This is a genomic window from Terriglobia bacterium, from assembly GCA_020073205.1.
GTDB lineage: Bacteria > Acidobacteriota > Polarisedimenticolia > Polarisedimenticolales > JAIQFR01 > JAIQFR01.
In genome coordinates, this window is sequence record JAIQFR010000015.1 from 1 (window position 1) to 57,671 (window position 57,671).

The 57,671-nt window shown below is 70.1% G+C and carries 42 protein-coding genes (1 of these 42 running past the window's edge); 17 read left to right on the top strand and 25 right to left on the bottom strand.

Features of this window, described 5'->3' with window-relative positions; all coding sequences use genetic code 11:
• Positions 1–100 precede the first annotated feature (100 nt).
• Positions 101–2,092, bottom strand: a complete 1,992-nt coding sequence (locus tag LAO51_05050) for a serine/threonine-protein kinase (GenBank protein ID MBZ5638111.1) — start codon at positions 2,090–2,092, stop codon at positions 101–103.
• A gap of 426 nt (positions 2,093–2,518) precedes the next feature.
• Here LAO51_05050 and LAO51_05055 point away from each other — a divergent pair, with 426 nt between their 5' ends.
• The 3 genes from LAO51_05055 (at position 2,519) to LAO51_05065 (ending at position 6,541) form a co-directional block, all read left to right on the top strand.
• Entirely contained in the window at positions 2,519–3,904 is a 1,386-nt protein-coding gene (locus LAO51_05055; GenBank protein MBZ5638112.1) for an alpha/beta fold hydrolase, read from the top strand.
• A 328-nt stretch (positions 3,905–4,232) separates the two neighbouring features.
• Complete coding sequence (locus LAO51_05060) at positions 4,233–5,213, top strand: aldo/keto reductase (protein ID MBZ5638113.1); 981 nt, start codon at positions 4,233–4,235, stop codon at positions 5,211–5,213.
• Between the two features lie 113 nt (positions 5,214–5,326).
• Positions 5,327–6,541, top strand: a complete 1,215-nt coding sequence (locus LAO51_05065; protein ID MBZ5638114.1) for an MFS transporter — start codon at positions 5,327–5,329, stop codon at positions 6,539–6,541.
• A 4-nt stretch (positions 6,542–6,545) separates the two neighbouring features.
• On the opposite strand, the gene LAO51_05070 is transcribed toward LAO51_05065, so the two are convergent.
• Positions 6,546–7,979, bottom strand: coding sequence for an FAD-binding oxidoreductase (locus LAO51_05070; protein MBZ5638115.1), 1,434 nt, complete (start codon positions 7,977–7,979; stop codon positions 6,546–6,548).
• Between the two features lie 247 nt (positions 7,980–8,226).
• Between LAO51_05070 and LAO51_05075 the strand changes: the two genes are divergently transcribed.
• Entirely contained in the window at positions 8,227–11,559 is a 3,333-nt protein-coding gene (locus tag LAO51_05075; GenBank protein ID MBZ5638116.1) for a PDZ domain-containing protein, read from the top strand.
• A gap of 43 nt (positions 11,560–11,602) precedes the next feature.
• Here the strand turns inward: LAO51_05075 and LAO51_05080 are convergent, their stop codons facing one another.
• Genes LAO51_05080 through LAO51_05090 form a run of 3 tightly spaced genes read right to left on the bottom strand, consistent with a single transcriptional unit; the run spans position 11,603 to position 14,789 of the window.
• Positions 11,603–12,442 (bottom strand): transporter, encoded by an 840-nt coding sequence (locus LAO51_05080; GenBank protein MBZ5638117.1) that lies wholly within the window; start codon positions 12,440–12,442, stop codon positions 11,603–11,605.
• 17 nt (positions 12,443–12,459) lie between these two features.
• Positions 12,460–14,430: a tetratricopeptide repeat protein gene (locus LAO51_05085; GenBank protein ID MBZ5638118.1), complete on the bottom strand. Its 1,971-nt coding sequence runs from the start codon at positions 14,428–14,430 to the stop codon at positions 12,460–12,462.
• Entirely contained in the window at positions 14,400–14,789 is a 390-nt protein-coding gene (locus tag LAO51_05090) for a hypothetical protein (GenBank protein ID MBZ5638119.1), read from the bottom strand. The genes LAO51_05085 and LAO51_05090 overlap by 31 nt, the downstream gene beginning before the upstream one ends.
• An 83-nt stretch (positions 14,790–14,872) precedes the next feature.
• On the opposite strand from LAO51_05090, the gene LAO51_05095 reads away from it, so the two are divergent.
• Positions 14,873–15,961, top strand: a complete 1,089-nt coding sequence (locus LAO51_05095; GenBank protein ID MBZ5638120.1) for a fatty acid desaturase — start codon at positions 14,873–14,875, stop codon at positions 15,959–15,961.
• Between the two features lie 39 nt (positions 15,962–16,000).
• Here LAO51_05095 and LAO51_05100 read toward each other — a convergent pair whose 3' ends face one another.
• Entirely contained in the window at positions 16,001–16,465 is a 465-nt protein-coding gene (locus tag LAO51_05100; protein MBZ5638121.1) for a YaiI/YqxD family protein, read from the bottom strand.
• Between the two features lie 108 nt (positions 16,466–16,573).
• On the opposite strand from LAO51_05100, the gene LAO51_05105 reads away from it, so the two are divergent.
• Complete coding sequence (locus LAO51_05105) at positions 16,574–17,479, top strand: ROK family protein (protein MBZ5638122.1); 906 nt, start codon at positions 16,574–16,576, stop codon at positions 17,477–17,479.
• Between the two features lies 1 nt (position 17,480).
• On the opposite strand, the gene LAO51_05110 is transcribed toward LAO51_05105, so the two are convergent.
• On the bottom strand, positions 17,481–17,990 hold the full coding sequence (locus LAO51_05110) for a bacterioferritin (GenBank protein ID MBZ5638123.1): 510 nt from the start codon (positions 17,988–17,990) through the stop codon (positions 17,481–17,483).
• Between the two features lie 137 nt (positions 17,991–18,127).
• On the opposite strand from LAO51_05110, the gene LAO51_05115 reads away from it, so the two are divergent.
• A complete protein-coding gene (locus LAO51_05115; protein ID MBZ5638124.1) occupies positions 18,128–19,021 on the top strand; it encodes a prenyltransferase in 894 nt (297 codons plus the stop codon).
• 43 nt (positions 19,022–19,064) lie between these two features.
• Positions 19,065–20,834 (top strand): tetratricopeptide repeat protein, encoded by a 1,770-nt coding sequence (locus LAO51_05120; protein MBZ5638125.1) that lies wholly within the window; start codon positions 19,065–19,067, stop codon positions 20,832–20,834.
• Between the two features lie 15 nt (positions 20,835–20,849).
• Here the strand turns inward: LAO51_05120 and LAO51_05125 are convergent, their stop codons facing one another.
• The 6 genes from LAO51_05125 to LAO51_05150 form a co-directional block, all read right to left on the bottom strand.
• A complete protein-coding gene (locus LAO51_05125) occupies positions 20,850–24,221 on the bottom strand; it encodes a PDZ domain-containing protein (protein ID MBZ5638126.1) in 3,372 nt (1,123 codons plus the stop codon).
• Positions 24,222–24,375: 154 nt separating this feature from the next.
• Positions 24,376–25,077 carry an NAD(P)H-dependent oxidoreductase gene (locus tag LAO51_05130; GenBank protein MBZ5638127.1) on the bottom strand — a complete coding sequence of 234 codons (702 nt, stop codon included), beginning with the start codon at positions 25,075–25,077 and terminating at the stop codon, positions 24,376–24,378.
• Positions 25,078–25,164: 87 nt separating this feature from the next.
• Entirely contained in the window at positions 25,165–25,641 is a 477-nt protein-coding gene (locus LAO51_05135; GenBank protein ID MBZ5638128.1) for a hypothetical protein, read from the bottom strand.
• Between the two features lie 328 nt (positions 25,642–25,969).
• Complete coding sequence (locus LAO51_05140; protein MBZ5638129.1) at positions 25,970–27,418, bottom strand: glutamine synthetase; 1,449 nt, start codon at positions 27,416–27,418, stop codon at positions 25,970–25,972.
• A gap of 88 nt (positions 27,419–27,506) precedes the next feature.
• Positions 27,507–28,637, bottom strand: a complete 1,131-nt coding sequence (gene asnA, locus LAO51_05145) for an aspartate--ammonia ligase (GenBank protein MBZ5638130.1) — start codon at positions 28,635–28,637, stop codon at positions 27,507–27,509.
• 187 nt (positions 28,638–28,824) lie between these two features.
• Positions 28,825–30,987 (bottom strand): prolyl oligopeptidase family serine peptidase, encoded by a 2,163-nt coding sequence (locus tag LAO51_05150; GenBank protein ID MBZ5638131.1) that lies wholly within the window; start codon positions 30,985–30,987, stop codon positions 28,825–28,827.
• 168 nt (positions 30,988–31,155) lie between these two features.
• Between LAO51_05150 and LAO51_05155 the strand changes: the two genes are divergently transcribed.
• From LAO51_05155 to LAO51_05180, 6 genes are all read left to right on the top strand, one after another.
• Positions 31,156–32,031, top strand: a complete 876-nt coding sequence (locus tag LAO51_05155; GenBank protein ID MBZ5638132.1) for a hypothetical protein — start codon at positions 31,156–31,158, stop codon at positions 32,029–32,031.
• 128 nt (positions 32,032–32,159) lie between these two features.
• Positions 32,160–34,217, top strand: a complete 2,058-nt coding sequence (locus tag LAO51_05160; protein ID MBZ5638133.1) for a hypothetical protein — start codon at positions 32,160–32,162, stop codon at positions 34,215–34,217.
• Between the two features lie 119 nt (positions 34,218–34,336).
• A complete protein-coding gene (locus LAO51_05165) occupies positions 34,337–36,319 on the top strand; it encodes a hypothetical protein (protein ID MBZ5638134.1) in 1,983 nt (660 codons plus the stop codon).
• Positions 36,316–37,923 (top strand): hypothetical protein, encoded by a 1,608-nt coding sequence (locus tag LAO51_05170; GenBank protein MBZ5638135.1) that lies wholly within the window; start codon positions 36,316–36,318, stop codon positions 37,921–37,923. The genes LAO51_05165 and LAO51_05170 overlap by 4 nt, the downstream gene beginning before the upstream one ends.
• 141 nt (positions 37,924–38,064) lie before the next feature.
• Complete coding sequence (locus LAO51_05175) at positions 38,065–40,425, top strand: sulfatase-like hydrolase/transferase (GenBank protein MBZ5638136.1); 2,361 nt, start codon at positions 38,065–38,067, stop codon at positions 40,423–40,425.
• Complete coding sequence (locus LAO51_05180) at positions 40,422–42,749, top strand: hypothetical protein (GenBank protein MBZ5638137.1); 2,328 nt, start codon at positions 40,422–40,424, stop codon at positions 42,747–42,749. Before LAO51_05175 ends, LAO51_05180 begins: the two co-directional genes overlap by 4 nt.
• Here LAO51_05180 and LAO51_05185 read toward each other — a convergent pair.
• Positions 42,746–43,543, bottom strand: a complete 798-nt coding sequence (locus LAO51_05185) for an FRG domain-containing protein (protein ID MBZ5638138.1) — start codon at positions 43,541–43,543, stop codon at positions 42,746–42,748. The genes LAO51_05180 and LAO51_05185 overlap by 4 nt on opposite strands.
• 159 nt (positions 43,544–43,702) lie before the next feature.
• Between LAO51_05185 and LAO51_05190 the strand changes: the two genes are divergently transcribed.
• Positions 43,703–45,223 (top strand): hypothetical protein, encoded by a 1,521-nt coding sequence (locus tag LAO51_05190; protein ID MBZ5638139.1) that lies wholly within the window; start codon positions 43,703–43,705, stop codon positions 45,221–45,223.
• A gap of 14 nt (positions 45,224–45,237) precedes the next feature.
• Here the strand turns inward: LAO51_05190 and amrS are convergent, their stop codons facing one another.
• From amrS to LAO51_05230, 8 genes are read right to left on the bottom strand one after another with little or no spacing between them, the layout of a single operon-like run.
• On the bottom strand, positions 45,238–46,404 hold the full coding sequence (amrS, locus tag LAO51_05195; protein MBZ5638140.1) for an AmmeMemoRadiSam system radical SAM enzyme: 1,167 nt from the start codon (positions 46,402–46,404) through the stop codon (positions 45,238–45,240).
• A complete protein-coding gene (locus tag LAO51_05200; protein MBZ5638141.1) occupies positions 46,401–47,399 on the bottom strand; it encodes a DUF362 domain-containing protein in 999 nt (332 codons plus the stop codon). The genes amrS and LAO51_05200 overlap by 4 nt, the downstream gene beginning before the upstream one ends.
• Positions 47,400–47,438: 39 nt before the next feature.
• Positions 47,439–48,020: a FumA C-terminus/TtdB family hydratase beta subunit gene (locus tag LAO51_05205; protein ID MBZ5638142.1), complete on the bottom strand. Its 582-nt coding sequence runs from the start codon at positions 48,018–48,020 to the stop codon at positions 47,439–47,441.
• Between the two features lie 11 nt (positions 48,021–48,031).
• Positions 48,032–48,889 (bottom strand): fumarate hydratase, encoded by an 858-nt coding sequence (locus tag LAO51_05210; protein MBZ5638143.1) that lies wholly within the window; start codon positions 48,887–48,889, stop codon positions 48,032–48,034.
• A 43-nt stretch (positions 48,890–48,932) separates the two neighbouring features.
• Positions 48,933–50,537 carry an AmmeMemoRadiSam system protein B gene (gene amrB, locus LAO51_05215; GenBank protein ID MBZ5638144.1) on the bottom strand — a complete coding sequence of 535 codons (1,605 nt, stop codon included), beginning with the start codon at positions 50,535–50,537 and terminating at the stop codon, positions 48,933–48,935.
• A complete protein-coding gene (locus LAO51_05220) occupies positions 50,534–52,111 on the bottom strand; it encodes a 4Fe-4S binding protein (protein MBZ5638145.1) in 1,578 nt (525 codons plus the stop codon). Before LAO51_05220 ends, amrB begins: the two co-directional genes overlap by 4 nt.
• The gene (locus tag LAO51_05225) at positions 52,098–53,075 is read right to left on the bottom strand and encodes a DUF362 domain-containing protein (protein MBZ5638146.1); all 978 of its coding nucleotides are present in this window, start codon (positions 53,073–53,075) and stop codon (positions 52,098–52,100) included. The genes LAO51_05220 and LAO51_05225 overlap by 14 nt, the downstream gene beginning before the upstream one ends.
• Positions 53,072–53,620: a hypothetical protein gene (locus LAO51_05230; GenBank protein MBZ5638147.1), complete on the bottom strand. Its 549-nt coding sequence runs from the start codon at positions 53,618–53,620 to the stop codon at positions 53,072–53,074. The genes LAO51_05225 and LAO51_05230 overlap by 4 nt, the downstream gene beginning before the upstream one ends.
• Before the next feature lie 116 nt (positions 53,621–53,736).
• Between LAO51_05230 and LAO51_05235 the strand changes: the two genes are divergently transcribed.
• Together LAO51_05235 and LAO51_05240 are read left to right on the top strand one after the other, a co-directional pair.
• Positions 53,737–55,200: an aldehyde dehydrogenase gene (locus LAO51_05235; GenBank protein MBZ5638148.1), complete on the top strand. Its 1,464-nt coding sequence runs from the start codon at positions 53,737–53,739 to the stop codon at positions 55,198–55,200.
• Complete coding sequence (locus LAO51_05240; GenBank protein MBZ5638149.1) at positions 55,197–55,649, top strand: RidA family protein; 453 nt, start codon at positions 55,197–55,199, stop codon at positions 55,647–55,649. The genes LAO51_05235 and LAO51_05240 overlap by 4 nt, the downstream gene beginning before the upstream one ends.
• On the opposite strand, the gene LAO51_05245 is transcribed toward LAO51_05240, so the two are convergent.
• The 3 genes in view from LAO51_05245 to LAO51_05255 are tightly spaced (at most 25 nt apart) and all read right to left on the bottom strand, a layout consistent with a single transcriptional unit that may run on beyond the window.
• A complete protein-coding gene (locus LAO51_05245; protein ID MBZ5638150.1) occupies positions 55,603–56,310 on the bottom strand; it encodes a cyclase family protein in 708 nt (235 codons plus the stop codon). The genes LAO51_05240 and LAO51_05245 overlap by 47 nt on opposite strands.
• Positions 56,311–56,335: 25 nt before the next feature.
• Positions 56,336–57,121 (bottom strand): tryptophan 2,3-dioxygenase, encoded by a 786-nt coding sequence (locus LAO51_05250; GenBank protein MBZ5638151.1) that lies wholly within the window; start codon positions 57,119–57,121, stop codon positions 56,336–56,338.
• Positions 57,118–57,671 carry the final stretch of an FAD-dependent monooxygenase gene (locus LAO51_05255; GenBank protein ID MBZ5638152.1) on the bottom strand. 790 nt of this gene lie beyond the right edge of the window, so the window shows 554 of its 1,344 coding nt (coding positions 791–1,344); its start codon lies beyond the right edge, outside the window; the stop codon is at positions 57,118–57,120. The genes LAO51_05250 and LAO51_05255 overlap by 4 nt, the downstream gene beginning before the upstream one ends.

A 57,671-nucleotide genomic window follows, 5' to 3' on the forward strand; every position in this document is an offset into this window, starting at 1 on the left:
GTCGCGGTTGACGCTGGTGATGACCACATACCTGAGTTGCATCGACGCCGCCATGCGGGCCACGTTGGCCGGCTCTTCCGGATCCAGGCGCATGTCGCGTTTAGCGGGAATGGCTGTGGTCCGGGCCGAGGGCCTTTTCGTAGATGGCCAGGGACCGCTTGCAAAGCGGCTCGGCTTCCGCGTACTTGCCTTCCTCACAGTAGAGAGTCGCCAGATTGTTCAGGCTCACGGCCACATCGGGATGATCCTGGCCAAGCGTCTTCTCGCGGATCGCCAACGACCTCGTGTAGAGCGGCTCCGCCTCGGTCAACCGGCCTTCGTCACAGTAGAGATTCGCCAGGTTAACCAGGGGTGCGGCCAGGCCGGGGTAGTACGAGCCCAGGGCCTTTTCGTAGATGGCCGCGGACCGCTGGAAGAGCGGCTCGGCCTTCTCCTTCTGGCCTTGGCTCGAGTAGATGCTCGCCAGGCCATTCAGACTTCGAGCCACATCGGGATGCTCCGGGCCGAGGGCCTTCTCCCAGATGTCCAGGGACCGCTTGGCGAGCGGCACGGCCTCCGCGTACTTACCCTCGTTCCAGTAGACAAGCGCCAAGTTATTCAGGCTCTTGGCCACATCGGGATGGTCCGGGCCGAGGGTCTTCTCCCAGATCTCCAAGGATCGCTTGTAGAGCGACTCGGCCTCTGCGTACTTGCCCTCGAACCAGTGAAGAGAAGCCAGATTATTCAGGCTTTCAGCCACATCGGGATGGTTCGGGCCGAGAGCCTTTTCCTGGACACCGAGCGCGAACGAGAGCAGGGGTTCTGCGTCGTTGTAAAGACCCAGCTCCGTATAGACCGTTCCCATCGTGCTCATCAGCCGGGCCTGCACGAGCGGCTGGCCTTTGAGTTCCGTCGCGACCTTCTTGGCCCCTTTGTCCAGGATTTCGCGGGCGGTGACCGTCTTTCCCCTGGTTTCGCCGGGGTCGGACACATTGAAGATGCTCGTGAGAAAATCCGACACCTGCTTGGCCATCTCTGCTTCCTCGCGCGCGCGCTTCTCTGCACGCCCCGCTCGGATGGACTGTACGGCCATGGCGAGGCTGAAAACCATCAGAGCGGTTGCCGCGACGGACAACAAGATCTTCTTCCTGCGCCGAAGCGGCTTCTCTCGGATCCAAGTCAGTTTCTGAACGGTGTCTTCCGCGGAAGGGCGGGCGCCCGGGGCCAAGGACTTCAGCCTGTTGATCAGCGCTTGCAAATCTGGATCCAGAACGCTGACCGGCGACGCTTCGCGAGCCCTGCTTCTTTCAACCCGGGTTTCCACGTCGGATTCCGTCTCCACCGGAGCTTTCTCCGTGAAGAGCTCCTGAAGGAGTAGGCCGAAGGAATACATGTCGCTCGCCGGCGTCACCGGCTCCCCCCGCGCCTGCTCCGGGCTCATGTAGCCCAATGTTCCCAGGATGCTTCCCGCGGTCGTGAGGCCGCTGTCGGATCCCGAGTCGGGCACTGCAGGTTCGATCTCCGTGACGGCCTCGGCGACGTTGGGCCCTTGGTCCGATCCTGTCCTCGCGGAGATCGCCTCGGAAGAAGGACTGCGTGGTGTCAGGGCAGGTTCCTCGCCCAGCTGCCGCGAAAGGCCAAAGTCCAGGACCTTGACCTGATCCTCCTGGGTGAGCATGACGTTGTCGGGCTTCAAGTCCCGATGGATCACACCCTTCCCGTGGGCGGCAACCAACACGCTCGCAATTTGCTCCGCGATCCGCAGCTTCAATCCGTCCGGGAGCCCCTTCCTGATGGCCTTGGACAGGTTCCTGCCGTCAATCAACTCCAGGACAAGGAAGTCGCCTTCCTTCCCTTCGAGGTAGTCGAAGATCTGGCAGATGTTGGGGTGCCCCAACTGAGAGAGAACCCGCGCCTCACGCAGGAAGCGGTTGCGGGCTTGTTCGTCAAGTTGACGTTCGAGCCGGATGCTCTTGAGCGCTACCTTGCGCTGAAGCTTCTCGTCGTACGCAGCGTAGACCGCACCCATTCCGCCCGAGCCGATGTGTTCCACGACTTGGTAACGCCCGAATGAGGTGCCGGACGGTCCTTCCGCTTGTTTGTGTTCAATCATCTCTCAAACCAGCTCTGCGTCTCCTGCCACCTCTCGGGGGATAGGAGGTTCAAGCTGCAGATCCGAGAATTACGTCCTGGAAGGCCAGCTTGTGTCACCCTGCCGTCCTGCGGTGAAGCCACCTCCCAACAGCATTCTCCTCCACGTGCGGGAAGTGGACCACATCTCGGGAGGGAACCGTCGACCTTGGTTCCGCCCACGCACACCTCCAGAAGGGTCGCAGGGTAATGCTCGCGCCTTGGATGAAGGCTGATTGGCCAAATTGTGCCCAATTCCGAGCCTCCCACGAGACGTGATCTCTCGACGTGGCGCCGGGATATCGGAGCGTCAGCGGGCCACCGGTGCAACTTCGAGGCGTCTTCGCGCGTTTCTAATGCAGGGAGGAACACTGGGGTCGCGTCCCCCGTCCCTCAGGAGTGACTCGATATGATCGCGATCGTGGTGACTTGGTTCGCGCTTGCTGTCTCGGTGGTCACTTTGCCGGCACAGGGCCCACCGCATCCCTCCAAACCGACCGCGCCGATCGCCGCCACCGACGGCGGGAGGATCGCGGGCTGGTATGAATCGTCCCCGACCGGAAAAGTGCTCGTCGTCTGGGGTCCGACGGGCGGATATCGGCTCCTCGACTTCGACGGCGTTCATTTCCATCGTCTGGAGGCCACGGGGCCCGATCGGTACCGAACCGTCGGGTCCGGCAGTTGGGAGAACGCGTCGATCACCGTCGAGCGCGATCGTGAGGGTCGGAGCCTCGCTCTCGGTCTCTCCGTCAACGGCGCTCCGCCGACGCGCATGCCCCGGGCGAGGGAATCTCCGTTCGACATGGAGGAGGTGCGCTACCGCAACGGCGCGACCGAGCTCGCGGGGCTCCTCATGATCCCGCGGGTCCGGAAGCTCGTGGGGAAGACGGGCGGAACCCTGCGTGAGGTTCCACTTGCGCTGCCGGGAGCCGTGTTCATCCAAGGTTCGGGAGACAGCGACCGCGACAACGTGTGGGCCTTCACCTTCGCGCAGCACCTGGCGCGCGCCGGCGTGGTAACGCTTTTCCCTGACAAGCGTGGGTCGGGTGCGTCGGGCGGCGATTGGCGGGCCGCGAGCCTCGAGGACCTTGGCGACGACGCCCTGGCCGCCGTTTCGTTGCTTCGTGGAGACCGCCGGGTCGACCCATCGCGCGTCGGTCTCGTGGGCCTGAGCCAAGGGGGAGTCGTGGCGCCGCTCGCCGCGGTGCGCTCGAAGGACGTGGCGTACGTCGTGGCCGTGTCGGCGGGCGCCGTCACCCTTTACGATCAAATGCGCCATGAGATGGTCCAGGATCTGAGACGTGAGGGCGTGCCGGCGGATGGCATCAGCGCAATCGCCGCCGTAGGGGAGCTGGCGACCGCTTACGCTCGGACCTCGACCGACTCGACGTGGGCGACCTACGCCGCCGCCCTCGCAGCGCTCAAGGAAGGGCCTTGGGCGCCTGCCGCGGCGGAACTGCCGGGGTCTCGAGACGACTGGCATTGGTCTTGGTGGCGAAAGGTCGGCGACGTCGATCCCCTGTGGGCGTGGCGTCGTCTGGAAAGGCCCGCGCTGGCGGTTTTCGGTGAGTTGGACGAGACCGACAACGTACCGATGAAGGAGAGCGTGCGCCGGTTGCGAGATGCGTTGGAGCCGGAGAAGAACCCGCGCATCGCTATCCGGGTCTTTCCCGGTGTCGGACACACCCTGGCGGACGCGAAGCGCGGTTGGGTGAGTAGAGAGATCTTGTCGTACCTGAGCGAATGGGTGCTCGATGCGGTCGGTGGGATCAACCCGACCGTACGAAGCGACTGACCTGGAGCACTTCGGACATGGGGTGACGGGTGACGTGCGCCGTTCCAAGCCTACTTGTCGACGATCTGCCGAATTGAACCCAACGCCGAATACAAGCGACTCACTCGCTGCCGCTTGGACCTCGACCGGCACGCCCTGCGACGTCCCGCGCCGCCGGACGACCTCGCCGGCTCCGTGCGCTTCTTCCGCACCGAGCGGTCGCGCTTCGTGACGGGCACGTACTTGCCCGTGTGCGGCGGCACGCAGATGAGTTGACGGCTGCCCTCATCCTCCGCGTGTTACTCTGAACGATCCTGGGTGCCGTACGGCCGGGAAAGAGGGTCGAGGCATGAAGCAGCGCCGGTTGGGATCGCAGGGGCTCGTCGTCTCCGAGATGGGGCTCGGCTGCATGGGCATGAGCGAGTTCTACGGCCCGCAAGACGACGGGGAGTCGATCGCGACCATCCACCGCGCCCTTGAGCTCGGGGTGACGTTCCTCGACACCGCCGACATCTACGGGCCGTTCACCAACGAGGTCCTCGTCGGGCGCGCGATCCGCAACCGCCGCGACCGCGTGGTGCTGGCCACCAAGTTCGGCAACGAGCGAACCCCCGACGGCGATTGGATCGGCGTGAACGGCAGGCCCGAGTACGTGCAGCGTTGCTGCGACGCGTCCCTTACGCGCCTCGGTGTCGAATTCATCGACCTCTACTACCAGCACCGGGTGGACACCCGGGTGCCGATCGAGGACACGGTGGGCGCCATGGCCGAGCTGGTGCGCCGGGGAAAGGTACGCTATCTCGGCCTCTCCGAAGCCGCGCCCGCCACGATCCGGCGCGCCCACGCCGTGCATCCGATCACGGCACTGCAGACCGAATACTCCCTCTGGACTCGCGATCCCGAGGCGGAGATCCTCCCCACGGTGCGCGAGCTCGGGATCGGGTTCGTCGCGTACAGTCCGCTGGGCCGCGCGTTCCTCACTGGAAAGGTGGAGGGGCCCGACTCTTTCGCCGAGGACGATCGCAGGCGGAGCTGGCCGCGCTTCACGGGAGAGAATCTGCGGCGCAACCTCGACCTGATCGCGCCGATCGAAGCGCTCGCCCGCGAGAAGCGGGTCACCACGGCCCAGGTCGCTCTGGCTTGGGTGCTGGCGAAGGGAGCGGACATCGTTCCGATCCCCGGCACGAAGCGCCGAGCGTACCTCGACGAGAACGCGGCCGCCGCCGCTGTGGACTTGACGGCAGATGACGTGCGGCGGCTCGATGCCGCGATCCCGCCCGGCGCCGCGGCCGGGAATCGGTATCCGGACATGGGCACGGTCAACCGCTGAGACCGGGAGCCCCACGAGCGGGAGTTCCCCCGGGATCCGTCACGCGCGAGGACCGCTCGAAGCGAGCGCTCGGTCGAACTCCGTGTTCGATTCCGCCCACGTATACTAACCAGATGGTCGCCAAGAGGAGGAACGTCGGCCTGCTGTTGGTCGCCGAGCTGCTCGCGATGGGGCTGTGGTTCTCGGCCTCGGCAGTGGTGCCGCAGCTGACGCGGGAGTGGCGTCTCGACGGCGGCGAGCCGTCGTGGCTAACCATGAGCGTCCAGGCGGGATTCGTGGTCGGCGCGCTGGTGAGCGCGTGGCTCAACCTGTCGGACCGGATCCGCGCGGAGCGGCTGCTCGCCGCGAGCGCCCTTCTCGGTGCGGCCGCGAACGCCGGGATCGTGGCCGGCGGCGGCTTCCGCGAGGCTCTGGTCCTCCGCTTCCTCACCGGAGTGTGCCTGGCGGGGGTCTACCCACCGGGGATGAAGCTGATCGCCAGCTGGACGTCGCGCGATCGCGGTCTCGGGATCGGGCTTCTCGTCGGCGCGCTCACCGTCGGGTCCGCGTCGCCTCACCTCATCAACGGGCTCCCGATCTTCGGAGGAGGCATCGGTCCTCCGCCGTGGCGACCGGTCGTCCTGACCGCGTCGGCCCTCGCGCTCGTGGCGGCGCTCGTCACCTGGCGGTGGGTGCGCGGCGGGCCGATGCTCCCCTCGACGAGCCGGTTCGACTGGCGTTACGCGCTGTCCGCGCTCGGATCCCGGCCGAGCCGGCTCGCCAACCTCGGCTATCTCGGCCACATGTGGGAGCTGTACGCGATGTGGACCTGGGCTCCGCTTCTGCTCCTCGAGAGCTTCCGTCGCGCCGGCGCGAGCGTCGTGAGCGCCAAGGTCGCCGGCTTCGCCACGATCGCGGCCGGGGCGCTCGGAAGCGCTCTGGCGGGCCTCCTCGCCGACCGATGGGGGCGCACGGTCGTGGCGTCCGCGAGCCTCGCGATGTCGGGGACTTGCTGCCTGATCGTCGGATTCGCCTTCCGCTCCCCCGCGGTCCTCACGGCCGTGTGTCTCCTGTGGGGATTCGCGGTGGTCGCCGACAGCGCGCAGTTCTCCGCCGCGGTCAGCGAGCTGGCGGACCCGTCGCACGTCGGGACCGCGCTCACCGTCCAGACCTGCCTCGGGTTCCTGCTCACGCTCCTGACGATCCGCCTGGTCCCGCTCGCCGTCTCCCGGATCGGCTGGAGGTGGGCGTTCGCGCTCCTCGCCCCAGGTCCGGCCTGCGGCATCGCGGCGATGCTGCGCCTCAGAGGCCTCCCGGACGCGACGCGGATGGCCTCGGGCCGGAGGTAGCCCGTTACGCGGGCACGCTCGGGGCGATGTTCTGGTTCATCCGGAGCAGATTCCTCGGATCGTACTTGGCCTTGACCTTGGCGAGCCTGTCGTAGTTCGGGCCGTAGGCTCCCGAGCGGACACGCTGCACCTCGTCGTCCGGCATGAAGTTGACGTAGACGCCCCCCGTCGCGAACGGCGCGGCGGCGTCGTAGAGCGCCCGCGCCCACGCGATGCACGCCTTGTCCTGCGATGGATCGCTCCAGCGCGTGTGGACGTTCATCACGAAGTTGACGTTCCGGTGCGGGTAGGCCGTGGCCCCGGCGGGGACCCGGTTGATCGCGCCGCCGAGGTTCCCGACGAAGATCTCGCACTGGGGCGATGGGAGACGGCCGATGCCGTCCAGGAGCACGTCGATCAGGCCGTCCTCGAGGTCGACGAAATCGTGCGACTTCCAGTAGTTGCGCTCGCCGGGGGTGAGCAGCGGGTCGAAGGCCGTCTGCCATCCCGCGAACGGATGGGGCCCCACGACGTCCGCGATCGGCTTCCCGATCGCCTTGAACGGCGCCGCGGCCTTCTCGCCCGAGGCGAGGTCGCCGGCGTGACAGAGGGCGAGGACGAGGACCTCCTTGCCGTGGACCTCTTGCGGGAGGAAGGGAAGGGGCGGCGCCTTCCGCATCACCACCCAGCAGCTCAGCTCGTCCGGCGCCCGGGCGACGAAGCGGCGGTACTCGAGGAGCACCTGTCTCGCGCTCGCCCACGGGTGAACGATGAGCCCGGCGATGACCTGGGGGCCGACAGGGTGGAGCCTGAACTTGAACGAGGTCACGACACCGAAGTTCCCGCCTCCGCCGCGGATCGCCCAGAAGAGATCGGGATGGTCCGTGTCGTTCGTGTGAACCAGCTCTCCCGCGGCAGTCACCACGTCGGCTGACAGGAGGTTGTCGACCGTCAGCCCGTACTTGCGACTGAGCCAGCCGAATCCTCCGCCGAGAGTCAGTCCGGCGACTCCAGTCGTCGAGTTGATCCCCACCGGTGTCGCGAGACCGAAGGCCTGGGTCTCCTTGTCGAGATCGGCCAGCCTGGCGCCCGGCCCGACGCGGGCGGTGCGCTCGGTGGGATTGACCCGAACCGAGTCCATCCGCGACAGGTCGAGCATCAACCCGGCATCGCAAACGGCGTTCCCCGCGATGTTGTGCCCACCGCCCCGGACGGAGAGCAGCAGGCCGTGTTTCGCGGCCAGCCGGACGGTCTGGATCACGTCGCTCGCCCCGGCCGCGCGCACGACCGCCGCAGGGTGCTTGTCGATCATCGCGTTCCAGAGCGTCCTCGCCTCGTCGTACCCTGGATCCCCCGGTAAGCACAGGCGACCTCGGAGCTCGCCGCGGAACGCGTCGAGCGCGTCGGTCGAAAGTGCCATCGTCTTGCCGTCGATCGTCTGGATGACGAGTCCCGCCATCACCCACCTCCTATGCCACGCGCCAATACATCCCCCCATCGGAGGGTGTCCGGTCGCGGTTCCCAGTATGTTTTCCGGCTCCGAATCGTCACCGATCATATGGTCGTTCACGAAAGAGGGGTAATCGCATCTCGGCGGGCGCATCCGCCCTGTCCCGGACACCTCACCCCGCGCTCCCCTTGGCCTTTGCCGCCGCCTGTGCCATGTTACGTCTCTCTATTCCCGACTTACGGAGGATCTCGCCCCCATGTGGACCCCTCGGCCGGTATTCCGCCTCGTCCCGCGCGCGACGATCGTCGCCGCGTTCCCCATTCTCGCCCTCCTGTGGTCCCTCGACGCCGCGCCCGGCGTTCTCGCCGCGGCGCCGATGAGGCTCGCCACGCAGCCGGACATTCACGGCGACCTGATCGTCTTCGTCCACGCGGAGGACATCTGGACCGTCCCGGCGAGCGGCGGCGTCGCGAAGCGGATCACGTTCCACGAGGGGGAGGAGCGATACCCCAAATTCTCCCCCGACGGGAAGCGGATCGCGTTCACCGCGGACTACGACGGCAACACCGACGTCTACGTGATGAACACCGAGGGGGGGGACATCACGCGGGTCACCTACCACCCGGGGAAGGACGAGGTCGTAGGCTGGCACCCGACGAACGGGAAGATCCTGTTCCGCTCGGGGCGCGACGCGTACAGCCGCTTCACCCGGCTCTACCTGATCGCGCCCGACGGCTCGGGGCTCGAGGCGCTCCCGCTCCCGGAGGCCGGCTGGGGCAGCTACTCCCCGGACGGCTCCGAGATCGCGTACACCCGCGTCGCCACCGAGGACAGGACCTGGAAGCGATACCGCGGCGGGCTGGCCCCGGACCTCTACCTCTACGATTTCCGCACCGGCGTCGATCGACGCCTGACCGACGCGCGTGGGACCGAGCGCTTCCCGATGTGGATGGGCGACACGATCTACTTCGAGGCCGACCCGGACGGCGTCCTGAACTTGTTCTCCCTCGACCCCGGCACCGGCCAGCAGAAGCAGCTCACCCGCTTCACCGACTACGACGCCGGGCGGCCGTCCGACGGCACCGGCAAGATCGTGTACGACCGCGCGGGCGGGCTCGAGGTCTTCGACCCGGTCACGGGACAGTCGAAGTCGGTCTCCTTCGAGATCCTGGCGGACTCCCCGGAGGCGCGCCCCTACGTCAAGAACGTCAAGGACTGGATCACCCACATCGGGCTCTCCCCGGACGGGAACCGCGCGCTCGTGGTGGCCCGGGGCGACGTCTTCACCGTTCCTCGCGAGAAGGGGGCGGTCCGCAACCTCTCGCGCGACCCCGGCTCCCGCGACAAGGACGCGGCCTGGTCGCCGGACGGCAAGTGGATCGCGTTCTTCTCCGACCGCAGCGGCGAGTACGAGATCTGGCTCACCGACCCGATGGGAAAGGACAAGCCGGTCCGGCTCACGACGCACCGCGACGGGTATCGCTTCGCCCTGCGCTGGTCCCCCGACTCGAAGCGGCTCGCCTTCACCGACCAGACGCTGACGCTCTCGTACATCGACCTGGACACCAAGGCGATCACGAAGGTGGACAAGGCGGACGACGAGGCCATGGACTTGGGCCAAGACGCCAAGCCGATCTTCGACGACGCCTGGTCGCCCGACGGCCGGTTCCTCGCGTACACCAAGATGGGCTCCGACCTCGTGAACCGGATCTGGATCTACGCCGTCGAGACCCGGGAAGCGAAGCCGGTGACCGCGGGCCCGCTCGACGCCTTCGGCCCGGTGTTCTCCGAGGACGGGCAGCGGCTCTTCTTCGTGAGCAACCGCCGGTTCGACCCGACGTACAGCGACATGGACTTCGAGCTGGTCTACAAGAAGGTCGCGGGGCTCTACGCCCTGTCCCTTCGCGCGGGCTCACCGGCGCTCCTGCCCCCCAAGACCGGCGACGAGCCCCGGAAGCCCAAGTGGAGGGAGAAGTCTCGATACGAGGCCGAGAAGGGGGAGGAGCCGAAGTCGAAGGAGCCGCCGCCGAAGACGATCGTGGAGTTCGGCGGGATCGAAGGACGCATCGAGCCGTTGCCGCTCCCCCGTGGCAACTACCGCAACCTCGGCGTCGGGCGAGGCTCGCTGTACTTCCTCGACGCGGACGAGGGAGATTTCAACCGGTTCGACATCCGCGAGCCGGAGGCCCGCAAGCTCGTGGCCTTCGACCTCGACGAGCGGAAGACCCGCACCGTCCTCGAGGCGGTGGACGACTACGCCCTCTCCCCCGACGGGAAGGAGCTGGTCTGGCGCAAGGGGAGCGACATCGGGATCGTGGACACCGACGACGACAAGGCCAAGGCCGAGCCGCTCGACCTCGCGGGCCTGACGATGACCGTCGATCCGCGCGCGGAGTGGAAGCAGATCTACCGCGAGGTCTGGCGCACGGAGCGCGACTACTACTACGACCCCGGGATGCACGGCCTCGACTGGGCCGCGATCGGCAAGAAGTACGAGCCGCTGATCGAGGCGGCGGAGAGCCGGGCCGAGGTGAGGTGGGTCATCGGCGAGCTGATCGGGGAGCTGTCGACGTCCCACACGTACGTTTACGGCGGCGACCGGCACCGCAAGCCCGAGACGATCCCGGTCGGGATGCTCGGCGCCGATTGGGCCGCCGATGCCGCGACCGGCCGTTACCGGATCCTGCGCATCCTCCGCGTCCCCGACTGGGCGAAAGGCGCGGTCCCGCCGCTGGCGGCACCCGGCGTCGATGCCCGGGAAGGCGATCTCCTCGTCGCGGTGGACGGCCGGGAGGTCACGACCGCGAAGGAGGTCTACGCGGCGTTCGAGGGGCTGGCGGACAAGCCGGTGAGGCTCACGCTGGCTTCCGGCGCCAAGGCGACCGACGCTCGCGACGTCGTGGTGGTCCCGTCGCCCGACGAGTCCAGGTTCCGGTACCTCGACTGGGTCGAGCGCAACCTCGAGACCGTCGAGGCGGCCTCGGGCGGCAAGGTCGGCTACCTGCACCTCCCCGACACCTTCACCGGCTCGGCGGAGATGTTCCCGCTCTACTGGTATGGGCAGACGCGGAAGGAAGGGCTGATCGTGGACGGGCGCTACAACGCCGGCGGGCTCGACCCCGATCCGTTCCTCGATCGGATCAACAGCCCGATCCTCTACTACTGGACGCGCCGCTACTCGCACGACTACGCGTCCCCGCTGGTGGCGACGCGGGCGCACAAGGCGATGCTCACGAACCGGCAGGCCGGCTCCGGCGGCGATCAGCTCCCGTCGGAGTTCCAGCTCAAGAAGATGGGGCCGCTGATCGGCACGCGCACCTGGGGCGGCCTCGTCGGGATCTCGATGTTCACGCCGCTGGTGGACGGCGGCGCCATCACGGCCCCCGATTACCGCGTCTACACGACCGAAGGGAAATGGGTGATCGAGAACGAGGGGGTGACGCCCGACATCACGGTCGACCTCGATCCCGCCGAGATGGCGAAGGGATACGACGCGCAGCTCATGAAAGCGGTGGACTACCTGATGAAGAAGATCGCCGAGGAGCCCCGCCCGGCGCCCGCCCGGCCGCCGTTCCCGACGACAAGGTAGCCGAACTCGCCCGGTGGGGGGCCGCCGACCTTGTCCGACCCGTTCAGCGTCGTTTCAGGGGATGCTCGAAGCTGAGGTAGAGGAAGACCTGTCGCTCCCCCGAGCTCGGGCCGACACCCAGCGGCACGGCGACGCCCGGGACGATCTGGAGGCCGGCGGCGGTGTCGAACGCCCACCGCAGGCCCGGGTTCACGAAGGCGCTGCTCGCTATCGCTGTCCGGCCGGGACCCGTGACGAACTCGGCCCGAGCCCAGACGGTTTCGAGCAGGACGTTGAGCCTCGGTCGCGCGAGCCATACAACGCTGGCGCCGGCGTTGACGGCCGTGGCTCGGGCTTCGTCGCCGGACGGGCTCCTGGCGTTGGGGAGCCAGGTTCCCCCGAGGTTCCAGTGCGTGACGAACCGACGCGCGACGACGATGCTCGCCGGAACGGCGACCTGCAGTCCCCGGCTGCCGGATCCCAGAGCCTGCGCCTCGTCGCCGGTCGGGAGGATCAACGACAGCCGTGGGGCGACGGCAACGCGCGCGGCGCCGTCGCCGACGGCCTGGTAGCGATAGTTCAGAGCGACGTCACCCAGGCCATGGCGCCGCCTCGCGTCGGTGCTCACCCCGAGGACGGGCAGCGTGGCGCTGATCTGGTGGACCTGCCCTCCGGCGGGCCATTCCTCGGTGAACGTGTAAACCCACGAGCCGTCTCCGTGCGACCGAGCGTACGAGCTGATGTGCTGGATGACGCCGGGCTCCTGATTGTACGCCTCCTCGACGAGGAAGCTGTTGTCCTGGATGGGCGACTCCGTGGAAGCCCCGGCGTGGACCTGCGACGCCATCACGACCGCGGCCACCCACGGGGCGGCGCTCGAGGTGCGACGCCTGGAGGGGGCCATCGTGCGGAGGAATCCCGTCACGGCGAGCCTCCCGCCATCCTCCGCGCGCGCTCGAGGTTCAGCCTCGCTCCCTCGTTGGACGGATCGGCCCGGAGCGCGGCCTCGAGGTGCGCGATGGCTTCCGGGTAGCGTCCCTCTTTCGCCAGGACCACCCCGAGATTCCGGTGCGCCGCGGCGTCACCGGGTGCGATGCGCAGGGCGTCGCGGAACTGCGCTTCGGCCTCCGCCGCGTCCCGCCGCGCGAGGAGAAGCACGCCGAGGCTCACGCGGAGCTCCGCGTCGCCCGGGAGCAGGAGCACCGCCTGCCGGAGTCGCGCGACGGCCTCCTCCTCGCGGCCCAATCGGGCGAGCGCCGTTCCGAGGAGCTTCAGCGCGTTTCCGTCGTCCGGGTCCGCTTCCACAGCGTTCCGCAGCTTCGCGGCGCCTTCCTCGACGCTCCCCTCCAGGACCAGCGCCGAGCCGAGACGGGCCACGAGCTTCGGGTCTCCGGGGCGCAATCGGACGGCTTCGCGGTACTGCGCGAGCGACTCGTCCCGCCGCCCCGAGAGAGCCAGCGCCGCGCCAAAGTTCACGTGAGCCTCCGGGTACTCCGGCATGATCCTCACCGCCTCCTCGAAGTGGGCCAGCGCCTCCCGCACCTGTCCCGCTCCGAGCAGCTCGAACCCCAGCCCGTCGTGAGCCGCCGCGCTCCCGGGGCTCACCGCGATCGCGTGGGTGAAGAGCTCCCGGGTGCCCTTCCAGTATCCGACCTGAACGAATGCGGCGGCCATCAGGGCGACCGCCATCGCGGCGGCCCCCGCCGCGACGGCGAGCCGCCGCGCTCGCGACGTGGCGACCTTCCCCAGGAGATCCGCGCCTCCCCACACCAGCATGATCAACGGTCCAACGAGAGGGAGGTACGTGTAGCGGTCGGCCCGTGGCTGGATTCCGACTTGGACCAGCCCGATGACGGGACCGAGGCTCACGAGGTACCAGACCCAGCCGGTCAGCAGGTACGGGCGGCTCCGCGCCTGCCGTAAGACGAGAGCGGAAATTGCGAGAAGGAACGCGGCGGACGCCACGGCCATTGGAACGGAGGGCCCGGAGGGCGCGTAGGGATAGGAGGCCGCGAGGCCCGACGGCCAGAACGTCTTGCCGAGGTACCACGCGCACGAGACGATCGCGTTCGCGACGCGGGCGCCCATGGGGATCGACTCGAGACTCACGACGGCGCGCTCGTGGGCTTGGGCCCAGATCGTGGTCGCGCCGGCCGCCACCGACAACGCGACGAGGGGAAGCTTCTCCAGGACCAGGGTGCTCGAGCCGCTCGCGCCCCGGCTCGCCCCGCGCCGGAATCGACCGAGAGGCCAGTAGTCCATCAGGAGCAGCAGCACCGGGACCGACACGAGCATCGGCTTCGCCGTGAGGCCCAGCGCGAGCGCCCCGCCGACGAGGCTGTAGCGCCCCAAGCCGGGGCGCTCGGCGTACCGCCGGTAGGCCACGAGGGCCAGAAGGCCGAAGAGCGCGCAGAGGACGTCCTTCCGCTCCGAGACCCAAGCCACCGACTCCACGTGGAGCGGGTGGATTGCGAACAGCCCCGCGACGACCGCGGCGCGCCGCACGAGGCCGGTCGAGGCGGCGAGCAGATGGAACAGGAGCAGGGTATTCCCGGCGTGGAGCAGCAGGTTCGTCAGGTGGAAGACGGCCGGCGACCGACCGCCGATCGCCGCGTCGACCATCAGCGAGAGCCATGTGAGCGGGTGCCAGTTCCCCAGCGCCGTGGTCTTGAGCGCCCAGGCGACCCCGTCGAGCGTCAGGCCGTTCAGCACGTGCGGGTTCTGCGCGACGTACCCGGCGTCGTCGAGCGCCACGAAGCCGAACGCGGCCGATCGCAGGTACACGACACCGATCGCCGCGACGAGGGCGCACTGGAGCAGCGCCTTCTCTCCCCGGATTGCCCCGTTGCCGCGCCGGACCCCTACTTGCAGTCGCAGGGCAGGATCCCGCACTTCATGTACTGCGACCGGACCGCGGGGACGTCGATCAGCTTCTGGACGCTCTCCGGATTCGACATCGATTGCCCGAGCCTCTCCAGCCAGGCGTCGACCGACGGCGGATCGAACGTGGCCGCCGTCGAGACCAGCGTCCCCTCGATCCCTCCGAGGTCGCAGCCGATCGTGCAGGTCGAGAACGTGCCCGCCGCGATCTTGGTCCGGGCCAGATCGAGGCTCTTCAGGAAGTCGGGCTCGAAAGCGGCACCGCGGCCGGCCATCTCGAAGTACCACGCGGCGAGCACCGCCCACCGTAGCCCGTATCTCTGCAACACGGTGAATTCCGCCCCTTCCCTGCGCTGGGTATCGGCTTCCATCGAAGTGCCCTCCTGTTTCCATTATCTCACTTCTTGACTTCGGACAAGCTTCACGACGATGGCGCGCGCTATCGTGGGCGTCGATGAAGCGGATCAACTGGCCGACGGCGGTCTTCCTGCTCGCGACGCCGATCGCCGCGGTCGCGGCGGTGTCGGCGCTCCTGGCTCTCCGGGGATTCCGGCTCGCCGATCTCGTTCTCCTCGTCGTCTTCGCCGCCGCGACCGGACTGAGCGTCACGGCCGGCTATCACCGGCTGTTCGCGCACCGCGCGTACGACGCGATCGCCCCGGTCCGCATCGCGTTCCTCCTCGTCGGCGCCGGCGCCTTCCAGCAGTCGGTCCTCGACTGGTCCGCGGACCACAGGCGGCACCACAAGAACGTCGACGACGAGGCGGACCCGTACAACATCAACCGCGGGTTCCTCTGGGCGCACATCGGCTGGCTTCTCGTCGCCGACACGACTGCCCGCGAGTTCTCCAACGTGCCCGACCTCCTCGCCGACCGCTGGGTGGTCCTGCAGCACCGCTTCTACCTGCCGCTGGCGCTCCTGATGGGATTCGGGGCTCCTCTCGCCGCGGGGTACGCGCTGGGATCGCCCTGGGGCGGGATCGTCTGGGGCGGCCTCGTCCGGGTCGTCGTCGTGCACCACGCGACGTTCTTCGTGAACTCGCTCGCGCACACCCTGGGCCGGCGGCCGTACACGACCGCCACCTCCGCCCGCGACAGCTTCGTGACCGCGCTCCTCACCTTCGGCGAGGGGTATCACAACTTCCACCACCGGTTCGCCGCCGATTACCGGAACGGGGTGCGAACGGGTCAGTACGACCCGACCAAGTGGCTCATCCGCCTCCTCGCCGCGATCCGCCTCGCGTGGAATCTGAAGACCGTGCCCCGCGAGAGGATCGTCGCGGCGGAAGTCGAGTGCGCGCGCGAGCGGCTGACGGTCAGGCTCCGCGGCCACGCGGAACGGATATCGAGCGGCCTCCTGGAGCGGTTCGGCGAGATGTCGGCCGCGCTCCACCGCGCGAGCCTCAGGCTCGCCGAGCTCGAGCGCGCCCGAGCCCGGCGCGCGGAGATCCGCGCCGCCCGGCGCGAGCTTCGGCGGTTCCGGCGCGAATGGCGGGCGATGGTCGCGGCGCTCGAGCAGGAAGCCCGAGTGCTTCCGGCGTAGGTGCCGGGCTGTCGGCTCGCGGAACCGCGGCGCCGACGTTCAGCGGCGGACCGCCTTGCCGAGCCTGACCGCGACGACGGCCTCGTCGAGGCGGGAGAGGAATCGAGACCGGTCGGCGGGGACGAAGGGCGCCGGCCCGCCGGTGACCTCCCCCATCTGCCGCAGGTGCTCCATCAGCTCGCGGCTCGCCAGGGCGTCACCGATCGACGCCTCGGTGAAGAAGTGCCCGTTGGGGGCAACGACGCGCGCGCCGCGCTTCAGGCACCGGTCGGCCAGCGGAATGTCGGCGGTGACCGCGATATCCTCCTCCAGGATGTGCTCGGCGATCCAGTCGTCCGCCGCCCCGAATCCCCTCTTCACCCTGACCGGCTCGACCCGGCTCCGCGACGGGACGCGGATCGGGACGTGGGAGACCACGAGCACCCGGAGCCCGTACCGCTCCGCGACCCTGTAGACCTCGTCCTTGACCGGGCAGCCGTCGCCGTCGACGTAGATGTCCAGCACGCGGCATTCCCTCGCCGATCCCTGCCCGTCGGAGTAGCCGCCGGGCGCGGCCGCGCTCGACGGCGGCAGCCTCTGGTAGAGTACGTCCCTTCCCGGGGGAGGTCCACCGTGCGCATCGGGGTCGATCTCGGGGGCACCAAGATCGAAGCGATCGCCCTGACCGGGGAGGGAGCCGTGTTCGATCGGAAGAGGGTGCCGACGCCCAGGGACGATTACCACGCGACGCTCCGGGCGATCGCCGCCCTCGTGGGTTCGCTCGAGGAAGAGATCGGCGAGCGAGCCACGGTGGGGATCGGAACACCGGGGGCGATCTCCCCGGCGACCGGGCGGATGAAGAACGCCAACTCCGTCTGGCTCAACGGCCGGCCGCTCGCGGAGGATCTCGCGAAGCGGCTCGACCGGCCGATCCGGATCGCGAACGACGCCGACTGCTTCGCGCTCTCCGAGGCCCGGGACGGCGCCGGCTCGGGGGCGAGGCTCGTTTTCGGGGTGATCCTCGGCACCGGCGTCGGGGGCGGGATCGTGGCGGACGGGCGGATCGTGACGGGGCCGAACGCGATCGGCGGGGAGTGGGGCCACAATCCCCTCCCGTGGCCTGCGTCCGGTGAGTGGCCCGGGCCCTCCTGCTACTGCGGACGGACCGGCTGCATCGAGCGTTTCCTCTCGGGTCCCGGGCTGGCCCTCGACTACCAGGAGGCGACGGGCGACGCGGTCGAGCCGCCGGGGATCGTGGCGCGCTCCGAGGCGGGGGACGCAGCGGCCGACGCGGCCCTCGTCCGCTACGAGGAGCGCCTGGCACGCGGGCTCGCCTCGGTGATCAACGTGCTCGACCCGGACGTGATCGTTCTCGGCGGTGGCCTGTCGAACCTCAAGCGCCTCTATCGCGGCGTCCCGGAGCGCTGGGCGAGCTGGGTGTTCTCCGACCGGGTCGACACCCGGCTCGTCCCCCCCGCCCACGGCGACTCGAGCGGAGTGCGCGGCGCAGCCTGCCTCTGGCCCGCGAGCCGCGGCTAGCTCAGGCCGCTCCGGCTCCAGCGGGCGGTGCGCCGCCCTCGCCCGGACCGGCGAACGACTGCAGCGCGAGGTAGTTCTCGCCGAACTTCTTGATGTGCGCGAGCTGCTTGTCGTACTGGTCGAAGTGCCGCTCCTCGTCGCCCACGAGACGCTCGAAAAGCTGCTTCGACGCCGAGTCCTGGATCGCGCCGCACTCCGTCGCCGCCTGGTTGTAGAACGCGGCGCTCGCCTGCTCCATCTCGGCCGCCTTGAGCAGCATCTTCTGCGGGTCGTCGATCTTCTCGACCTCCCCCGCCGCGACCAGCTCCACCTCCCCCTTCAGGAACAGGATCCGCTCGGCGAGGAGCTCGATGTGCATCATCTCCTCGATCGCGGTCCGCTTGAACAGCGCGGCCAGGGGGCCGAGCCCCTGGTCGTCGAGGTGGAAGTGGAAGTACATGTACTGGTGGACCGCCTGGAGCTCGTCCGCCGCCGCCCGGTTCAACAGGTCGATGCTCTTCTTGCGGTGCATGTCGGATCTCCTCGATCTCGATCCCGCGCCGCCGGACTCGGCGCCGCAGGTCGTACTATTATGCAATACCGAGAGGGGAAGGTCACCCGTCTTCGGGGCGCGGTTCCTTCCCGTTTCGGCCGGGGGGCGAGGATGACATGGCGACCTTGAAGGCCTGGCTCGGAGTGGCCCGGGCGCCGTTCCTGCTCCTGCCCGTCACGCTGGTCGCGTCCGGGGCCGCGGCCGCGTCGTACGCGTACTCGGTGGACTGGCCGAGGACGCTGCTCGCACTGGTGGGGCTCATCGCGCTCCACGCGTCGGTCAACGCCCTGAACGAGGCGAGCGACTTCAGGGCCGGGATCGATCTCAAGACCCGCCGCACGCCGTTCTCGGGCGGGAGCGGCACGCTGCCGGCGGGCGCCCTCGCTCCGCGCACCGCTTTCCTCTTCGGGCTCGGGGCAGCGGCGGTGGGGCTCGCGATCGGGATCGTCCTCCTGTTCGAGGTGGGACCGGTCCTGCTCCCGGTCCTCGTGGTAGGGGCGGTTTGCGTGCTCCTCTACTCGGATGTCCTGACCCGAAACGCGGCGGGGGAAGTCGCGGCGGGACTCGGCCTCGGCGCGCTCCCCGTGATCGGGACGGCGCTCATCCAGAACGGAACGCTTCCGCTCGAGGCGGCGGCGGCGTGTATCCCGGCGTTCTTCATGACGTTCGACCTCCTCTTGCTGAACGAGTTCCCCGACGAGGGGCCGGACCGCGAGGGCGGCCGGAAGCACCTCGTGGTCCTGCTCGGACGTCGCGGCGCCGCCCTGCTGTACGCGCTCGCCGCCCTCCTCACGCCGGCGTCCATCGCGGTCGCGGTGGCGGCCCGCGCGCTCCCGAGGCTCTGCCTCGTCGCCCTCGTCCCGTCGCTGCTCCTGTTCCTGCCGCTCCGCTGGGCGTTCACCGACCCGAAGCGCGCCGTGCCGGTCGGCGCGCTGGCCGCCAACGTGGCGTGGAACCTCCTGACCAACGCCGGGATCGCCGCGGGGCTCGCCGCGTCCTCTTTCGCCTGAGCGGCGGGCGCCCCACGGGACGGAAGCTCGCTGGAATGGCCCCGTGACGCGCTCCGCTCGAGTTCCCGACGCCGCGGCCTCTACCCGCGCCCTCGCCGCCCTGCTTCTCGTGGGAGCGACGATCCTCGCGTTCGCGCCGGTGCTGTCGGCCGGATTCTTGATCTACGACGACGAGCGCTACGTCCTCAGGAACCCCCACATCCAGGAGGGATTCACCGCGGACGCCCTGCGCTGGGCGATGTCGGCCGGGTACGCGTCGAACTGGCATCCGCTGACGTGGCTCTCGCACATGCTCGATTGGCGCCTTTTCGGCTCCTCCGCCGGCGGGCACCACCTCACGAGCCTGCTCCTCCACGCGGCGAACGCCGCGGCGCTCTTCCTGCTCCTCGACAGGATGACAGGTGCGACCGGACGAAGCGCGTTCGCCGCGGCGCTGTTCGCGCTCCACCCGCTCCACGTCGAGTCGGTCGCCTGGGTGGCCGAGCGGAAGGACGTGCTGAGCACGCTGTTCTGGATCCTGGCGACCTTCAGCTACGTCGCGTGGACCCGGAGAGGAGGCATCGCGCGCTACGTGCAGGTCGCGGCGCTCCTCGCTCTCGGGCTCTCGGCGAAGCCGATGCTGGTCACCCTTCCCCTGACCCTGCTGATCCTCGACGGCTGGCCGCTCGGACGCTTTGCGTCCGGCAGCGGGCGCGCGGCGCGGCTCGTCGCGGAGAAGGTCCCGCTGCTGGCGCTCTCCGCAGTTTCCGCGGCGGTCACCCTGGCGGTCCAGGCGGCGAGCCCGGCTGTCGGCTCGATACAGGAGTTCCCGCTGGGTGCGCGGGTCGGCAACGCGCTGGTCGCTTATGCCGCGTACCTCGGCAAGGCGATCTGGCCCACGGGCCTCGCCGTGTTCTATCCCCACCCGGGGCCGTCGCTGGCTCTGGCGAAGCCGGCGGCCGCCGCGCTGCTCCTCGCGGCCGTCACCGCGCTCGCGCTCGCCTTCCGCCGGACGCGTCCCTATCTCCTCGCGGGCTGGCTCTGGTACCTCGTGACGCTCGTGCCGGTGATCGGCCTCGTGCAGGTGGGCGAGCAGGCCATGGCGGACCGGTACACCTACGTGCCCCTGATCGGCCCGTTCATCGCGATCGCCTGGGGGGTTCCCGACGCCGCTCGAGCGCTGCTCGCCGCCATCCGCCGGGGTGGGGCCAAGGGGACGGAGACCGGGCGGCCCCTGCGCTGGGCGCTCTTGACCGGCGCCGGTGCGGTCCTCCTGGTCCTGGCCCTCCTGACCCGGGCCCAGGCCGCGACCTGGAAGAACTCCCTGACCCTGTTCGAGCATGCTCTCGCCGTCACCCGCGGGAACCACCTGGCCCACCTCGACCTCGGCGCCGCGCTCGCGCGGGAGGGACGCTCCGACGAGGCGCTCGCCCACTACACGGAAGCGGTCCGGCTCAAGCCCGACGACGCCACGGCCCAGTACGATCTCGGTGCCGCTCTCGCCGCGCGGGGAGGGGACGCGAAGGCGATGGAGCACTACGCCAAGGCGCTCGCGCTCGACCCGGGGTACGCCGCCCCGCACAACAACCTGGGGATCCTGCTGGCGAAGCAGGGGAGGATCGACGAGGCCGCGCGCCACTACGCTGAAGCCGTTCGGCTCCGCCCGGACTTCGCGGAGGCGCACTTCAACCTCGCGGTGGCGCTCCACGCCCTCGGTCGGGACGAAGAAGCCTGGGAAGAGGTGGAGGCCTCGACGAGGCTCGGGATCAAGCCTCCTGAGGCGTTCCTGAAAGGTCTCGCCGGGAAGCGGGGCGGGAGCCCCGCCTCCCGATGAAGAGATCGACGAGCGCTACTTGGCGTTCTCCTGCCGGAACCCGTCCCGGCTCCGGTCCCTGACCGGACCGAACGACGGCTCGACCGGCGGGTGCTCCTTCCGGAGCTTGAGCACCTCGTCCAGGGCGCGGTCGAGCTGAGCGTCCGTTCCCTTGGCGAGGTCCTGCGGCAGGTTCTGGATCACGATGTCGGGATCCACCCCGTGGTTCTCGATGGCCCAACCCCGCTTGGGCTCCCACCACGCGAACTCCGGCTCGGTGACCATGCCGCCGTCCACGAGGAGCTTGTCGCCGCGGATCCCGACGACGCCGCCCCACGACCGCATGCCGATCACCGGTGCGAGCCCCTCGAGCTGGATCGCCGCCGGGAAGATGTCCCCGTCCGAGCCGGCGAACTCGTTGGTGAGCACGACGAACGGGCCGTTCAGGACCGCGGCGGGCCAGCGGCTGATCCCACCTCCCCGCGCCCGGTCCATGCTCACCACGCGTCGCCGCAGTCGCTCGACGATCATCTGGGATACCGCGCCGCCGTGATTGAAGCGGGCGTCCACGATCATGCCTTCCTTGTCGAGCTGAGGGTAGAACCAGGTGTTGAATTGGATCAGCCCGTCCTTCCACATGTCGGGGAGGTGGAGATAGCCGATCTTTCCCCCGCTCTTCTCGGCGACGTGCTCTCGGTTCGCGCGAACCCAATCGGAGTATCGCAGCCCGGCGTCCGAGGGGAGGGCCGTGATCGCGACGTCGCGGGCCCCCTCCTTGACCGGTTTGGCGTTCACGGTGAGGACCACCTTCTTGCCGGCCAGATTCTCCATCGACGCATCGAACGGCAGGCCCTTCGGGAACGGGCGATGGTTGACGGCGAGAATGTACTCGCCGACGGACACCGCGGAGCCCGGCTCGTCCAGCGACGAGCGGATCCCGTCGACGGGATCGCCCCGGTAGATCCTCGCCACCTTGTACGCGTCCCCCTCCCGCACGAGATCCGCCCCGAGGACGCCGGTCGAGACCTGCGGTACCTGAACGCCCGGATCGCCTCCCCAGGTGTAGGTGTGGGAGTTGTTGAGCTCGCCGATGACCTCCCCCACCAGATCGCGGAGATCGGAACGGTTGGCGAGCCGGGGGAGGAGCGTGGCGTAACGGTCCCGCACCGCCTTCCAGTTCAAGCCGCCCATGCCGGGATCCCAGAAGAAATCCCGCTCGTGCCGCCAAGCCTCGTAGTAGATCTGCGCCCATTCCTCGCGCGGATCGAGGTCGATCACGATCCCGTCGAGCGAGACCTTGGACTTCGCCATGTCGGGACCGGGAGGCGCCGCGGTGTCGACGACGTAGAGCTCGCCGCGCTTCTTCATCACGGCGATCTTGTCGGACTTGGACGCGACCATGAAGCCCGAGACCCCCTCGACGAACGACTTGGCTTCCTTCTTCTCGAGATCGAAGGCCATGAGGGTCGCGTCCGGAGGCGCCTCCTCGAACAACCCTACCTGTTCGGCGAACCCCTTGAGGGGAACCGACAGGAAGAAGACCTGTTTCGACGTCGCGCCCAGGCCGAAGTACCGTCCGACCGGGACGGGGAATTCCACGACGCGGTCGGCGAGCCCGTCGAGGTCGATCTCGACCGGCTTCGGGGGCTTCTTCTCCTCGCCCTTGTCCTCCGCCTTCCCTTTCTCGTCCTTTCCCTTCTCGTCCTTGGCGTCCTTCCCCTTGTCCTTTTCACCGGCCTTGCCGGCTTCCTTCTTCTCGTCGGTCGGGGGCAACCCCTCGAGGGCCGCGAACGGGTGCTTCACGTCCTTCCGGAGCAACACCGCATAGATCTTGGTGTTTTTCGCCTCGACGTTGTCCCAGTCGCGGTCGCCGAGGATCGGGTTGGCGACCCGGTCGCTCTCGAAGTACAGGTAGCGCCCGTCGGGGTCCCAGAAGGGGGTCCTGTCGTTGGTCGTCGACCCGGTCACCTCGTGGACCTTCCCGTCCTTGGTGTCGTATAGGTAGACCGAGCCGTAGTCGGTGGGACGCGCCTTGGCGTAGGCGAGCCACCGCCCGTCCGGGCTCCACACGTACTCCCGGATCTCCCGCTGCGTGCTCCGATCCACCGCTTTCGGGGTCCCGCCCTCGGCCGGCACCACGTAGAGCGTTTGGGTCTGGTCGGCGTAGGCGATCCACTTGCCGTCGGGGGAATAGACCGGCGGGAAATGCCAGCCGCTCTCCCCCGCCGGGACCACGGTCTTCGGCTCGCCGCGCCCCCACGCGTCGATCACCCGGATCTCCTCCTCGCGGGGGGCGTCGGTGACGTAAACGAGCTTCTTGCCGTCCGGATCGAACGTGGCCCAGCTTTCCCGCGCACCGCTGCCGCGGGTCACCGGGAGGGTCACCCCCTCCTTCGCCGGCACGGAGAAGATCTCGCCCCGGGTGACGATCGCGAGGCGCGACCCGTCGGGGGAGAGATCGAACGAGGTCAGCGTGCGGTCGGCGTCGGGGTAGCGCGCGCGGGTCAGCGAGAGATCGCTGGGCAGGTCCACGTCGAGCCGGTGCTCGCCTCCCGAGCCCGCGTCGAACACGTGGATGTCGGCACCGAGGGTGAACGCGATCCGGCCGTCCGGGCTCATCGAAGGCCAGCGGGCGTCCCAGTCCTTGAAATCGGTGTGCCGCTTCCGGTCCGATCCGTCGGGACGCATGGACCAGATGTTCATGGTTCCACCCGGGTCGCTGAGGAAGTAGATCCGGCCGCCGTGCCACATCGGGAACGCGTTGATGCCGTCGAAGGTCGTGACGGAGCGGAAGTCCCGGCGATCGGGACGGCCGACCCAGATGTCCGGCGCCGTGCCGCCGCGGTAGCGCTTCCAGGTGGCGGTCTCCCACGATTTCCGGTTGAACGCCCAGGCGCCGGTGTCCGGATCGACGGAGATCCGCGTCGCCCAGCCGAGAGGGAGCTTCTCCGGATCGCCGCCGTCCACGGGGATCGAGTAGAGCTCCCACTCGCCCAGCGGGTTCTCCGACGAGCTCCGGAACAGGATCCGCTTCCCGTCGGGGGTCCAGCCGATCACCTGGTCCGGTCCCGGCCGCCAGGTCAGCCTCCTCGGCTCGCCCCCTTCTGCGGGGATCACGTACACGTCGGGGTTGCCGTCGTACTCCCCGGTGAACGCGATCCGTGACCCGTCGGGGGAGAACTTGGCGTAGTACTCCGTCCCCGGGTGCGTCGTCAGCCGCCGTGCCAGGCCGCCCGTCGCCGGGGCGATCCACAGGTCGGCCTCCGCCGAGAACACCACACGGTCGCCGTGAACGTCGGGATAGCGGAAGTAAGCCGGGCTCGCGACCGCGTCGGCCGCGCCGGCCCCCGCCGCCAGCAGCCCGGTTCCGAGGATCAGGCACACGACCAGCCAACCGGATCTCCTCATGACTCCTCCCCAGGACAATTCGAGACGTGCAATGGGCATCTCGCGCGGTGGGCGACACCCCCCGCCTGCGCCGCACGGCGTGCGGTCTAATGGTACGCGCGAGGGGTGGCTCTGGTTTCAGCCGTCCGGCGTAGGAGGATGCTCGGGCCGGCGGTCACGTCCTGAGCCGCAGGTTCTCGTCGTACGCTTCGAGCGGCGGAAACGGGATCGGCTCCGCCGTCGCGAGCGTCCGGAGCCGCCCATCCCACTCGGCCATCTGCGCGTCCCGCGACGCGTCGTCGCCATGGGTGGGGGCGTAGGCGACGAAGGGAGGAAGGACGCTGAAGCCGACGAAGTAGAGGATCCCGTGCTGGACCGGGAACAGGATCCGCTCCATGTCGCCGTTGATCCCGTCCGCCTCGAAGAGGCTCGCGGCACCACCGGTGGACAGGGCCAGCATCCCCCGTTTGCCGGCGAACGCGCCGTGGTCGTACCAGCGCCCGCCGCCGTACGCGAACCCCATGGCGAGGACCCGATCCGTCCACCCTTTGAGGATTGCCGGGAGGCCGAACCACCAGAGCGGGAACACGAAGATCAGAGCGTCGCACCAGCGGAGCTTCTCCATCTCGGCGGCGATGTCCGGAGCGAAGCCCGAGGCCTCGACGGCGGCCTGCTCCTCGACCTGCTGCTGGAAGTAGGCGCCGTCCTTCACCGAGGTGAAGTTCCTGCGGTCGGAGACGGGGTCGAACCGCATCGCGTACAGATCGGAGACCCTGACCTCGTGGCCTTCAGCCCGCAGGACGCGCACGGCGCGGTCCGTCATCGCTCCGCAGAAGCTCCGTGGCTCGGGGTGGGCGAGCACCATGAAGACCTTCACGAGGCTCCTCTCCCGCGGCTCCTCGCGGCCGCGTACGGTGCATTGTAGCTTGGAGATCGGCCACGTTGCCTTCTCCCGAGCGTCCCTCTAGACTCTTCGGTCGCGCGCGAGGGAGGGGACCTGTGCCATGAGAAGCGGAGTGCTCTGGACGATCGCGGTAGCGCTCACGCTGGCCTCCGCGGCATGGCAGCGGAGGACCGGACCCACGTACCCGGTGGACGGCGACGTCGCGCTCGGGGGACGCCGGGTCGCGGTCCGTCTCGAACGCTCCCACGGCGGCGAGGGAGACCAGCCCGTGCGGATCCGCGCCGAGGACCGCGCGATCTCCGCCGACCTGGCGTGGCGGAGATTCCCGACGAGGGAGCCCTGGTCGGCCGCCCCGATGGTTCGTGAGGGGGAATGGCTCGTGGCCACCCTGCCGCACCAGCCGCCGTCGGGGAAGCTCGAATACCAGGTACGATTGGCCCGCGGCGCCGATCGGGAGGTCTTCCCTCCCCGACCCGCGGTCACCCGCTTCAAGGGACACGTTCCCGTCGCGATCCTGGCACCGCACATCGCGCTCATGTTCGTGGGGATGCTCCTGTCGACCCGCGCCGGGCTCGAGGCGATCCTGCGGGGGGGCCGCCCGCGACCGCTGGCCCGGGGGGCTCTCGCCTGCCTGGCGGTCGGTGGCCTGCTCCTCGGGCCCCTCGTCCAGAAGGCGGCGTTCGGTGCGCTGTGGACCGGCGTCCCCTTCGGCTACGACCTGACGTACAACAAGACGCTCATCACAGGTCTCGCGTGGGCTTGGGCGGCCTGGCGCGCGCGAGGCGATCGGAGCGCTCGCTGGTCCATCCTGGCGGCCGCGGCGATCACTCTGGCGGTCTTCGCGATCCCCCACAGCACCTGGGGCTCACAGCTGAAGTGGGACGAGTCGGGCCAGCATGTCGTCGATCAGGTCCGACGGGAAGACCCCGCCGCTTTCCAGCGACGCGCGGCCCGCAGCGAGCGCCTCGGCGACCTCGCGCGGATGTCGCGGTACCTGGGAGGCCGACAGGGCATCCGTTCGCGCCGCCGAGGCGGACTTGATCAGGTCGTCGAGACCTTCCGCCGAGCGTCCGACGAGCATGGCCTGGGCGACCCCGGCGAGCAGCAGGTAAGGGTGGGCCGAGCCGTCGGGGAGCCGGAACTCCACGGTCCCGGCGGAGACGCTCCGCCCGTCGGCGGTCCTGGGAACGATCGGAAGCCGGATCAGGGCGCTGCGATCGTAGTCGCCCCAGGTGATCGCCCGGGGCGTCTCCTTGCCCTGACTCAGCCGCACGAAGGACCCGTCCACCCGGTTGCCGAACGCCATGAGCGATGCTCCGAGCCTCACCAGCCCGGCGATGAGCCACTTGGCTTCCGGCGCGAGCCCCCCGCCGTCGCCCCGTATCTCGACGTGACGTCCGTCCACCACGGGAGAGAGATGGAAGTGGAGGCCGTTTCCGGCGTGCCCCTCGCGCACGATCGGCGCGAAGCTGCACATCATCCCGGCGCGGTGGGCGAGGTTGCGCAGCACCCACTGGGTCAGCACGACCCACCGGGCCGCCTCCGGTAGAGGCGAGAGCGACAGCTCGATCTCGTGCTGCTCCCACAGGACCGGATCGGGATCCCGGGCCTCGATGTAGCCCACCTCGCTGTGGCCGTACTTGATCGGCACGCCGATCTCGGCCAGCACCGCCATCGCCTTGCGCCTAAGCCCCTCGCCGAACACGAACGGCGAGCTGGCGTGGTAGCCGCGGTCGTCCGCGCCATACATGTCGCTCTCCGTACGGCGCTTCCCGAGAAAATACTCGACCTCCCCCAGGGCGTGGAGCTCGACTCCCGCTTCCCGCGAGAGCCGCTCGTGCGCGCGTCGCAGGACGGTGGCCGGGGACTGAGGCAGCGGCTGTCCGTCCCGGCCGCGGTGGCCGCAGAGGAGCACGAGCGTCGGCAGGTCCGAGAACGGGTCGAGGAACGCGGTGTCGAGCCGCGGCCTCAGCACCACGTCCGACGCGCCGGGACGGATCCCGATCCCCTTGAACAGGCTGGAGCCGTCGGCCCGCTCGCCCCCAGAAAGGACGTCCTTGAGGTGGGTGAGCCCCCTCGGGACGAAATCGAGCGTCTTGAGCCAGCCGTCGCCGCCGACGTGCATCAGGCTGATCAGACGGATCCCCCGGTCGAAGACCAGGTCCACCAGGTCCCCCTCGGTCCAAGAGGACGGGGCCTTCCCGATGATCCGCTCCACCACGCCGGCCGGCAGCGTCTGCGTGCGGCGGTCGTGCGCCGGCTCCGGCGCCGGGGGGGCGCCGAACGGAAGAGCGTCTCCACGCCGGATCGTCACCATCCCCTCCCCCTTGAAGCGACGCGGGGACGGGCCGCTCACCCGCCGGACAAGCGCCCGTCCCCCCCCGTACGCGGTGCGACCGGTCCTACTCCAGCACGAAGATGTTCTTTTTCGCGCAGATCGTCTTCAGGTCCCTGGGCCAGACGGTGACGCTCACCTCGCCGAGGTGGGCCTTCCGGAGGAGGAGCATCGTGGTGCGGGACTGCCCGATCCCGCCGCCGATGCTCAGGGGAATCTGGTCGTTCAGGATCGCCTGGTGGTACGGGAGCTTGAGGAAATCAAGCTGGCCGGAGAGCTCGAGCTGCTGCTTCAGGGTTTCCTTGGTGACGCGGATGCCCATCGAGGTCAGCTCGTGGCGCCGCTTGGTCACGGGATTCCACACCAGGATGTCGCCGTTCAGCCCGTGCATCGGCTTGCCGCTCTCGGACACCGTCGGGGTGACCCAGTCGTCGTAGTCGGCGGCGCGCATCTCGTGGGGGTAGCCGTCCTTCAGGACCCAGCCGATGCCGATGATGAAGATCGCGGGGTAGTGCTCGGAGATGACCCGGGTCTCCCGCTGCTTGCGCGGCAGATCCGGGTACATGTCGAGGATCTCCTCGGCGTGGAGGAACTTCAGTTCCGCGGGGAGGCTCGGGAAGCGCGGGTCCTTGAGCTTCGGGAACATGTCCTGGACCATGCGCTCGGCGCCGACGATGACCTTCCAGATCTTGCGGACCGTGTCCTTGAGGTACTCCAGGTTCCGGTCGGCGGGGTTGACGACCTTTTCCCAGTCCCACTGGTCCACGTACGAGGAGTGGTCGTGGTCGAGGAAGTAGTCCTTCCGAACCGCGCGCATGTCGGTGTTGATCCCCTCGCCGACCTTGCAGCCGAACTGCCTGAGAGCGAGCCTCTTCCATTTCGTCGCCGCCTGGACGACCTGGCACTCCATCCGTCTTTCGAGCCCGAGACCGCACGGGAACTCGATGGGCGTTCGCGAGCCGTCGCGATCGAGGTAGTCGTTGACGCCGCTCTCCTTCGTCACGATGAGCGGAACCTCAACGTGGAACAGGTTCAGCTCCTTGCAGAGGTTGTCGTCGATGTACCGCTTGACCGCGTGGAGAGCGATCTGGGTCTCTTTCCGGTCGAGGAGGGGCTTGTAGCCGTCCGGCAGGATCTTCTCGACCTCGGGATAGGTGCTGATGCCCGGTCCGGCCAGGTCTGCCTTCTTGTCTGCCATGCTCTTCACTCCCATTCCGCGGTGGAGTCCGGGGCAGGCTCGCCCCGCACTCTATTGAAAGTTCGCGCCCGTCGGGTCGTGATCGGGCAATATAGCAGAGAGGAAGACGTGGCGGGAGGCCGCGCGGCGCCGGTAAGCGCGCCGAAATCCGTGCGGAGACGCCCCTTCCCCGGGGCGAGGTCCAAGCTCATTTTCGGGCTGGGACCGCACGGTACGTGACGCCGAGCTCGTCGAACAGGAACGCGTACACGTCCACCACCTCCGCGATCGTCGCATCGAGAGAGCTCCCGATCCCGTGACCGGTGTTGGCGCTCGTCCGGAGGAGCACCCTGGACGTCCCGCCGGCGACCGCCTGGAGCCGCGCGGTCATCTTGCGCGAATGGAACGGATCGACCCGCGGGTCGTTCGCTCCGGTCAGGAAGAGGACGTCCGGGTAGCGGATCCCCTCCGCGACGTGGTGGTACGGGGAGTAGGCGTACAGGGCCTTGAATTGCGCGGGGTCCTTGACCGTACCGTACTCCGTCACGTTGAACGCCCCGTTGGGAGTGGTCTCGACCCGCAGCATGTCGTAGATCCCGACGTGAGAGACCACCGCCTTGAACAGCTCCGGGTGCTGGGTCAGGACGGCGCCCATCAGCAGGCCGCCGTTGCTCCCTCCCTCGATGGCGAGCTTCGACGGGCTGGTCACGTCGGAATCCACGAGGCGATTCGCGGCGGCGGCGAAGTCGTCGAACACGTTCTGCTTTCGGGTGAGGTAGCCGGCGCGGTGCCAGTCCTCGCCGAACTCCCCTCCCCCGCGCAGGATCGCGATGACCCAGACGCCGCCCTGCTCGACCCAGGCCCTCCGCGAGTCCGAGAACGAGGGAGTCATGCTGATGCCGAATCCACCGTATCCCGTGAGCAGCGTCGGGTTCGATCGATTGCGCGCGGTCCCCTTGCGCTGGACCAGGACGATCGGGATCCGCGTTCCGTCCTTGGAGACGGCGGCGTCGCTCACGACCTCGCAGTCGGAGTAGTCCGCCGGCGATGCGCGCCGCAACGCGGTCTTCACCGGCTTCCCGTCCGCGGGATCGTACCGGTACCAGGCATGGGGCTCGAGGTAGCTTTCGGACGAGAACAGCACGCGGTCGCCGTCGAGCCGGATCACTCGGCCGACGGACGTGACCGGTGGAACCGGCACCGGCGCCCGTTCCTTCCCGTCGAGGCCGAGGACGCGCAGTCCCATCGATCCCCCCTCGATCTCGGCCACGTAGAGAAGCGTCGCCGTCGGCTCGAAGTCGCGGATCACGCCGGGCCCCTCGGGGACCGCCCTCGCCGCGCCCGCGAGGCTCGTCGCCCCCGGCGCGAGGCGGAGGACCTTGCCCCTCGGCGCCTCGCTCCTCGACAGGAGGTAAAGCGATCCGTCGGGACCGAACTCCGCGGCCGCGATCCGGTCGGAAAAATCGGCGACCTTCGTCCACACCCCTGAAGGTGTGAGGAGGTAGTGCGCGTAGTCGCCTCCATCCCCGTTCTCGACGGTGGCCAGCACGTAGAGGCCGTCGTCGGAGGTCCGGAGCACGGTCTCGGCGATCCTCGGGAAGTCCTTCCCCAGGCTGAAGGCGTCGAACTGGCCCGGCGTGCCCAGCCGGTGGAACCAAACCTGCTGGTAGAAGTCGAGGTCCTCCCGCGGCCGCTCTTTCCCGCGCGGGTAGCGGGTGTAGTAGAAGCCGGTGCCGTCCGAGTTCCAGGCCAGACTCCCACCGGCGGTACCGCCGTTCACCCTCGGGACCACGTCCGGCATCGGCTTGCCTGTGGCGACCTCGTAAACGTGGACGTCTCCGCTCTCGCTCCCTCCCCGCGAGAGCGATACCGCGACGCGCCTGCCGTCGACGGACGGGACGAAGAAGTCGATCGCGGTCGCTCCCTTCGGATCGGTGACGTTGGGATCGACGATGACGCGGGCGGAACCCGGGTTGTCCGGCGAGCCGAGCACCACCAGGAACGGCTGCTGCTTCGGCGGCTCGGTCTTCATCGCGAACAGGGTGTTGCCCCGGCGAACGAGCGAGTCGAAGTCGACCGACGGGGATTTCAAGAGATCCGAGACTCTCTTTCGCAGCGCGGCCACGCCCGGGAGGGCGTCGAGCACCGACCGCGCGTACCGGCTCTCCTCGTCGCTGAACCGCCGGACGGCGAGGTCGGCCCAGTTCTCGAGCCAGCGGTAATCGTCCTCGACCTTGACGCCGTGGTACTCGTTCACCACCGGCCGCTTCGCGGCGGGAGGCGGCAACGGAGGCGCCGGAGGCTTCCTGACCTCGACCGTGGCCGGCCCCGCGCCGAGCAGAATCAGCAGCATCGAGACCGACGTCCACATCAAGGGTGCCCGGGTGAATTTCGCCACTCTCCCCTCTCACGGCGACCGGCTCGAGCGGGCCCGGACCGTGGACCCGGGTCGGCCGCCGCGGTAGATTGTAGCCGGTGGCGGAGCGACCGGAACTTCCGCGCCGGGCGGTCCTGCGCTCGGCACTCGGGGTGGTGTTTCATGCCGGTCTCGGAAAAGGTGCGGCGCGCGCTGTTCGTCGTCGTCGTCGCCGCGCTCCTGGCGGCGAACGGCGCGGGGTTGTCCTACTACCTCTCGCCGATGGCGGAGCGGATGCGCCATCCCCTCCGCCCTCTGTTCAAGCCGTCGGGCCTCGTCGGCCAGTCGTTCGGAATCCTGGCGCTCTTCCTGTTCCTGTTCCTGTGGCTCTACCCGCTTCGCAAGCAATTCCCGTCGCTCGCGTTCACCGGCAGCGTCTCGCGTTGGCTCGATTTCCACATCCCGGCCGGGATCCTGATCCCCTTCGTCGCCGCGACCCACGCGTCGTGGCATTTCACGGGGCTCATCGGCCTCGGTTACGCGGCGCTGATGGTGGTCTTCTTCTCCGGGATCGTCGGAAGGTACCTCTACACCCGCATCCCGCGCAGTCGCAGCGGGATCGAGCTGGGGCGCGAGGAGGCCGCCGCCGAGCGCAGGGCGCTCCTCGGGACTCTCAGCGAGGCGACGGGCCTCGCACCGGGTGAAATCGAAGAGGCGCTTTCCCCGCGGTCGCGGAAGGGGGCCCCCAAGGGGACGTTGGACGCGGTCACCCGGATGATCGCCGACGACCTCAGTCGCCGCCGGGCCGTTCGCGCGTTGGTGCGGCGGCTGCGCGCCGAGGGACACGGCGAATCGGCCGGGCCGTTGCGGCTCCGGACGATCTCCCGCCTCGCCCGCCGGGAGATGGCGCTGGACCAGCAGGCCCGCATGCTCGACGCGATCCAGAGCGTCTTTCGACTCTGGCACGCCGCGCATCGCCCGGTCGCGTTCACCGCTCTCGTCGCGGTCATCATCCACGTCACGGTCGCCATCCTCGTGGGGCAGACGTGGTTCCTGTGAGCCCTCCTTCGTCCTCGCCGAGGGGCGTCGGGGGACGCCGCGAAAGTTAGGGGTTCCCGGCGAGGAACGATCGAAGGTCGTGTACGATGTCGCCGAGATGGAGTCGTTCGCCGGCCAGGGGAGTTCGTTTGCCTGACGTCCACCGCCTTTCCCGGCGAAGCTGTATCGCGCTCGCTTTGCTCGGCGCCCTCGAGGCGGCGGCCCAGGTGTCCCCCGGCCCGCTCTCTCGCGCCCACCACGACCTCGAGGGGAATCTCAACTGCATGAAGTGCCACCGTCCCGGCGGCGAGCGGGGCGTCGACGATCAATGCCTCGCCTGTCACCGCGAGATCCGCTGGCTCATCGGGGAGAGGCGGGGCTACCATGGCAAGGAGGCCCCGAAGGACTGCGCGAAGTGTCACCCGGAGCATGCCGGTCTCGAGTTCGATCTCGTCCGATTGCCGGGCGGGAGGCCGGAGGCGTACGACCACCGGCTGACGGGGTGGCCGCTCACGGGGAAACACGCGGGAAAGCCGTGCGCGGCCTGTCACGGGCGTCCCGAGTTCCGCGTCTCCCCCCCCGCCGACCTTGCGCCGCGAAGCGGCGGGGCGGTTCGCGGCTGGACCGGCCTCGGCGTCGCGTGCCGCGGCTGCCACGAGGACGTTCACCGCGGCGCCCTGGGGGCGGACTGCGAGCGCTGCCACGCGACCGGGTCGTTCACCCTTCCGGCCTTCGACCATTCGAAGACTTCGTTTCCCCTGGCCGGCAAGCACGCCCCGGTCCCCTGCGCGAAGTGCCACCTCGTTCCCTCGCTGGCGCTGCCGGTCGACCGCGCGGGGCGCTCGCATCCGCTCTTCAAGCCGCTCGCCCACGCGAGCTGCGGCGACTGCCACCGCGATCCGCACGCCGGCCGTTTCGGCGCCGATTGCGCTCGCTGCCACACCGAGCTCGGATTCCGCGAGCTTCGCAAGGGCTCGTTCGACCACGATCGCACCCGTTATCCGCTGAGGGGTCGCCACGCCGGCGTGCCGTGCGCCAAGTGCCACTCGCCGGCCGGCGCCCCGTGGGTGCCGAAGCCGGTGTTCGATCGCTGCGGCGCCTGTCACGCGGACGCCCACGCCGGACAGGCCACCCTCACAGGGAAACCGGCCGACTGCGCCGCGTGCCACACGACCGACGCATACGCGCCGAGCACCTTCACGGTGGAACGCCACGACGACTCCCCCTACGTTCTGCGCGGCGCCCATCGCAAGGTGCAGTGCCGCTCCTGCCATCCCGCCGGCGGCAAGGGGCCGGGGCGTGCGGGAGTCCTTCTCCGCCCCCGCAGCTCGCGATGCGGCGACTGTCACGCGGACAACCATGCCGGACAGGAGAAGAAACGGCCGGACGGCGGCGACTGCGGGGCCTGCCACGACACGAACGCCTACCGTCCCTCGACCTACACGCCCGCTCGGCACGCGGAGACCGGCTTCCCGCTGGACGGCCGCCATGCGGCCGTGACCTGCGGGGCGTGCCACGGGCCGGCGGCCCGCCCGGGCCTACCCCCGCTGCCGGGCACCGCGGAGCTGGGGAAGGCGGGTGTCGCGCTCCATCCCTCCCCGGATTGCACCACTTGCCATTTCGACCCTCACGGGGGGAGATTCGCGTCCGACGGCGCGCGTCCCGTCGCGCGCGGATGCCTCGGCTGCCACGACACGACCGCGTTCCGGCCGAGCCGGATCGACGCCGCGGGTCACGGCCGTCTGGGATTCGCCCTCGAAGGTGCGCACGGCAAGGCTCCTTGCTCGAAGTGCCATGTCGAGCTCCAGGCTGCCCCGGCCGGTACGAGCCTCGTCCTCGGCCAGGGACCCCGCCGAGCCTTGGTCTTCGGTCTCCGGCGGAAGCGCTGCGACGCTTGCCACGCCGATCCGCATGGCGGACAGTTCGCCGCCCGACAGGACGGAGGCGCGTGCGGGGCGTGCCACGGAGTCCAGGCTTTCCGTCCCGCGGTCCTCTTCGACCACGCCCGGGACACGAGGTTCCCGCTCAAGGGTGCTCACGCCCGCGTGCTCTGCGCTCGCTGCCACTCCCCGTCGGGTGCCCCCGGGCCGGACGGCCGCCCGGTGACGATCTACACCGGCACACCGACGAGCTGCGCGAGCTGCCACGGAGGCGGCGGGCCGGGCGAGCGCCGGCCCGAGGCAGCTCCGGCTGCCAGAGGAACGTAGGCGGGGACCCCCAAGTCCGGGTCGCTGCGCTTGAGTAATTGGGCGGCGGCGAGTAGGATTTGATGCAGCGAATCGGAGGCAGGCTGGGGTTTATCGGCCCGCGGGGAGGGCGACGATCCATGGCGACCGCCTTACAGTCTTCCCGGTTGCGGACGATCGGCCTCGCCGCCTTGCTCACGATGGTGGTCGCGACGGCGCCCGGCGGCTCGCGGGCCCAGGACGCCCCCGTGCGGCAGAATCCGCACGGCTCGTGGAAGGCGGATTGCAGCCTCTGCCACAGCGAGGAGCACTGGCTGCCGGCGGCTCCGACCAAGAAGTTCGACCATTCGAAGTACTACCCGCTCCAGGGAGCCCACCGGGCAGTTCCGTGCCGGTCATGCCACGTCTCACTCGTCTTCTCTCGGGCCGGCAAGTCCTGCGTGGACTGCCACCAGGACGTGCACCGAGGAGAGATGGGCACCGACTGCGCCCGGTGCCACACCCCCCTCAGCTTCATCGATCGCTCCGAGGCCGTGCGGATGCACCGGACGAGCCGGTTCCCCCTCTCCGGCGCGCACGCGGCGGCCGACTGCGAGTCGTGTCATCGGACGCGCTCCCTCGGCCGCACGATGTACGTCGGGCTCCCCGTGGAGTGCGCGGGCTGCCACGACAGCGCGGCGTTCCCCACCGCCCCCCAGCGGCCGCCGGACCACGTGCCGGCGGGCTTCACCGGCGATTGCTCCGTGTGTCACAGCTCAGTCACCTTCGGCACGGCACGGGGCGGCCACGCGACCAACGGCTTCCCGTTGACGGGGGGACATGCGATCGCGTGCGTTCGGTGCCACGGGCAGCCGTTCAACTCGCACCTCAGCCCCGCGTGCATCTCGTGCCACCTCGCGCAGTACAACGCCACGACCGACCCCAACCACGTCCAGGCCGGGTTCCCGACCGACTGCTCTCTCTGCCACAACAACGTCAGCTTCATCCCGGCGACCTTCAACCACTCGACGACGGCGTTCCCCCTGACCGGCGCCCACGTCGGCCTCGATTGCGTTGCCTGCCACGGCGACGGCGTCTACCGGGGAAAGCCGACCACGTGCGTGTCGTGCCACCTCGCGCAGTACAACGGGACCACCGACCCGAACCATGCCCAGGGCGGGTTCCCCACGGATTGCACGGTCTGCCACACGACCGCGACCTGGTCCAACTCGACGTTCAGCCATTCGACGACCGCCTTCCCGCTCACCGGCGCCCACGCAGGACTCGACTGCAACGCCTGCCATGCCGACGGTGTCTACCGCGGAAAGCCGACCACGTGCGTGTCGTGCCACCTCGCGCAGTACAACGGGACCACCGACCCGAACCACGCCCAGGCCGAGTTCCCCACCGACTGCACCCTGTGCCACACGACCGCAACCTGGTCCGGCTCGACGTTCAACCACTCGACGACCGCGTTCCCGCTCACCGGCGCCCACGCCGGACTCGACTGCAACGCCTGCCATGCCGACGGCGTCTACCGTGGAAAGCCGACCACGTGCGTGTCGTGCCACCTCGCGCAGTACAACGGCACCACCGATCCGAACCACGCCCAGGCCGGATTCCCCACGGACTGCACGCTCTGCCATACGACCGTGACGTGGTCCGGCGCGACGTTCGATCACGCGAACACCGCGTTTCCGCTCACCGGGGCCCACGTCGGCCTCGCCTGCGCCGCCTGCCACGCGGACGGCGTCTACGCGGGGAAGCCGACGACCTGCGTGTCGTGCCACCAGGCCGCATACAACGCGCAGACGGACCCCAACCACGTCTCCGCCGGCTTCTCGACCGACTGCACGCAATGCCACACGACAGCGACCTTTACCGGGGCCCGCTTCACCCAGCACGACGCCTCGTTGCCGTCATCCTTCCCGATCTACACGGGGACGCACGCGGGACGGTGGACCCACTGCTCGGATTGTCACACCAACTCCGCTAACTACGCCGTGTTCAGCTGCTTCCTCTGCCATTCGCAGGCGGAAATGAACTCGCAGCACACGGGAGTCAGCGGGTACTTGTACGACAGCGCCGCGTGCTACCACTGCCATCCCAACGGATCCTCGAATCGAACGAGGTCACGGCGATGACGATCCGGCGACGCCCCGGGCTGGCGCTCCTCCCCGCCGCGGTCCTCTTTCTGTCCGCGCCGGCGCCGGCATCGGACGTGCCGGACTCGACGTCCCGCATCAGCTACGTCACCAGCTCGTCGGTCTACGTGACGGAGGGCTCCCTAAGCGGGGTCGCCGTGGGAGACCGGCTGGACGTCGTTCGCGGCGACCAGGTCGTCGCCGAGATCCAGGTCGTCGAGGTCTCGCCGAGCCGCGCCCGGTGCGCCCGAGTCAGCGCCGGCTCCAATCTCTCCGCGGGAGACGAGGTTCGGAAAGCCGCCGCCGACCCGCCGCCGTCCCCTTCCGGCGCGCAGCCGTCACCCGCGGACCCGCCGCCGGCCCAAGTGCCCTACAAGCCCAGAGTGGATTGGTGGAGGGCGGCCGGGCTCCGCGGCCGCGTGGGGCTCCGGTTCCTCGACGTCAGCGCGGTCGACGGCTCCGGCGGGTACCGGCAGCCCGCGCTCGACCTCAGGCTCGACGGCTCGCAAGTCGGAGGAGCCCCGATCGACCTCGACGTGGACGTCCGCGCCCAGCGGACGACGAGGAGCTTCGTGAGCGGAAGCTCGGAGACCGAGACGCGCGATCGGATCTACCGCCTGTCCGTCGGGTACCGGCGCCGCGACGAGCCGCTGCGGTTCACCCTGGGACGTCAGTTCTCGCCGTCGCTGGCGGTCGTCAGCCTGTTCGACGGCCTCGTCGCCGAGTACCGCAAGGAGCACTGGGCGACCGGCATCTTCACGGGAACCCAGCCCGATCCGCTCACCTACGGGTACTCCTCGGACGTGCGAGAGTACGGCGCCTACTACGAGGTCGGGAGCGGCATGGGCACCGCTCGCCGGTGGGCGTTCACGACGGGAGCCGTGGACTCGTCCGACCACGGGAACATCGACCGCGACTTCGTCTTCCTCCAGGGCCGGTACGACGGCGCCCGTGTCTCCGCGTACGCCACCGAGGAAACCGACGTGAATCGCGGGTGGAAGAAGACGGCGGAGGGGGACACGCTGACCCTCACGAGCGCCTTCGTCAGCCTCAGCTGGCGCGTCGCCGACGATCTCACGGTGCAGGGTGGGTTCGACGGCCGGAGGAGCGTCCGGCTCTACCGCGACTCGATCACGCCCGAGACCGAGTTCGACGACCGGACGCGGCGCGGCTCCTGGATCGGTGCCGACGGCAAGGTGGGTACCCACGTGAGCTACGGGTTCGAGGGTCGGCGAAGCATCGGCGGCGTGGACGGCCAGGCCGGCTCGACCACGCTCCGGGCGGGGGTGCACGGGCTGGGACGCCCGGCCTTCGCCGTCCAGGCGCGCAGCACGCGGTACACCAGCGACGTCGTCGAGGGCTGGCTGCACTCGGTGTCGGCATCGGCCGACCTCACGTCCTGGTCGCGTCTCGAGGTCCACGGCGGGACCCGGATCGAGACGGTTCGCTTCTCTCCGATCCCGAGCGGCAGGCTGAGCTGGTACGGCCTGGACTGGGACGCCGTCCTCGCGCGGCGGATCGTGCTCACGGTATCCGCCGAGCAGAACCAGGGGGCATCCGAAGGGACCCGCCAGGTGTACACCACCGTCTCGTACCGTTTCTGATCGACAGCGCGCAGCGTTCGGAGCGCACGCGAGGGAGCGTGACGGCCGCTTCTCGCTGCTCTATCATCCCCCGGCCGGGATCCGCGCGCCGGAGCCTTCTCCCGCGCCGAGTGCGGACCGGCGAGGCAGTTGGAGCATCGAATGACGGTGTACGCGCGGAAGATCCTGGTGGGATGCGCGCTCGTCGCCGCCTCGCCTTGGATCGGCGGGTGCGGCCGGACGCCGGCCCCTTCCGAGCTTTCGGTCATCCTGGTCACGCTCGACACCACGCGGGCGGATCGCATCGGAGCGTTCGGCGGCACCGCGGTGCCCACGCCGAATCTCGACGCGGTCGCGCACGAGGGAACGATCTTCGAGCAGGCGATCAGCCAGGTTCCCCTGACGCTCCCCTCCCACGCCTCGCTGCTGACCGCCCGCTACCCTTCGTCCCACGGCGTCCACCACAACGGCCTGTACCGCTTGCGGGAGTCGGAGACGACCCTCGCCACGCGCCTGCACTCGGCGGGGTTCGAGACGGCGGCGTTCGTCGCTGCCTACGTCCTGAATCGGGGGTTCGGGATCGAGCAGGGCTTCGACACCTATGACGACGTGGACGTCAACCGTTTTCGAGGGGGCGAGGACCAGCTCTACGAGGCCGAGCGCACCGCGGACCAGGTCAACGCGCGCGTCTTCGACTGGCTCGGCCGGCGGCGGCCCGGGCGCTTCTTCCTCTGGGTGCACTACTACGATCCCCACGAGCCATACCGACCGCCCGAGACGCCGGGACGGACGCTCGAGGGCGCGGGCTACGACCGTGAGATCTCGTACGTGGACGCCTGCTTCGGGGATCTCGTGACGCGGCTCAGGAGCGGCGGACTCCTCGACCGGTCGGTGCTGGTCGTCGTCGGCGATCACGGCGAGAGCCTCGGGGAGCATGGCGAGGACACCCACGGCTTCTTCCTCTACGACGCCACGCTCCACGTCCCCTTCATCCTCCGCGCTCCCGGGCTCGTCCCCCGCGGCCTCAAGGTCGGCGGCCCCGTCGAGCTCGTCGACATCGCGCCGACGATCCTCGACCTCCTTGGGCAGCCGCCTCTCGAGAAGGCTCAGGGCAAGAGCCTGAGGCCGCGGATCGAGGGAGCCGACGACGGGCGCCTGGCCGTCGCCCACGCGGAGACGCTGATGCCCCGCCTCGAATACGGCCTGGCGGCCCTGCACATGATCCGCGACCTCCGGTACAAGTACGTCGAGGCCCCGCGACCCGAGCTGTACGACCTGAGGGGCGATCCCGGCGAGCGGCACGATCTCGCCGCGGGCGACCCGGACCGTGCCCACGAGATGGCCGCTCTGCTCTCGAGGTGGGAGGGCAGCACCACGGACGACTCGGCGGCCGCAGGCTCCCGCCGCACCCTCACCCGCGAGGAGGAGGAGCGGCTCAAGAGCCTCGGCTACCTGGGCGGCGATTTCTTCAAGACCGGCTCCGCCGCGCCGGGAGGGCTCGCCGACCCGAAGGACCGTATCGACGAGATCCGGCGCGTGCACGCCTCGCGCGAGCGGTTCAGCAAGGGGGACGCCGCCGGCGCGCTTTCCGCCGCCGACGAGATCCTCCGCGAGAACCCCAGGAGCCAGGAGGCGCGGAACACCCGAATCCTCGCCTTGATCCAGCTCGAGCGGTATCCCGAGGCCGAGAAGGAGGCGCTCGCGGCCCTCGCCGCGGCGGAGGCCGATCGAGACAACACCTCGGTGCTCGCCGAGAAGGCCCGTTCGATGCTGGCCAGCGCGTACCGGCTGGAGGGCAAGCTCCCCGAGGCGGAGGAGCTCTACCGCCATCTCCTCAAGGACGACCCCCGCAGGAGCCTGATCGCGGTGGATTTCGCCGGCCTCCTGGGCGAGACGGGGCGCGGGGCGGAAGGACTGAAGGTCCTCCGGGACGTGCTGGCCCGCGACCCGCGGAACGGGATGGCCATCGCCGCTCGATTCGAGATCGAGTCGCGCCAGGGCGACCGGCAGGCCGCGCTCAGGAGCGCCGCTGCGCTCGCGGACGCGCGAGCGGGAGATGCCGCGACGCTGGTGGATGCGGGACTCCTCCTCCTCGAGGCGGGCCAGCCGGCGCGCGCCGCGACCTGTTTCGAGGTGGCGCAGGGGCAGAACGTCCGGCCGGATCCCGAGCTCTTCGGCCAGATCGGCGCGGCCCGGATGGCGGCAGGCCAGGTCGACGAGGCCAAGAAAGCCTTCCTCGCCATGGGGCAGGCCCGACCGGCCGACCCTCGCCCGCACTACTATCTCGGCATGATCGCCCTCCAGTCGGGAGACGAGGCGGGCGCGAGGGCCAGCTTCGGGCGCTCGCTCGAGCTTGCACCGAGCTTCACCGCCCCTCTCGTGACCTACGCGCGCTACCTCGCGTCACGCGGGGCTCGCGCCGAGGCCCTCCGGACCCTCGAGGACGCGCTTCGCCGGAACCCGAGCGACGCGGACGCGCGCAAGGCGCTCGAGACCGTCCGCGGCGCGTCTCCGGGCCGATGAGCGAAGGGAGCCGCCTCCGCGCTCCCCTGGTCCCGTTCTCGCTCCTGTGCTTCTCGGCGGGAGCCCTCGCGCTCGCGAATCAGGTCCTGCTCCTCCGCGAGCTCTTGGTCAGCCTCCAGGGGGACGAGACCGCCGTCGGACTGGGGCTCGGATCGTGGCTCGGCGGGATCGCCCTCGGCGCCGCCGCCGCGCGCCGGGCCGCCAGAAGGCGCCCGGCGCTCGTGGCGATGGCCGGCCTGGCCCTGCTCGCCGCCGCCGGCGTCGCGGAGATCCTGGTCGCCCGCACGGCTCGGCTCGCGCTCCCGGTGCCGCCCGGCGAGGTCCCGGCGCTCGGAGCCTCGCTCGTGCTGTCGATCGCGGCGATGGCCCTTCCCGGGGCGCTCGTCGGGCTCACGTTCACCGCGCTCGCCGCGACGGCCTCGGCCGCGGGGATCGCGGGCGGCAAGGGGATCGCCCGTCTCTACGTTTTCGAAGCGGCCGGATCCCTCGCGGCGGGCCTCGCGGTCACCTTCGTCCTGATCCCGCTGGCGGCGCCGCTCCACGCCGCGGCGATCGCCGGCGCGCTCGCGCTCGCACTGGCCGTCCCCGCGGCCAGGGCCGGCTCGATTCCGGGGCGCGCCGTGCTCCCGCTCCTCGCGCTCGCCCTGGCGCTGCTGGCGCTCTCGCCCGTCTCGTCGCGGCTCGAGGAGGCGACGGAGCGCGCGCGTTTCGGCGGCTTCGTCCCCGGGATGGCGCTCGTCGCTTGGCTCGACACCCCGTACCAGCAGGTCGCGATCGCCGGTGACGGTGTGCGGCATCTGTACGAGGGGGGACAGTACGTCGGGTCGTTCCCCGATCCCGAGGAGCAGGAAATCCAAACGCACGCCGCCGCGTGTCTCGCCCCCGGGCCCGGCCGGGTGCTGGCGGTGGGACGACTGCCGCTCGGCGGTCTCCGACACCTCCTCCACCACCCGGTGGAGCGCGTGGACCTCGTCGAGATGGACGGGCGGGCCTTCGACTTCGTCCGGCGCTTTCTCCCGCCGGAGGACGACGCCGCGCTACGCGACCCCCGCGTCCGAATCGTGATCGACGACCCGCGCGCGTTCCTCGCCGGCGGCGGCGAGCCGTACGGCCTGATCCTCGTGCAGCAGCCGGATCCCGTGACCCTGCTCCTCGCCCGCCTCTCGACCGCGGAGTTCTTCCGGCTGGCCGCATCCCGGCTCGCCCCCGACGGCGTGTTCGCCACGAGGCTCCGCACGGCCCCCAACGTCGTCACCGGAGAGACGGCGGCGCTCGGCGGGTCGGTCTACCGCGCGCTGCGCGAGGCCTTCCCCGTGGTGGCCGCCGCGCCGGGGCCCGACGGCTTCCTGATCGCGGGATTCCGCTCCGACGTGGTCACGCTCGATCCCGAGGTGCTCTCCGCGCGTTTTCTCGAGAGAAAGATCGCTTCAAGAGTCGTCGTGCCGGAGACGTTCGGGCTGATGTTCCCCCCCGAGCGCGTGGCGGCCCAGGAGCGCGCGCTGCTCCTCGCGGCCGCGCGCCTCCCCGCAAGCCGGGACGAGCGCCCCGTGTCGTTCCTCCACGCGCTCGCCTTGAGGCAGAGGATCGCAGGGAGCGCGTTGGCGTCCTGGCTCCCCGGAGGCGGGAGGACGGGCACGTCCTGGCCCGCGCTCCTCGCCTCGATCCCGTCGCTCGCCGTCCTCCTGCTCGCCGCTGCACGGTGGACGCGTGGAAGGCCACTCGTGGGACTCGCCGCGCTGCACGCGGTGACCCTGACCGGTGCCGCGGGCATGGCGTGGAGCCTCGTGCTGCTGTTCGCGTTCCAGACTCGCGTGGGCGCGCTCTACGGGCAGCTCGGCTGGCTGACGGCGGCGTTCATGGCCGGCCTCGCGATCGGCGGGTGGGCGGCTCGCGGCGCCGCGGAGGCGGGGCCCGAAGAGTCGGACCGCTGGCTCCTCCTCGCGAGCGGCGTCGCCCTGACGTTCGCGGTCGCGCTGCCGGCGGCGCTGCACGGAATCGCAACCCTGGCAGGGTCACGATGGGCCGCGGCGACTCCTCTGGGCGCGTTGCTGCTCCTCTCCGGGGTCGCGACCGGGACCGTGTTTCCGAGCGGCGCCGGAGCGCTGCTCTGCCGGGGAGAGGACGCCCGCGACGCGGCTGGCCGGGTCGAGGCGGCGGACCACGCGGGCGCCGCGATCGCGGCGCTGACGGTCGCCGTCCTGATCGTCCCCACCCTCGGGCTCCGCGGCACCTGTCTCGGGCTCGCCGCGCTTCTGGGAGTCTCCGCTGCGACGGTCCTGATCGCGATGGCTCCTTCGAGGCGCGGCGCCGCGCCCCCACGCTAGGCTCGCGGCTCCCGCGGCGGGGTGTAGTAGCGCTTCAGCCAGCGGGAGAGGCCGTCGAGGCCAGGGAACAGCACCCGCTCGGTAATGTTCGCCTGGTCCAGCTTGTCCCGGACCTCCCACTTGAGCCCCGCCGGCACGACGATCCGCCGGCAGAGGCCGGGTCGCTCGGCGAGCCACCGGTCGAGCCGGATCGACGGCTCCGAGATGAGGGAGAAGAGCGCGAACTGGTTGACGATCCGGTCGTCGAGCGACGGCGGCTCGAGGAAGAGCACGAACGGCTCCTTGGAGAGCGCGTCGAACGACTCGAGGGTCGGCGCCACCCGGTGGAGCATCTCGGCGGTGAACACGTTCGACCCCTCGCGCTCCAGCACGTCCCGGAGCGGCGTGGGAAGCCGCTGGTGGATGCGGAGGTAGTCGATGCACCAGAGCACGCCGTCGACGTCGTAGCGGTCGGTGTCCTCGGTGGCGAAGTGGAGCGCCACGTGCGGCGAAAACGACCAGTCGAGGAGGCGCGTGGGCAGGCCGTGATGCTGCCCGAGCGCGAGCCAGTTCCAGACCGAGTCGCCGGGCACCGCGTCTCGGTGGGCGTACTTGCGGAAGTTGCGGAGGAGGTGCCCCTCCTGCCGGTTCGGCGCGCCGCCGAGCTTCAGGAGGCCCGACTTCAAGTCGGCCCTCGAATCGGCCCCGCCGCGGAACGCGAGGGGCGAGCGGAAACGCCCCAGCGCTTCCTGCCAGGATTCCGCGAAGAGGAGGTCTTGTAGCTCTCCCCAGGTCCGAACCACGATCTCGTCCATGATCGTCCCCCCGGCACAGGTTACACCTGGGCTGCCGGGACGCCGCTTCCGGCATGGCGGGGAACACGTCGCCGCGGAGGCGAGCGCGGTCGGTCCGGCGGAATATACTCCCTTCTTCCTGCGCCTCCTGGCTTCCGACCACGGAGAGGAGAAGGGAAGATGTCGCAGGGCCGCGATCCGAGCGAGGCGCCCCGACGGGCGGCAGTTCTCGCGCCGGACTCCTCCGCCGCGACTCCTTGGAGCGGACCGTGGCGAATCGCTATCGGGCTGGCCCTGGTCGCGGCCGGAGGTTTGCTCGCGCTGGCGGCGCGAGGCGACCTGTGGCTCGACGAGGTGTGGAGCATCGACCGGGTGGGCCAGGTCCGCTCGCCGCTCGAGATCTTCCTCCAGAGGCACGACAACAATCACCTGCTTTACTCGCTCCTGCTCTACGCGCTTCGGCCGATCGGGAGCGACTTCGTCTATCGGCTCCCCGCGGTCTTCGGCGGCTTGGCCTCCGTCGCCCTCGGCGCCGCGATCGTCGCCCGCACCGGAGGGGTGCGGGACGGATCGCCGCGAGCGCGCGCCCTCCTCGCGGCGATCTTTCTCGGCACCTCGTACCTCCTGGTCTCGTGCGGATCGGAAGCTCGCGGCTACGGTCTCGCGCTGGGGTTCTCCCTGCTCGCCTTCTTCGCTGCGGTGCGCGGCGATCTCGGCCCCCGGAGCCGCTGGGCGCTGATCTACGGGGCGGCGGTGACCCTGGCGCTCCTTGCGAACGCGACGGCCGTTCACATTCCCGCCGGGGTCGCGGCCTGGTCGGCCGTCCGTTGGGCGCGCCGCGGGCCGCGCGGTCTCGCGCTTCTCGTTGCGGCGGTCCGCTGGCACGCGTTACCCGCCGCCGCGGCCGCTCTCCTCTACTTCGGTTTCCTTCGCGGCATCGTCATCGGCGGGGCGCCGGCGGAGAACGTCCTGCCCGTCGTGGGTCGTACCGTGGCCTACACCTGCGGCCTTCCGATCGGCCTCGGCACGGGGTTTCTCCTGACCGTGGGTTGCGCGGTCCTAGCCGCCGGCATCGGCCGCCTCTTCGCTCGAGGTGACGACCTGGGGGTCTTATACCTGACCGCGATCCTCGTCTCACCGATCTGCGTGCTGGGATTCAGCGCCAACGAGCAGGTCTTCGAGCGCCATTTCGAGGTCAGTGCGGCGCTGGGACTCCTGCTTGTCGCGGGGATGCTGGGGGCCCTAGCCGCCCGCGGCCTCCCCGGGACGCTCGCCGCGACGACCCTCGCCGCGCTCTTCGTGTATGGGAATGCGGGGCGCCTGGAGCGGCTGCTCGAGGACGGCCGTGGCCGGTACAGCGCCGCGCTGACCCACATCCTGGCGACGGGTCCCGGCGGTCGCGTCGTCGTCTCCGGCGACAACGACTGGCGGAACAGCGTCGTCGGGCGCTACTACGCGGCGCGGGTACCGGGAGGAGAGCGGCTCTTCTACGTTCCGCGGGAGAAATGGACCGGCGCCGGACCCGACTGGTATCTGGTCCATCGCTTCGAGGGGGAACCGGCGCCGGAGCAGCGGCTGAGCGGCCTGCCCGGCTACCGCTACGTGCTCGACGCCGACTACCCGTGCGCGCCGCTGGGGGGCTGGCGGTGGTACCTGTTCCGGCGCGTCGCGGACGTTTCGGTGAAGGACCAGAGGAAGTGATTGGAAACGCCCCCTCAAGCCCAGATGCCCGGCACCTCGCGTCCGCAGTCCGGACAGCGGCCTCGGACCAGGCGATTCCGGGTGACGGCGAGGCCCGTCCTCTCGATGAGCGCGGTCTTGCAGCCGGGGCAATACGTGTGGTTCCCGGGGTGGCCCGGGACGTTCCCGACGTAGGCGAAGTGCAGCCCCTCCGTCATCGCGATCTCGCGGGCGCGCTCCAGGACCGGCACAGGGGTGCTCGGTAGGTTCATGAGCCGATACCCCGGGTGGAAGCGGGTGAAGTGGACCGGCACGTCGGGGCCGAGGTCGCCCGCGACGAACCTCGCCAGCTCCCGGTGCTCCTGCTCGCCGTCGTTCAGGGTGGGGACGATCAGGACCACGATCTCGGTCCACATCCCCTTCTTCTTCAGGAGGCGCAGCGTGTCGAGGACAGGCTTCAGCTCCCCCTTGCACGTCACCCGGTAGAACCGGTCGGTGTACGCCTTGAGGTCCACCTTGACCGCCGCCAGCACGTCGAGCAGGTCGCCCATCGGCTCCGGCTGGATCGACCCGTTGGAGATCATCAGCGTGCGGATCCCCGCCTTCCGGCCCGCGGCCGCGATGTCGTACACGTACTCGGACCACACCACGGGCTCGGTGTAGGTGCAGGCGATCGTCGGCGTCCCGTTGGCCTTCGCGAGGGCGACGAGGCGCTCCGGCGGCGCGTCGATCGCGGGCACCTGCTCGGGCCGCGCCTGAGCGATCTCCCAGTTCTGGCAGAACTTGCACTCGAAGTTGCAGCCGACCGTCGCCAGTGACACCGCGCTCGTCCCGGGGAGCACGTGGTAGAACGGCTTCTTCTCCACCGGGTCGAGGTGCAGCGAGCACGGGCGGGAGTGGACCAGTGTGAAGTACTCGCCCCCCCGGTTCTCGCGAACGCCGCACGCACCGCGCTCCATGTCGGCGACCCGGCATTTTCGCGGGCAGAGCCCACACTCGACCCTGAGGCCGTCGAGCTTCTTGAACCAGCGAGCGGGCCGCGCCGGGAGATCGCCGGCCGACGGGACGGGAAGCGATGGCCCGGCGTCGACCCCCTGCGCCGAAACCGGCGAGGCGCCGAGCCTCGCGAGCGCGCAGGCGGCGCCGCCGGCCGCGACCAGCGAGCCGAGCAACCGCCGGCGCTCGAGGTCCGCCGCTCTCACACGTCCTCCACCCGGATCCTCGAGAGATCGGACTCGCCGAGCCCGAGCTTCGCGGCCTCGGCGATGTACCGCGGCTCGCGCTTCTCCTTCGCGAGTGACTCGAGCCCGACCTCCTTGCGGCGCGCCTCGATGACGCTCGAGCCGAGCGCGTCGATCGCCACCGGATCGGTCGAGGCGAGCACCGCGTGGTAGGGCCAGGACCAGCGCGGCACCCGTGCCGGCCCGCCGTGGCACTGCGGGGCCATCGCGTCGATCACGGTCAGGCGCAGCTTGTCCCGGATCAGGGGGAACGCGGCCAGACTGGCGACGTACGGGTTGCACCCATCGTCGTGGTGCTTGTTCGGGTTGTGGATGGCCCCGTACCAGTTCTTGAGGCCAACGGACACCCCGGCGAGGTCGTGGTCCTTGAGCACGCCGACGTTGATCAGCGCCGTGAACTCCTCCGCCAGGACCCGCGCGAAGCAGGATCCCCCCGCCCCCCACTCCCTAGGGCTCTTCTCGTAGTCGTCGTTGGTGCCGAGGCAGCGGATCCCGCGCCCGTCCCGCTGGATCGTGTATCCCGCCTTGATCAGCTCCCGGTCCGTGCGCTCCCAGATCACGACGTTCCGAGGCGGCACTCCAGCGGTGACCAGCCATTGCGCGAGGAGCCCGACCAGCTTGGGGTCCGGCGAGAGCCCCTTCCCCGCGATGCAGTTGACCTTGATCCCGACCACGTCCTTCGGCTCGAACAGGCGGCGCATCGCCTCCACCGGCCCGCGTTCGCCGACGGCTCGCGCCACCGACTTGCCCAGCGCGTCCTCGAGCTTCGACGCGTCGGGGACTCCCTTGTCCCCGAGGATCCCGTCGCGCATTCCGCGCGCCACGAGGCCTTTCTTGGCCGCGATGGGCGCGCGCGGCGCGCCCGCCTCCCCGGCCGCGACCACCGGTTTCGCCGCAAGCCCGAGGGCTCCGGCCACCAGCGCCCGCATCAGTTTTCGGCGTTCTTCGTCGATCACGCTTCGCACCCGTTTCCGCCGGCGCCTCCCGGCGCCCGCTCAGATCCGCGCCTTCACCTCTTCCGCCCTCGCACGGGTGACCTCGTCCACCTCGTCGTGCAGCGAGCGCCCGTGCGAGTCCATGGTCACGATCAGAGGGCCGAAGCGGTCGGTCTCGAACACCCAGACCGCCTCGGCCATCCCCAGCTCCTTCAGGAGATGGACCGCCTTCACCCTGGGCAGGGACTTCGCGGCCAGGGCGCCGGCGCCGCCGGTGAAGTTGGTGAACACCGCCTTGTGCTTCACCAGCGCGTCGCGGGTCTTCGCGCCCATGCCCCCCTTCCCGACGATCACCTTGGGCCCGAACTTCTCGAGGAACCGCGCCTCGAGGGAGTCCATGCGGGCGCTGGTCGTCGGACCCGCGGCGACGGCCTGCCACGTCCCGCCGACCTGCTTCATGATGGGGCCGCAGTGGTAGAGCGCGAGCCCGCGGGGGTCGAGCCCCTCGACGCCGTGTTCCAGGAGGTGCATGTGCGCCTCGTCGCGGGCGGTGAACAGGATCCCCTTGAGGTAGAGGATGTCCCCGGCCCGCAGCTTCTCGATCTCGTCGTCCCGGATCGGCGTGCTGAGCGTGTATTCCATGTCGGCCCCCTCTACTGCTCGACCCTGACGTCGAGGTTCTTGCTCACGATCACCCGGGCACGCCGGTCCGCCCAGCACTGCACGGCGAGGGCGACCGGGTAGGACGCGGGGTGGCGAAAGGTGTACTCCACGTGCACGTCGAGCGCCGTCGTCCGGCCTCCGAGCCCCATCGGCCCGACGCCCAGGTCGTTCAGGTCGTCGAGGATCGCGGCCTCGAGATCGGCGACCGGCTTCTCGGCGTGGTGCCGGCCGAGCGGCCTCGACAGGGCGCGCTTCGCGAGCCTGAGCGCGAGGTCCGCGGGCGAGCCCAGTCCGATGCCCAGGATCAGCGGCGGGCACGGCTTCCCGCCGGCCCTCTGGATGTGGTCGACGAGCCGCTTCCTGAACCCCTTGATCCCCTCCGCGGGCGTGAGCATCCAGAGGAACGACTGGTTCTCGCTCCCGCCCCCCTTGGGCAGGACGTCGATCACCATCGAGTCGCCCTCCGTGAACATCACGTCCACCATCGGCATGTTCGGCCCCGTGTTGTCACCGGGGTTCGCGCCGGTGAGCGGGTGGGCCGTGTTCGGGCGCAGCGGGATCTCCCCGGTGGCCTTCACCAGGCTTCGGCCGAGCTGCCGGATGATCCCGGCGGTGTGCGGAAAGTCGAAGCCCGCGGTGATGTAGAACGAGACGATGCCGGTGTCCTGGCAGATCGGCCGCTTCTCGTCCCGCGCGACCTCGACGTCCTCCAGGATCGCCCTGAGCTGCGAGCGGGCGATCTCGCTGTCTTCCTTCTGGGCGGCGCGGGCGAGCGCGTCCTCGACGTCCCGAGGGATCAGGACCGAGGCGCGGAGGATCGCCTCCTCGATGTGGGCTCCGACGGTCATGACGTCCATCTCGTGGCCTCCTCTCCTGCTGTGGGTCGAGTCTTCATCTCCGGGACGGCTCCGCCTCCTGCCCCTCGCGGAACACTTGCCCGGTGAATACGGAGAACGCCGCCCCTTCCTTCCACGCGTCGGACGGGAGACCCGCCTTGCGGGAGAGGTGCGAGAGCGTCTCCTCCAGCGTCCATCCTTGCTCCCCCGGGACCTGGGGGAGGAACACGGCCCGGCGGCCGGCCTTGTCGATCACGATCCCGTGGGTCCCGAGCTTGATGTCGCGCCACGAGGCGACCGTCTTCGGGGGGGACAGCAGCGTGATCTCGACCTCGAGGCGTGGCAGCTCCTCGGCCCGGACCGGCTCGAACCGGCCGTCGTGGAGCGCCGCGTTGACGGCTGCGACGATGACCGCGTTCCGAAGCGGCAGCACCGGGAAGATCTGGCCGACGCACCCTCTCAGCTTTCCCTCGCGGGCGACCTCGACCGGGTCGGTCCGGTTCAGGGTCACGAACACGCCGCGGAGCTGATCGAGGTCCTTCCGGTCCCGCGGGAGCGCTGCGAGCGCCGCGTCCATCGCGGCCGAGCCCCCGAGCTGCGTTTCGACGGTCGCCCGCGCAAGGGCCAGGAGCTTCCGGCCGAAGGCCGCTTCGAAAGGCGGGGCGGACGCCGAGCAGGTTTCGTGCGCGGGAGGCGTCTCCATCGTCTTGCCGCCGGACGGCCTGCCCTCGACGAAGGCGATCGCGGCGTACGTGACCGAGTTGTCGTCCTCGACCTGAGGGATGTCGATGGAGGCGTAACGTGCGAGGAGTACTCCCTCGGCCTTCGGCGAGATCCTCGGCAGGAGCTCGAGGAGGACGCCGATGCCTTCGCGCCCGCAGATGCTGTCCCGCGTCTCCTCGAGGTGCTTTAGGAACCCTTCCGCGTCCTTCTTGAGGATGAGGTCAACGGCGCGTTCGTTCTGCGCGCGAATCCTCCCCCTCGCGACCACGGCCGACGGGCCGAACGGAGCGTAGCGATACCGGGGTCCGTAGTGCGTGAAGTCGCTGGAGAAGACGAACAGCGTCTTCCCGTCGTGGAGGCGCGCGAGCCTCTCCGCCATGGCCTTCCGGCTCTCCGTTGTGGTCTCCCCGACGACGATCGGGACGACGCAGAACGGTCCGAGCGCCCTCTGGAGAAAGGGCAGCTCGATCTCGACGCTGTGCTCCTGTTCCTCCGCCCCGGGAACGGTTCGGACGAGCTTCCCGTCGCGCAGGGCCTCCACGGCGAGCTGGCAGACCGGAACGTCGCCCAGCGGCGTCGCGTACGCGTCGGCGTCCGTGACCGAGAACCCGTCGAACGGCACGTGGTGCGAAGGTCCCAATACCACGACGCGGGAAAAATCTCCTCGCTTGAGGTTGCGGAACGCGGCGGCGGCGACCACGCCGGACCAGCGCCAGCCCGCGTGCGGCACCACGAGCGCGACGGGCCTCCGATCGAGGGCCGGCGCGGGCGCCGAGTCCGCGAACATCTGCTCGAGCTCCCCGATCGCGACCGCCCGTTCACCGGGATACCAGTCCCCGGCGATGGCCGAAGGCCGGACCCGCGACGACGCGGGCGGGGCCTGGGCGGCGAGCGCTCCGGCGAGGATCAGCGTGAACGTGAAGTGCGAGCTCGTCATGACGGCCTCCTCGCGGGACGGAGCGTGAACGAGGATCCGCGAGACCTCGACTCGCCGACTCTCGTGACCCGGACGGCGGCCAGGTCGTTGACCGGGCACTTCGCCTCGCACAATCCGCAGCCGACGCATCGCGACGGGTCCATGTGGGGCCGCTCCAGCCTCACGACACCGCCGTCCCGGACCGCGACCTCGACCGGCTCGAGCCAGATCGCCTTGGGGCTCGTCGGGCAGACTTCCTGACAGACGATGCAGGGGATGTCCGCGCCCCACGGGAGGCAGCGCCCGGGATCGAAGAACGCGGTCCCGATCCGGATCGCCTCCGCCTCCGGCTTCGTCCACCCCTTCTCGTCCGGCCCGAGGGGCCGGATCGCCCCGGTGGGGCACACGTGCCCGCAGAGGGTGCAGCTCGGCTCGCACCAGCCCCGTCGCGGCACCAGGACCGGGGTGTACACCCCCTCGATGCCCGCCTCGCCCATCGAGGGCTGGAGCGCGGTGGTCGGACACGCGTTGACGCAGGCCCCGCACCGGACGCAGCGCGAGAGGAATTCCGCCTCCGGGCAGGCGCCGGGTGGCCGGATCGCGAGCGGCCCGGGCGCCGAGGCGGAGCCGGCAGAAGCCCTCGAGAGCGGGATCAGCGCCGCCCCCGCCAGGGCCGCGCCGAGGATCTGGCGCCTGCGGAGATCGACGCCGCCCGACGGCGCCGCGGCCGGCACGAACGCGCGGAACGCGATCGCCCCTTCGGGGCAGGCGTCGATGCAATTCAGGCAGACGTGGCACTCCGAGATACGGTGCTTGGAGAAGGGCTCGTCCGCGCCCTGGCAGTCCGCGGCGCATCGGTTGCAATGGGTGCAGCCGTCGAAGTCCACCTCGATCCTGAAGATCGCCGCCCGCGCGATCCAACCGAGCAGCGCGCCGAGCGGGCACAGCGCCCGGCACCACCAGCGCGCGATCCAGCGGTTCAGGACCAGGAGCGCGACGAAGACCGCCCCGGTGAGCCAGGCCCCCTCGAAGATCCGAGCGCGGAAGCCTCCCACGGCGAGCACCGCGAAGAGCGCCGGCGAGAGCGCGGAGCCGATCGACCGCGTTGCGAGCGAGAGCGGATCGAGCAACCCCGTGAGGAGGCTTCCCGCGGCCGCCGCGACGAGCGCCGCGATCAAGAGGAGATACTTGAGACGGTAGTGGGGACGCCACCGGTTCGTCTCGATCGCCGGGCCGTGGCGCAGCCTCCGCGTGACCCACGATGCGACGTGATGGAGCGTCCCGATCGGGCAGACCCATCCGCAGAACGCCCGCCCGAGCAGGACCGTGAGACCGACGATCGCGAGGCTCCACAGGAGCCCGGCCGGCAGGATCCACGACGACAGGAGCAGCCCGACGGCCGATAGCGGATCGAGGTGGAACAGCCACCGCACCGGGAACCGGCGGATCCCTTCGTCGGTCATCGCCCACAGCGCGAGCAGGAACAGGACGAGGAAGAACCCCTGGTAAACGAGCCGGACCGCTCTCGGCGCGTACGCGCTTCGGCCCGAGCCACGCTTCGGCGCTCCGGAGGCGAGGATCTCAAGCCCCGGCATGGATCTCCCCCAAGGGGCGCGTCCCCGCGTGGATGGATCCGAGGCCGCGCGTCTCGGCGAGCGCGACGTGGGGGACCTCCCGGGGATCGAGTCCGAGGAGCGTGGCGCCCCACGCGTCGAGCGCGACCGGGTCGGTCCCCGCGGCGATGGCTCCCACCCGCTTCACGTCGTCCAGCCGCCCCCCGGTGGGACCCCCGCGCAACATCACCCGGGTCGCGTCCACCACGGTGAGCGTCGGCCTGAACGCGACGGACAGGTCCACGATCGAGGCGGAGATCTGCTGGTGGAGGCGCGCCCGCGTCCCGCCCAGGAGGCCGTAGCCATTCTTGAGGCCGCAGGTTAGGCGGGTCAGTCCGTGGACCTTCACCACCGGGACGTTGATCAAGCGGTCGGCGGCGAGGGCCGGGGCGAACACTTCCCAATCGTCCAGGACCACTCCGCCGATGGACGCCAGCACGAAACCGGCTCCCGGCGGGATCTGCACCTCGGCCCCCGCGCTCCGGGCGGCCCTTGCGATCCCGGACCGCTCCGCGACCCTCACGGCGTCGTGGACCGGCACGTCGGCCACGACGACCCGGGCCGCCCGCGCCTCGAAGCAGAGCCTCACCACCTCGGCGACGACGTCCGGGTCGGTGTTCGCTCCCTGCTCCGGGGTGCGGTCCCACGCCATGTTGGGCTTGACCAGGACCGTCTCGCCCGGGTGGACGAACCGCTCGATCCCTCCCACCGCGTCCACTGCCGCGCGCACCGCCGCGGCGGCCGCTTCGCCGCGCGCCACGGCCAGGCGCGGCTTCCCGGCAAGATCCGGCACGCGGCGGTCCGGCGGCGCCTTCGCCACCCTCGCGGCGCGCCACCTCCCAGGGGAAAAGAGCCCCAGTGCGCCGGCGGCCCCCGCGGCGCCGAGGACGAGCCCGGCCTGGCCGAGCCTGCGTAGGAACTCGCGCCTCGGACGCCCGTCGCTCACCGTCCCCTCCCCAGACCGTCGAGGATCGCGCGGTCGACTCTTCCGGCTTCGGCGATGAGACGCGCGGGGTCCGTCGTCGCGTCAGGGTCCGCGATGAGCCGCACGTACGCCCGTCCCCGCCGAAACAGCACCGACTGCGGATCCGATGAAGCCTCGTCGCCGGGTCCGTCCGTCCGCTTGGGACCCACATCGTGAGCAAGAACTCTGCCCGCTCCCTCGGGGGAGGAAAACAGCAGGATCTCAAGGGTCCCTTTAGGGTCCGCGAGGTCCCAGGCGAGGAGCCTCACGCACCCCTGCGCGCGGAGGTAGTCTTCCGCCCCATCGACGCGCTCGTGGAGCCGTTCCGGCGTGAGGTCGGCCTGTGGGTCGGGAAGCCCCGGCCATGGCGATGGTTTCCCGGGAGCCGGCCCGGCGGCACGGGTGGCCGGGTCCGCCGGCAGCGGCACGGGATTCACGATGCCGTGGAGGAGCCAGCCCGCGATGGCCGCCAGCGGCAAGAGCAGCAGCAGGGCGGTGAAGAGCGAGCGGGAACGGCCTCGAGCCATACGGCCCTTTCAGCCCGGCGGCGCCGTCGGTCCGGCGCCTCGCCAGGGGCGTAGTGTATCAGCCGGGCGGTTCGAGGTCGCGGGGGCTTTCCTCTGGTAGGATTCTCCGCGTGCCCCTGCCGCGGATCCAGAACTACATCGGCGGCGAGAGCTGCGACCCGGTCTCGTCGTCGTGGCTCGACGACGTCGATCCGGCGGTCGGGCTCCCCTACGCGCGGGTGCCCGACTCCGACGAGCGCGACGTTGCCGAGGCCGTCGCGGCGGCGGAGCGGGCGTTCCCCGGCTGGGCGGCGACACCCGCCGCCGAGCGTTCGCGCCACCTGCTCGCGATCGCCGCGCTCCTGGAGCGGGACCTCGATCCGCTCGCGGTCGCCGAGTGCGTCGACACCGGCAAGCCCCTCGCGCTCTCGCGGTCCCTCGACATCCCCAGGGCGATCGCGAACTTCCGCTTCTTCGCCACGGCGATCCTCCACACGGCCACCGAGGCGCACGAGACCGACGGCGTCGCGCTCAACGTGACGCTCCGAACCCCCCGGGGGGTCGCGGCGTGCATCTCGCCGTGGAACCTCCCGCTCTATCTTCTGACGTGGAAGATCGCGCCGGCCCTCGCCACGGGGAACACGGTCGTCGCGAAGCCGAGCGAGCTCACCCCCATGACCGCCTATCGCCTGTCGGCTCTCTGCCGCGAGGCGGGGCTCCCGCCCGGAGTCCTCAACATCGTCCACGGGTTGGGGTCTCGCGCCGGCGTCCCCCTGGTCGAGCACCCGCGGGTCGCGGCGATCTCGTTCACGGGCGGCACCGCGACCGGCGCCGACATCGCCCGGCGCGCGGCTCCGGCGTTCAAGAAGCTCTCGCTGGAGCTCGGGGGCAAGAACCCGACGCTGATCTTCGCCGACGCCGACCTCGACGAGGCGGTGGCGACGAGCGCGCGCGCCGCGTTCTCGAACCAGGGGCAGATCTGTCTCTGCGGCTCGCGCATCCTGGTCGAGGAGAGCGCCTACCCGGCATTCCTCGAGCGGTTCGTCGCCTCCGCGCGCGCCCTTCGGGTCGGCGATCCGCTCGAGCCGGGGACCGACCAGGGAGCGATCGTCTCGCGCTCGCATCTCGAGAAGGTCCTCTCCTACGTCGATCTCGCGCGGAGCGAGGGGGGCACGATCGCCTGCGGCGGGGAGCCGGCCGATCCGCCGAACGAGCGCTGCCGCGGTGGTTTCTTCCTCCGGCCCACGGTGGTCACCGGTCTCCCGCCGTCGTGCCGCACGAACCGCGAGGAGGTCTTCGGCCCGTTCGTGACCGTCGCCCCGTTCCGGGACGAGGACGACGCGGTCGCGCAGGCCAACGCGGTGGACTACGGTCTGGCGGCGACCGTTTTCACGGGGCGGCTCGATCGCGCGCATCGCGTCGCCGCCCGGATCCAGGCCGGGACGGTCTGGGTCAACTGCTGGATGCTCCGGGACCTCAGGGTCCCGTTCGGCGGGATGAAGGCGAGCGGCGTGGGACGGGAGGGGGGTGTCGACGCGCTCCGCTTCTTCACCGAGCCGAAGAACGTCTGCATCCGGATCTCAGGGGAGCATCGACCGTGACGCGCGATCCGAGCGAGATCGTGAGCGATGGCGCGCCCGAGCCGGTGGGAGCCTATCCCCACGCGAGGCGCGCCGGGGACTTCCTGTTCCTCTCCGGCATCGGGCCGCGCAAGCGAGGATCGTCGGAGATCCCCGGCGTGAGGCTCGACGCCGCGGGAAACGTCGCCACCCACGACATCGAAGTCCAGACGCTCGCAGTGTTCGAGAACGTACGGCAGGTCCTCGAGGCCGCCGGAGCGGCGTGGGACGACATCGTGGACGTCCAGGTGTTCCTGACCGACATGAAGCGCGATTTCACGGCGTTCAACCGGATCTACGCGGACCACTTCAAGGAGAACCGGCCGACGCGGACGACCGTCGAGGTCGGAGCGCTGCCGACGCCGATCGCGGTGGAGCTGAAGGTCATCGCGTACGTCGGGGGCGGGTCCGGAGCGCGCGGGCAGCGCTGAGGCCGGCGCGCGGGACGATCTTCTCCTCTGAGATCGCCCGCAGGACGGCCCGCACCGGGCTCGCGTCGAATCCGACGAGCGGGAGCGGGAGCGCGATCAGCTCGTAGATTCCGTCCGGCACCTCGTCGAGGACGAGACCCTCGAGAACCGCCATGTCGCAGGCGAGGAGCCGCTGGTGCGTCGGCAGCTCCTTCGAATCGGACAGGTCGACGCTGGGGGTGTCGATCCCGACGAGCCTCACGCCGGTCGCGTGGAGGCGGTCCACGAGCGAGGGGTCGAGCGCCGCGAATTCCGGGTTGAACCGATCGGGATCGGGGTAGGTTCCGGTGGCGAGCAGGATGCGCTCGGCCTTCGGAGGCCAGGCGATCCGGTCGGGGCCGACGCGGGTCCCTCGGGCGACGGGAACGCGGACCACCTGGCAGGGGCCCACGTAGAGCGCGAGGTCCCGGGCCTCGATCGAGTCCGCGTCGCGGCCGTAGTGACTCGGGGCGTCCGCGTGGGCACCGAGGTGCACGGTGGCGTTAAGCGTCGAGAGCGTGAGGTTGTCCCCGCGCTTCATGTCGAGGAGCACCTCGCGGGAGGGGGGCGTGTCGCCGGGCCAGACGGCGAGGGCGGGCGTGATGCGCGGGGAGATGTCCCAGATCGTGCGGGCCGCGGTCATCGTGGCTCCTCGCTGGCGCCCGGCCTCAGAGCTCGTGCCGGATCGCCCACAGGTCGTGGAAGAAGGGCTGGAACAGGCTCCTCTTGAGGAATTCGACGCCGAGCGAGCCCCCGGTCCCCTTCTTGTTCCCGATGGTTCGCTCGACGAGCTTCACGTGGCGATAGCGCCACTCCTGCATCCCCTCGTCGATGTCGGTCAGCAGCTCGAAGAGAACGCCGATGTCCGCGCGCTCCCGGTACAGTCGCAGGATCCCTCGCTGCACGGTCTCGTCGGGCCCGTTCGGGAGGGAGAGGTCCCTCGCCCGGAGGCGCTCCGGGATCTCGACCCCCTGGAGGGCGAGGAAGTCGTAGAGATGGTCGACGACGGAGCGCTCTCCGAGCCGGCGCTCCAGGGTGCGGCGGGCCTTGGACCCTTCGGGGTGATAGGCGACCATCTCGACGCGCCGGTAACCGAGGACGAACTCCACCTCGCGGTACTGGAGCGACTGGAATCCGGAGGCGCGCTCCAGTCGGTCGCGGAACGCGCTGAACGACATCGGCGTCATCGTCTCGAGGACGTCGAGCTGACCGACGAGGGTCTTGAGGACGTTCCGCACGCGCTTCAGGGTGTGGATCGCTCCGAAGAGGTCCCCCGACGAGAAATCGCGCTTCACCTTCTCGAGCTCGTGGAGCGTCTCCTTGAACCACAGCTCGTAGACCTGGTGGATCACGATGAAGAGCATCTCATCGTGCTCCGGAGGGTCGGAGCGCGGCGACTGCAGCGCGAGGAGATCGTCGAGGTGGAGATAATTCGCGTACGTCAGCTCACTCATCGCAGGATCACCATGCTCGCGGCGGCGAGCAGACCGAGGCCGAGGAGGGCGAACGCCCAGAAGACGGCGCGCCACTGCCTCCGGGCACGCCGCACGGCGTCGGCGTACGGCGTCCGGCTGAACGTCACCAGCTGGTAGAGAGGCACGAACGACCGGGGGAAGAGGCGGTTCAGGACCTTCTCGGCCTTCTTGCCCGCCAGGAAGAGTCTCGACGCGGTCCTGTCCCGCATCTCGACGAAGTTCCCGAGGGCGAGGTCGGCGAGCGCGTCGGCGTGCTCCTTGCGGCGGCTCTCGAACCTGCGGAACGCTCCCTCGAGATCGCCGTCGCCTCCGACGAGACACTCGTCGAGGACGACGCAGTCCTCGAACGCCGCGTTCGCCCCCTGGCCGTAGAACGGCACCACCGCGTGCGCGGCGTCGCCGAGGAGGACCGCCCGGCCCCGGTGGTGCCACGGCGCGCAGCGGACGGTGACGAGCGATCCGACCGGATTCTCGCGGAACTCCTCGTCGAGCCCCGGGATCAGGCGGGCGAGATCGGGGAAGACTCTCT

Bases quoted from the DNA above. Each gene is read 5' to 3' on its own strand.
- LAO51_05125 (MBZ5638126.1), bottom strand. From the start codon at position 24,221: ATGAGGAGATCCGGTTGGCTGGTCGTGTGCCTGATCCTCGGAACCGGG.
- LAO51_05180 (MBZ5638137.1), top strand. From the start codon at position 40,422: ATGAGCGAAGGGAGCCGCCTCCGCGCTCCCCTGGTCCCGTTCTCGCTC.
- LAO51_05060 (MBZ5638113.1), top strand. From the start codon at position 4,233: ATGAAGCAGCGCCGGTTGGGATCGCAGGGGCTCGTCGTCTCCGAGATG.
- LAO51_05245 (MBZ5638150.1), bottom strand. From the start codon at position 56,310: ATGACCGCGGCCCGCACGATCTGGGACATCTCCCCGCGCATCACGCCC.
- LAO51_05095 (MBZ5638120.1), top strand. From the start codon at position 14,873: ATGAAGCGGATCAACTGGCCGACGGCGGTCTTCCTGCTCGCGACGCCG.
- LAO51_05210 (MBZ5638143.1), bottom strand. From the start codon at position 48,889: ATGACCGTCGGAGCCCACATCGAGGAGGCGATCCTCCGCGCCTCGGTC.
- LAO51_05175 (MBZ5638136.1), top strand. From the start codon at position 38,065: ATGACGGTGTACGCGCGGAAGATCCTGGTGGGATGCGCGCTCGTCGCC.
- amrB (MBZ5638144.1), bottom strand. From the start codon at position 50,537: ATGACGAGCTCGCACTTCACGTTCACGCTGATCCTCGCCGGAGCGCTC.
- LAO51_05205 (MBZ5638142.1), bottom strand. From the start codon at position 48,020: ATGGAATACACGCTCAGCACGCCGATCCGGGACGACGAGATCGAGAAG.
- LAO51_05155 (MBZ5638132.1), top strand. From the start codon at position 31,156: ATGCCGGTCTCGGAAAAGGTGCGGCGCGCGCTGTTCGTCGTCGTCGTC.
- LAO51_05220 (MBZ5638145.1), bottom strand. From the start codon at position 52,111: ATGCCGGGGCTTGAGATCCTCGCCTCCGGAGCGCCGAAGCGTGGCTCG.
- LAO51_05070 (MBZ5638115.1), bottom strand. From the start codon at position 7,979: ATGGCGGGACTCGTCATCCAGACGATCGACGGCAAGACGATGGCACTT.
- LAO51_05250 (MBZ5638151.1), bottom strand. From the start codon at position 57,121: ATGAGTGAGCTGACGTACGCGAATTATCTCCACCTCGACGATCTCCTC.
- LAO51_05190 (MBZ5638139.1), top strand. From the start codon at position 43,703: ATGTCGCAGGGCCGCGATCCGAGCGAGGCGCCCCGACGGGCGGCAGTT.
- LAO51_05150 (MBZ5638131.1), bottom strand. From the start codon at position 30,987: ATGTGGACGTCGGTCTCGATGCTGCTGATTCTGCTCGGCGCGGGGCCG.
- LAO51_05065 (MBZ5638114.1), top strand. From the start codon at position 5,327: ATGGTCGCCAAGAGGAGGAACGTCGGCCTGCTGTTGGTCGCCGAGCTG.
- LAO51_05110 (MBZ5638123.1), bottom strand. From the start codon at position 17,990: ATGCACCGCAAGAAGAGCATCGACCTGTTGAACCGGGCGGCGGCGGAC.
- LAO51_05090 (MBZ5638119.1), bottom strand. From the start codon at position 14,789: ATGGAAGCCGATACCCAGCGCAGGGAAGGGGCGGAATTCACCGTGTTG.
- LAO51_05055 (MBZ5638112.1), top strand. From the start codon at position 2,519: ATGATCGCGATCGTGGTGACTTGGTTCGCGCTTGCTGTCTCGGTGGTC.
- LAO51_05165 (MBZ5638134.1), top strand. From the start codon at position 34,337: ATGGCGACCGCCTTACAGTCTTCCCGGTTGCGGACGATCGGCCTCGCC.
- LAO51_05115 (MBZ5638124.1), top strand. From the start codon at position 18,128: ATGGCGACCTTGAAGGCCTGGCTCGGAGTGGCCCGGGCGCCGTTCCTG.
- LAO51_05170 (MBZ5638135.1), top strand. From the start codon at position 36,316: ATGACGATCCGGCGACGCCCCGGGCTGGCGCTCCTCCCCGCCGCGGTC.
- LAO51_05185 (MBZ5638138.1), bottom strand. From the start codon at position 43,543: ATGGACGAGATCGTGGTTCGGACCTGGGGAGAGCTACAAGACCTCCTC.
- LAO51_05080 (MBZ5638117.1), bottom strand. From the start codon at position 12,442: ATGGCCCCCTCCAGGCGTCGCACCTCGAGCGCCGCCCCGTGGGTGGCC.
- asnA (MBZ5638130.1), bottom strand. From the start codon at position 28,637: ATGGCAGACAAGAAGGCAGACCTGGCCGGACCGGGCATCAGCACCTAT.
- LAO51_05075 (MBZ5638116.1), top strand. From the start codon at position 8,227: ATGTGGACCCCTCGGCCGGTATTCCGCCTCGTCCCGCGCGCGACGATC.
- LAO51_05050 (MBZ5638111.1), bottom strand. From the start codon at position 2,092: ATGATTGAACACAAACAAGCGGAAGGACCGTCCGGCACCTCATTCGGG.
- LAO51_05135 (MBZ5638128.1), bottom strand. From the start codon at position 25,641: ATGAGCGCGATGTGCGGTGCCAGGATCGCGACGGGAACGTGTCCCTTG.
- LAO51_05230 (MBZ5638147.1), bottom strand. From the start codon at position 53,620: ATGGCTCGAGGCCGTTCCCGCTCGCTCTTCACCGCCCTGCTGCTGCTC.